Source organism: Halopelagius fulvigenes, from assembly GCF_055398025.1.
Window position 1 is genome coordinate 1 of the sequence record NZ_AP043847.1, and the last position, 56,203, is coordinate 56,203.

Annotated in this window: 57 protein-coding genes and 5 pseudogenes (1 of these 62 cut by a window edge); 37 read left to right on the plus strand and 25 right to left on the minus strand. The window is 55.5% G+C overall.

The annotated features are described in order from the left end of the window. Positions 1–75: 75 nt before the first annotated feature. Positions 76–228 (minus strand): annotated as a pseudogene (locus ACZ522_RS19970) (type II toxin-antitoxin system RelE family toxin); the annotation flags it as partial. A 124-nt stretch (positions 229–352) separates the two neighbouring features. On the opposite strand from ACZ522_RS19970, the gene ACZ522_RS19975 reads away from it, so the two are divergent. The 3 genes from ACZ522_RS19975 (at position 353) to ACZ522_RS19985 (ending at position 2,901) form a co-directional block, all read left to right on the plus strand. Continuing rightward, positions 353–634: a hypothetical protein gene (locus ACZ522_RS19975; RefSeq protein ID WP_379692231.1), complete on the plus strand. Its 282-nt coding sequence runs from the start codon at positions 353–355 to the stop codon at positions 632–634. 442 nt (positions 635–1,076) lie between these two features. After that, positions 1,077–1,559, plus strand: a complete 483-nt coding sequence (locus ACZ522_RS19980) for a hypothetical protein (protein ID WP_379692233.1) — start codon at positions 1,077–1,079, stop codon at positions 1,557–1,559. 727 nt (positions 1,560–2,286) lie between these two features. Next, positions 2,287–2,901, plus strand: a complete 615-nt coding sequence (locus tag ACZ522_RS19985; protein WP_379692235.1) for a class I SAM-dependent methyltransferase — start codon at positions 2,287–2,289, stop codon at positions 2,899–2,901. Between the two features lie 147 nt (positions 2,902–3,048). Here the strand turns inward: ACZ522_RS19985 and ACZ522_RS19990 are convergent, their stop codons facing one another. Together ACZ522_RS19990 and ACZ522_RS19995 are read right to left on the minus strand one after the other, a co-directional pair. Next, positions 3,049–4,143: a tyrosine-type recombinase/integrase gene (locus tag ACZ522_RS19990; protein ID WP_464391836.1), complete on the minus strand. Its 1,095-nt coding sequence runs from the start codon at positions 4,141–4,143 to the stop codon at positions 3,049–3,051. Positions 4,144–5,474: 1,331 nt separating this feature from the next. Continuing rightward, entirely contained in the window at positions 5,475–6,140 is a 666-nt protein-coding gene (locus ACZ522_RS19995) for a hypothetical protein (protein WP_379692237.1), read from the minus strand. Positions 6,141–8,067: 1,927 nt separating this feature from the next. Here ACZ522_RS19995 and ACZ522_RS20000 point away from each other — a divergent pair. From ACZ522_RS20000 to ACZ522_RS20010, 3 genes and pseudogenes are all read left to right on the plus strand, one after another. Beyond that, positions 8,068–8,202: pseudogene (locus tag ACZ522_RS20000) on the plus strand (TRAM domain-containing protein); the annotation flags it as partial. A 201-nt stretch (positions 8,203–8,403) separates the two neighbouring features. Continuing rightward, positions 8,404–9,303 (plus strand): sugar phosphate isomerase/epimerase family protein, encoded by a 900-nt coding sequence (locus ACZ522_RS20005; RefSeq protein WP_379692324.1) that lies wholly within the window; start codon positions 8,404–8,406, stop codon positions 9,301–9,303. 206 nt (positions 9,304–9,509) lie between these two features. After that, positions 9,510–9,833, plus strand: a complete 324-nt coding sequence (locus tag ACZ522_RS20010) for a DUF6788 family protein (RefSeq protein WP_379692239.1) — start codon at positions 9,510–9,512, stop codon at positions 9,831–9,833. Between the two features lie 154 nt (positions 9,834–9,987). Here ACZ522_RS20010 and ACZ522_RS20015 read toward each other — a convergent pair. Both ACZ522_RS20015 and ACZ522_RS20020 read right to left on the minus strand, forming a co-directional pair. Continuing rightward, positions 9,988–10,733 (minus strand): annotated as a pseudogene (locus ACZ522_RS20015) (transposase); the annotation flags it as partial. A 91-nt stretch (positions 10,734–10,824) separates the two neighbouring features. After that, complete coding sequence (locus tag ACZ522_RS20020; RefSeq protein ID WP_379692241.1) at positions 10,825–11,007, minus strand: HVO_2922 family protein; 183 nt, start codon at positions 11,005–11,007, stop codon at positions 10,825–10,827. Positions 11,008–11,595: 588 nt separating this feature from the next. Here ACZ522_RS20020 and ACZ522_RS20025 point away from each other — a divergent pair. The 5 genes and pseudogenes from ACZ522_RS20025 to ACZ522_RS20045 form a co-directional block, all read left to right on the plus strand. Further along, positions 11,596–11,718, plus strand: a pseudogene (locus ACZ522_RS20025) (PepSY domain-containing protein); the annotation flags it as partial. Next, positions 11,692–12,000 carry a PepSY domain-containing protein gene (locus ACZ522_RS20030; protein ID WP_379692325.1) on the plus strand — a complete coding sequence of 103 codons (309 nt, stop codon included), beginning with the start codon at positions 11,692–11,694 and terminating at the stop codon, positions 11,998–12,000. The pseudogene ACZ522_RS20025 and the gene ACZ522_RS20030, both read left to right, overlap by 27 nt. A 124-nt stretch (positions 12,001–12,124) precedes the next feature. Beyond that, on the plus strand, positions 12,125–13,051 hold the full coding sequence (locus tag ACZ522_RS20035; RefSeq protein ID WP_379692243.1) for a phosphatase PAP2 family protein: 927 nt from the start codon (positions 12,125–12,127) through the stop codon (positions 13,049–13,051). A gap of 169 nt (positions 13,052–13,220) precedes the next feature. Beyond that, positions 13,221–13,523: a hypothetical protein gene (locus ACZ522_RS20040; protein ID WP_379692245.1), complete on the plus strand. Its 303-nt coding sequence runs from the start codon at positions 13,221–13,223 to the stop codon at positions 13,521–13,523. Further along, entirely contained in the window at positions 13,524–14,036 is a 513-nt protein-coding gene (locus ACZ522_RS20045; protein ID WP_379692247.1) for a PIN domain-containing protein, read from the plus strand. It abuts the gene before it with no gap. A gap of 377 nt (positions 14,037–14,413) precedes the next feature. Here the strand turns inward: ACZ522_RS20045 and ACZ522_RS20050 are convergent, their stop codons facing one another. Then, positions 14,414–15,211: a TrmB family transcriptional regulator gene (locus tag ACZ522_RS20050; protein WP_379692249.1), complete on the minus strand. Its 798-nt coding sequence runs from the start codon at positions 15,209–15,211 to the stop codon at positions 14,414–14,416. 365 nt (positions 15,212–15,576) lie between these two features. Between ACZ522_RS20050 and ACZ522_RS20055 the strand changes: the two genes are divergently transcribed. After that, complete coding sequence (locus ACZ522_RS20055; RefSeq protein WP_379692251.1) at positions 15,577–16,236, plus strand: helix-turn-helix domain-containing protein; 660 nt, start codon at positions 15,577–15,579, stop codon at positions 16,234–16,236. 665 nt (positions 16,237–16,901) lie between these two features. On the opposite strand, the gene ACZ522_RS20060 is transcribed toward ACZ522_RS20055, so the two are convergent. After that, positions 16,902–17,249, minus strand: a complete 348-nt coding sequence (locus tag ACZ522_RS20060) for a DUF7344 domain-containing protein (RefSeq protein WP_379692253.1) — start codon at positions 17,247–17,249, stop codon at positions 16,902–16,904. Positions 17,250–17,624: 375 nt separating this feature from the next. On the opposite strand from ACZ522_RS20060, the gene ACZ522_RS20065 reads away from it, so the two are divergent. The 4 genes and pseudogenes from ACZ522_RS20065 (at position 17,625) to ACZ522_RS20080 (ending at position 20,273) form a co-directional block, all read left to right on the plus strand. Then, positions 17,625–18,605 (plus strand): DUF7972 family membrane protein, encoded by a 981-nt coding sequence (locus ACZ522_RS20065; RefSeq protein WP_379692255.1) that lies wholly within the window; start codon positions 17,625–17,627, stop codon positions 18,603–18,605. 566 nt (positions 18,606–19,171) lie between these two features. Continuing rightward, on the plus strand, positions 19,172–19,489 hold the full coding sequence (locus ACZ522_RS20070; protein WP_379692257.1) for a hypothetical protein: 318 nt from the start codon (positions 19,172–19,174) through the stop codon (positions 19,487–19,489). After that, the gene (locus ACZ522_RS20075) at positions 19,486–19,887 is read left to right on the plus strand and encodes an HVO_A0114 family putative DNA-binding protein (RefSeq protein WP_379692259.1); all 402 of its coding nucleotides are present in this window, start codon (positions 19,486–19,488) and stop codon (positions 19,885–19,887) included. Before ACZ522_RS20070 ends, ACZ522_RS20075 begins: the two co-directional genes overlap by 4 nt. Then, a pseudogene (locus ACZ522_RS20080) lies at positions 19,884–20,273 on the plus strand (HVO_A0114 family putative DNA-binding protein). Before ACZ522_RS20075 ends, ACZ522_RS20080 begins: the two are co-directional and overlap by 4 nt. Before the next feature lie 1,256 nt (positions 20,274–21,529). Here ACZ522_RS20080 and ACZ522_RS20085 read toward each other — a convergent pair. After that, on the minus strand, positions 21,530–21,751 hold the full coding sequence (locus ACZ522_RS20085; protein ID WP_379692261.1) for a HalOD1 output domain-containing protein: 222 nt from the start codon (positions 21,749–21,751) through the stop codon (positions 21,530–21,532). Between the two features lie 780 nt (positions 21,752–22,531). Here ACZ522_RS20085 and ACZ522_RS20090 point away from each other — a divergent pair. The 3 genes from ACZ522_RS20090 to ACZ522_RS20100 all read left to right on the plus strand — a co-directional run bounded on the left by ACZ522_RS20090 (position 22,532) and on the right by ACZ522_RS20100 (position 26,386). Then, positions 22,532–23,443 (plus strand): DUF7972 family membrane protein, encoded by a 912-nt coding sequence (locus ACZ522_RS20090; protein ID WP_464391837.1) that lies wholly within the window; start codon positions 22,532–22,534, stop codon positions 23,441–23,443. Positions 23,444–23,705: 262 nt separating this feature from the next. After that, positions 23,706–24,146, plus strand: a complete 441-nt coding sequence (locus tag ACZ522_RS20095) for a universal stress protein (RefSeq protein ID WP_379692264.1) — start codon at positions 23,706–23,708, stop codon at positions 24,144–24,146. Beyond that, positions 24,143–26,386, plus strand: coding sequence for an amino acid permease (locus ACZ522_RS20100; protein ID WP_379692266.1), 2,244 nt, complete (start codon positions 24,143–24,145; stop codon positions 26,384–26,386). The genes ACZ522_RS20095 and ACZ522_RS20100 overlap by 4 nt, the downstream gene beginning before the upstream one ends. A 13-nt stretch (positions 26,387–26,399) precedes the next feature. On the opposite strand, the gene ACZ522_RS20105 is transcribed toward ACZ522_RS20100, so the two are convergent. After that, positions 26,400–27,068 carry a potassium channel family protein gene (locus ACZ522_RS20105; protein ID WP_379692268.1) on the minus strand — a complete coding sequence of 223 codons (669 nt, stop codon included), beginning with the start codon at positions 27,066–27,068 and terminating at the stop codon, positions 26,400–26,402. A gap of 161 nt (positions 27,069–27,229) precedes the next feature. Here ACZ522_RS20105 and ACZ522_RS20110 point away from each other — a divergent pair, with 161 nt between their 5' ends. From ACZ522_RS20110 to ACZ522_RS20130, 5 genes are all read left to right on the plus strand, one after another. Continuing rightward, positions 27,230–28,783 carry a TrkH family potassium uptake protein gene (locus tag ACZ522_RS20110; protein ID WP_379692269.1) on the plus strand — a complete coding sequence of 518 codons (1,554 nt, stop codon included), beginning with the start codon at positions 27,230–27,232 and terminating at the stop codon, positions 28,781–28,783. Positions 28,784–28,889: 106 nt separating this feature from the next. Next, positions 28,890–29,120 carry a hypothetical protein gene (locus tag ACZ522_RS20115; protein WP_379692271.1) on the plus strand — a complete coding sequence of 77 codons (231 nt, stop codon included), beginning with the start codon at positions 28,890–28,892 and terminating at the stop codon, positions 29,118–29,120. Between the two features lie 403 nt (positions 29,121–29,523). Beyond that, a complete protein-coding gene (locus ACZ522_RS20120) occupies positions 29,524–29,925 on the plus strand; it encodes a hypothetical protein (protein ID WP_379692272.1) in 402 nt (133 codons plus the stop codon). Between the two features lie 106 nt (positions 29,926–30,031). Then, a complete protein-coding gene (gene trkA, locus ACZ522_RS20125; RefSeq protein ID WP_379692274.1) occupies positions 30,032–31,369 on the plus strand; it encodes a Trk system potassium transporter TrkA in 1,338 nt (445 codons plus the stop codon). Next, on the plus strand, positions 31,366–32,862 hold the full coding sequence (locus tag ACZ522_RS20130) for a TrkH family potassium uptake protein (protein WP_379692276.1): 1,497 nt from the start codon (positions 31,366–31,368) through the stop codon (positions 32,860–32,862). Before trkA ends, ACZ522_RS20130 begins: the two co-directional genes overlap by 4 nt. Before the next feature lie 1,035 nt (positions 32,863–33,897). On the opposite strand, the gene ACZ522_RS20135 is transcribed toward ACZ522_RS20130, so the two are convergent. The 4 genes from ACZ522_RS20135 to ACZ522_RS20150 all read right to left on the minus strand — a co-directional run bounded on the left by ACZ522_RS20135 (position 33,898) and on the right by ACZ522_RS20150 (position 37,711). After that, positions 33,898–34,617 carry a DUF2270 domain-containing protein gene (locus ACZ522_RS20135; protein WP_379692278.1) on the minus strand — a complete coding sequence of 240 codons (720 nt, stop codon included), beginning with the start codon at positions 34,615–34,617 and terminating at the stop codon, positions 33,898–33,900. Positions 34,618–35,228: 611 nt separating this feature from the next. Then, positions 35,229–36,434, minus strand: a complete 1,206-nt coding sequence (locus ACZ522_RS20140; RefSeq protein ID WP_379692279.1) for a cation:proton antiporter — start codon at positions 36,432–36,434, stop codon at positions 35,229–35,231. A gap of 2 nt (positions 36,435–36,436) precedes the next feature. Then, complete coding sequence (locus ACZ522_RS20145) at positions 36,437–36,940, minus strand: cation:proton antiporter regulatory subunit (protein ID WP_379692281.1); 504 nt, start codon at positions 36,938–36,940, stop codon at positions 36,437–36,439. A gap of 420 nt (positions 36,941–37,360) precedes the next feature. Continuing rightward, positions 37,361–37,711, minus strand: coding sequence for a transcriptional regulator (locus ACZ522_RS20150; RefSeq protein ID WP_379692283.1), 351 nt, complete (start codon positions 37,709–37,711; stop codon positions 37,361–37,363). 297 nt (positions 37,712–38,008) lie between these two features. Here ACZ522_RS20150 and ACZ522_RS20155 point away from each other — a divergent pair, with 297 nt between their 5' ends. Further along, complete coding sequence (locus ACZ522_RS20155) at positions 38,009–38,158, plus strand: hypothetical protein (RefSeq protein WP_379692285.1); 150 nt, start codon at positions 38,009–38,011, stop codon at positions 38,156–38,158. Positions 38,159–38,751: 593 nt separating this feature from the next. Here ACZ522_RS20155 and ACZ522_RS20160 read toward each other — a convergent pair. Both ACZ522_RS20160 and ACZ522_RS20165 read right to left on the minus strand, forming a co-directional pair. Next, on the minus strand, positions 38,752–38,973 hold the full coding sequence (locus ACZ522_RS20160) for a DUF2061 domain-containing protein (protein ID WP_379692287.1): 222 nt from the start codon (positions 38,971–38,973) through the stop codon (positions 38,752–38,754). A gap of 504 nt (positions 38,974–39,477) precedes the next feature. Continuing rightward, the gene (locus ACZ522_RS20165; protein ID WP_379692326.1) at positions 39,478–39,906 is read right to left on the minus strand and encodes an FxLYD domain-containing protein; all 429 of its coding nucleotides are present in this window, start codon (positions 39,904–39,906) and stop codon (positions 39,478–39,480) included. A 123-nt stretch (positions 39,907–40,029) separates the two neighbouring features. On the opposite strand from ACZ522_RS20165, the gene ACZ522_RS20170 reads away from it, so the two are divergent. Together ACZ522_RS20170 and ACZ522_RS20175 are read left to right on the plus strand one after the other, a co-directional pair. After that, positions 40,030–40,482: a pyridoxamine 5'-phosphate oxidase family protein gene (locus ACZ522_RS20170; protein ID WP_379692289.1), complete on the plus strand. Its 453-nt coding sequence runs from the start codon at positions 40,030–40,032 to the stop codon at positions 40,480–40,482. A gap of 186 nt (positions 40,483–40,668) precedes the next feature. Then, a complete protein-coding gene (locus ACZ522_RS20175; RefSeq protein WP_379692290.1) occupies positions 40,669–41,052 on the plus strand; it encodes a PEP/pyruvate-binding domain-containing protein in 384 nt (127 codons plus the stop codon). Positions 41,053–41,264: 212 nt separating this feature from the next. Here the strand turns inward: ACZ522_RS20175 and ACZ522_RS20180 are convergent, their stop codons facing one another. The 3 genes from ACZ522_RS20180 to ACZ522_RS20190 all read right to left on the minus strand — a co-directional run bounded on the left by ACZ522_RS20180 (position 41,265) and on the right by ACZ522_RS20190 (position 42,956). Next, complete coding sequence (locus ACZ522_RS20180) at positions 41,265–41,561, minus strand: PadR family transcriptional regulator (protein ID WP_379692291.1); 297 nt, start codon at positions 41,559–41,561, stop codon at positions 41,265–41,267. A 64-nt stretch (positions 41,562–41,625) separates the two neighbouring features. Further along, positions 41,626–41,886 carry a hypothetical protein gene (locus ACZ522_RS20185; RefSeq protein WP_379692293.1) on the minus strand — a complete coding sequence of 87 codons (261 nt, stop codon included), beginning with the start codon at positions 41,884–41,886 and terminating at the stop codon, positions 41,626–41,628. Positions 41,887–42,338: 452 nt separating this feature from the next. Continuing rightward, complete coding sequence (locus ACZ522_RS20190; RefSeq protein ID WP_379692294.1) at positions 42,339–42,956, minus strand: helix-turn-helix domain-containing protein; 618 nt, start codon at positions 42,954–42,956, stop codon at positions 42,339–42,341. Between the two features lie 124 nt (positions 42,957–43,080). Between ACZ522_RS20190 and ACZ522_RS20195 the strand changes: the two genes are divergently transcribed. The 5 genes from ACZ522_RS20195 (at position 43,081) to ACZ522_RS20215 (ending at position 49,359) form a co-directional block, all read left to right on the plus strand. Beyond that, a complete protein-coding gene (locus tag ACZ522_RS20195; RefSeq protein ID WP_464391831.1) occupies positions 43,081–44,490 on the plus strand; it encodes a cytochrome P450 in 1,410 nt (469 codons plus the stop codon). A 551-nt stretch (positions 44,491–45,041) separates the two neighbouring features. Beyond that, the gene (locus ACZ522_RS20200) at positions 45,042–46,568 is read left to right on the plus strand and encodes a formate/nitrite transporter family protein (RefSeq protein ID WP_379692297.1); all 1,527 of its coding nucleotides are present in this window, start codon (positions 45,042–45,044) and stop codon (positions 46,566–46,568) included. 592 nt (positions 46,569–47,160) lie between these two features. Then, positions 47,161–47,838 (plus strand): helix-turn-helix domain-containing protein, encoded by a 678-nt coding sequence (locus ACZ522_RS20205; protein ID WP_379692299.1) that lies wholly within the window; start codon positions 47,161–47,163, stop codon positions 47,836–47,838. 249 nt (positions 47,839–48,087) lie between these two features. Beyond that, entirely contained in the window at positions 48,088–48,939 is an 852-nt protein-coding gene (locus tag ACZ522_RS20210; RefSeq protein WP_379692300.1) for an aldo/keto reductase, read from the plus strand. A gap of 102 nt (positions 48,940–49,041) precedes the next feature. Next, a complete protein-coding gene (locus ACZ522_RS20215; protein WP_379692302.1) occupies positions 49,042–49,359 on the plus strand; it encodes a cupin domain-containing protein in 318 nt (105 codons plus the stop codon). A gap of 27 nt (positions 49,360–49,386) precedes the next feature. Here the strand turns inward: ACZ522_RS20215 and ACZ522_RS20220 are convergent, their stop codons facing one another. Beyond that, positions 49,387–49,632 carry a ferredoxin gene (locus tag ACZ522_RS20220; protein WP_379692303.1) on the minus strand — a complete coding sequence of 82 codons (246 nt, stop codon included), beginning with the start codon at positions 49,630–49,632 and terminating at the stop codon, positions 49,387–49,389. Between the two features lie 234 nt (positions 49,633–49,866). Here ACZ522_RS20220 and ACZ522_RS20225 point away from each other — a divergent pair, with 234 nt between their 5' ends. The 5 genes from ACZ522_RS20225 (at position 49,867) to pip (ending at position 52,564) form a co-directional block, all read left to right on the plus strand. Further along, positions 49,867–50,208: a DUF8134 family protein gene (locus ACZ522_RS20225; protein WP_464391832.1), complete on the plus strand. Its 342-nt coding sequence runs from the start codon at positions 49,867–49,869 to the stop codon at positions 50,206–50,208. 25 nt (positions 50,209–50,233) lie between these two features. After that, positions 50,234–50,533 carry a hypothetical protein gene (locus ACZ522_RS20230; protein WP_464391833.1) on the plus strand — a complete coding sequence of 100 codons (300 nt, stop codon included), beginning with the start codon at positions 50,234–50,236 and terminating at the stop codon, positions 50,531–50,533. Beyond that, entirely contained in the window at positions 50,526–50,675 is a 150-nt protein-coding gene (locus tag ACZ522_RS20235; protein WP_379692308.1) for a hypothetical protein, read from the plus strand. The genes ACZ522_RS20230 and ACZ522_RS20235 overlap by 8 nt, the downstream gene beginning before the upstream one ends. Positions 50,676–50,704: 29 nt before the next feature. Further along, positions 50,705–51,316 carry a zinc ribbon domain-containing protein gene (locus ACZ522_RS20240; protein WP_379692309.1) on the plus strand — a complete coding sequence of 204 codons (612 nt, stop codon included), beginning with the start codon at positions 50,705–50,707 and terminating at the stop codon, positions 51,314–51,316. Positions 51,317–51,610: 294 nt separating this feature from the next. After that, positions 51,611–52,564 carry a prolyl aminopeptidase gene (gene pip, locus ACZ522_RS20245; protein WP_379692311.1) on the plus strand — a complete coding sequence of 318 codons (954 nt, stop codon included), beginning with the start codon at positions 51,611–51,613 and terminating at the stop codon, positions 52,562–52,564. 549 nt (positions 52,565–53,113) lie between these two features. Here pip and ACZ522_RS20250 read toward each other — a convergent pair. The 6 genes in view from ACZ522_RS20250 to ACZ522_RS20275 are tightly spaced (each overlapping or abutting the next) and all read right to left on the minus strand, a layout consistent with a single transcriptional unit that may run on beyond the window. After that, positions 53,114–54,844 (minus strand): hypothetical protein, encoded by a 1,731-nt coding sequence (locus tag ACZ522_RS20250; RefSeq protein ID WP_379692312.1) that lies wholly within the window; start codon positions 54,842–54,844, stop codon positions 53,114–53,116. Continuing rightward, the gene (locus ACZ522_RS20255) at positions 54,831–55,238 is read right to left on the minus strand and encodes a hypothetical protein (RefSeq protein ID WP_379692313.1); all 408 of its coding nucleotides are present in this window, start codon (positions 55,236–55,238) and stop codon (positions 54,831–54,833) included. The genes ACZ522_RS20250 and ACZ522_RS20255 overlap by 14 nt, the downstream gene beginning before the upstream one ends. After that, positions 55,235–55,429, minus strand: coding sequence for a hypothetical protein (locus tag ACZ522_RS20260; RefSeq protein WP_379692315.1), 195 nt, complete (start codon positions 55,427–55,429; stop codon positions 55,235–55,237). The genes ACZ522_RS20255 and ACZ522_RS20260 overlap by 4 nt, the downstream gene beginning before the upstream one ends. Next, the gene (locus ACZ522_RS20265; RefSeq protein ID WP_379692317.1) at positions 55,426–55,668 is read right to left on the minus strand and encodes a hypothetical protein; all 243 of its coding nucleotides are present in this window, start codon (positions 55,666–55,668) and stop codon (positions 55,426–55,428) included. Before ACZ522_RS20265 ends, ACZ522_RS20260 begins: the two co-directional genes overlap by 4 nt. Next, positions 55,665–55,877 (minus strand): hypothetical protein, encoded by a 213-nt coding sequence (locus ACZ522_RS20270; RefSeq protein ID WP_379692318.1) that lies wholly within the window; start codon positions 55,875–55,877, stop codon positions 55,665–55,667. The genes ACZ522_RS20265 and ACZ522_RS20270 overlap by 4 nt, the downstream gene beginning before the upstream one ends. Next, a protein-coding gene (locus ACZ522_RS20275; protein ID WP_379692319.1) for a hypothetical protein crosses the window boundary here: on the minus strand, positions 55,874–56,203 show its 3' portion. 90 nt of this gene lie beyond the right edge of the window; 330 of the gene's 420 nt are visible here — the last part of the coding sequence; its start codon lies off the right edge, out of view; the stop codon is at positions 55,874–55,876. Before ACZ522_RS20275 ends, ACZ522_RS20270 begins: the two co-directional genes overlap by 4 nt.

Genomic DNA, 56,203 nt, shown 5'->3' on the forward strand with positions numbered 1-56,203 from the left:
CGGGTATATCGGAGCTCCACTTTGGCTTAATAAATGTCAAGTGGTAACATGGAGTCGAATGGATATTCGTGACTTTCAGGAATTCGTATTATCCTGTTCATCTCGCCACGAACCCCAGACCTCACGGTACTTCCCAAGTTCTCGACACTCGTTCTTTCGTTCGAAGGCGTCGATGGCGTAGAGAACTTCATTGTCCTTGTCCCGGTCGAGTAGAACGCAGAAGTCACCGGCGTGGAATTATACCAAACGGCGTCGTAGCAACGGGTGTAGAAGGCTGGTCCCTTGGGCGTCGAAAGTCGCCCCGGCGTGGTCCTGACGCCGGGACTGGCCTTCTCAAAAGGACTAGAAGACTATGCCAAAATACGACACGACCGCTGAAAGGTGCATCGCTATCACCACCTCGCCCGAACCGCGCGACGAGCGAGCGGTGAAGGAGTATCTTACTCTCCTGCCAACGGTCCCGGTGTTCGAGGACGACCCCGACACGTTTCTCTGCGTCAGTCAGTCAGGAAGCCAGTACCACGTCCCCCTCGCGCCCGGCCAACGACCGCCGGAGTGCGACTGCTCGCCGCGGGCGACGACTGACGCTTGGCGCCCGCTGAACCGCCCCGAACCCTCGGGATCGCGGCGGTAAAACCACCTGCCTGCGACCCAATTCACTTTGTAAACTATGACTCACGATACCGAAAGAGACGACTCCGTACTGTAGACCTTGGCAGTTTGGGTTTCTACTAACTGATCATCTGCTAACATATTAAGACGAGATTGTTCACAGACGCTGACTGCACTCTCTCATCAACTCAGAACTGAGAGGAGCGAGTCGGAATGTAGATTCAGAGGAGTTCGCTCGTTTCGTCCAGGAAGTGGTTCTACCGTTTTCCTCTCCCGTCGAAACGTAATCTCACCATCCTCAATTTTTTCGCACCGCAGAAGTGCACTCGTCATTAACCCGAGTGAGTTATCGACCCTAGTAGTGCTTCGACGTAAATTACCAGAATAGGGAAAAAGTGGTTTTTTCTTGTTGAACTAGAGATGAGTCTACATTTATTGGAGGTGCTCCGTTATTGTCAACTAGTATGGGTGACTGGTTCTTTGTTTCGTGGGAACAGATTAATATTGCCAGTTGGCTCCTCCTCACTATCGGTGGTGTATCATGGAGGGTTGTCGATTGGGACTTCACACGTTCGTTCCTACGATCGTTTTTCTACGGAGATGCCTATGAAGGGCTGAACAGTATCGACCGCGGTGGAGGAATAGACAGAGACGATGGCTCAGAATTTACTGATACAATGGATATTCTCGAAGAATATGGTTACTTAGATGATATTAGTAAAGATCGCCAAGCGATTGTTCGTGCACGTCGAAGCCATAATGAGATCCTGCTCTTCTCCGAGGACGAAGAGTATGAAGTGATCAACCGACTTGATCGGTTACGACCGCAAGTATTGACGGAGATGGAAGGGAAAGTTGACCACATCTTGAGGATCATCAAGCACATTAGCACTGGTGCATTCTTCTTGGGTCTTGTTCTACAGGGTCTGTACTTGTTTCGACCGTAAGGACGTTTTGACATCGCTCGACCGGCCACCGACTCTTCCCCATCGAATCAGCGTACTCACGTACAGATACCCTGAAACGACGGCGAAGTACAGTCCAGGGCCGATGATTTGCGGTTCGTCCCATTGGTCGAACGTCTGGCTGATATCCTCCACGCAGAATTGCACGATGTCGATCAGCCTTCGTACGCGGTCGTGAGTGAGGTACTCGATGTCCAACGGATCTGACCTGGCCATACATATGTACCCTTGCGGACGCGCATAAAGTCCGGATTTCACGTTCGCTCTTCTCTACTACCGAGGAGTCACCGGTGCGGCGAACGTGGGAAGCGCCAGGAACAATGGTTCCGGTGCCTGAACCCCGACTGTCGCGTCGGGAGCATTGATGCCGACCGGTCGGCCGCTATTCCAATCGCCTCTCGCGGCGAGGAATGCGCCCCATGACGGAGATGAGTTACGAACGGTGTAACAACCCGGTTCGACGCGACGCGCGACAGTGCGGCGGGCAGGAACGACACTACCTGGTGTCCGGCGTGCGGGGAGAAATACGGTGTTCAGGTTCTGTTGAAACACTCATTTGGTGATAGTTTGACGAGAGTGTGCTGAATACAGGGCGCGAGTCGGTCACCTACTCGGCACTCACAGTAATGGAATCAAATCGCTCAGTACAGAGCTCGCATTGAACACCTCCATAAAAAATTGAAGTACTATACGACAGTATCTCATCGGAATGGTCGATAAGGACGTTGTTCGACGCAGTTACGATGACTTAGATGAGACGTATGCCGCAGAACGGTCTGAAGGTGGTCACGGGATAGAGATACTTGACCAGTTTCTCAGACGGCTTCCGAAGTCTGCGCGTGTTCTCGATGCTGGTTGCGGACAGGGGGCACCAGTCCTCCGCCGGTTGAGTGCATCGACGACCGCAACCGGGATGGATTTTTCTCGTACACAACTGGAGTTGGCCACGGAAAACGCTCCTCGTGCGTCGCTCATACAGGGCGATATGGTAAATCTTCCCGTCCGTGACAGCCTGTTTGATGCAATCACTGCATACCACTCGTTGATTCACATTCCACTGGAAGAACATCAAGCGGTTATCGACGAGTTCGCGCGCGTCTTGCGTCCCGACGGGCGGTTGCTCCTCTCCGAAGGCCCCGATGAATGGAGTGGGTCGAATCCGAATTGGCTCGGGAGCGGTACCGAGATGCAGTGGCATATCGCCGGAGCAGAAGCCACACGAGAGCACCTACGCAACGCTGGTTTCACTATCGCAGATGAGTGGGGAACCGCCGACACGTTAACCGAAGATGGCGGGCGTTGGGTGTTCTTCTCGACTCGATAAATAGGCACGCGCTATCTAGCGGTTGGTTCAGCGTTGGTGAGGCGAAATAAACGAAGCCATGGTGAGAGATGCACTCTCTGTATCGCGCACACTACTACTGTCAGCCGTTGAGGGTTTCACCAGAACCACCCATAGCCTCTTCCGGGATTACTCATCAAGCAGCTCGCTCGCCGCGTCCCCCCGCTCAGAAGCGTCGATATGTGAGTACGCCTGTTTCGTGACCGAGAGGCTACTGTGCCGTAGGATGTCTGATGCGAGTCCCCGGTCCTTCCGGAACAGCGTGTCACCGAGTCCGCGACGAGCACCGTGTAGCTTCGGTGCCTCGCCGTCTACCTCAACACCGGCGTTCTCGGCGATTCGCGCCAGTACCTTCCGGGCACCGTGGGTCGTAATCGCCGGTGGCACAATCTCGTACTCCTGAAGGACCGCATCCACGTCAGCATCCGCGAGCAACTCCTCAACATCCTCCCGAGCTTCTCGGACAACGGCATACTTCGAGGGCGCGTGAGCGGTCGGGAACACCGGCCACTCGTCGGTCGGCGGGTCCTGTACCTGGTACCACCGTTCGATAGCGTCACGAGCTTGCTCTAGCACCGAGACGTCCTCCCACGACTGCGATTTCCCCCAGACTCGGAACGTCCACGACTCGCGGTCTACACGACTCCACGTTAGTCCCTGTCGACCCTCGCGGTCGTCACCGCTTACTTGGAAGACCTCTGCACCTCTGACGCCCGTGTACGCGAGCACGTGGACGAACGCCCGCTCTTGGACCGCTTGCGTCGCGTCGAGGCCGTCTTCCTTGATGGCCTCGCACGCTCGCTCGTTCGTGTACTCGACCAGCTGACGGCGGACGTCCGGGGTCCAGAACTGCTGAGTGCGGTCTTGGTCGTCGCGAGGTAGGGGCTCGCGGGCGCGGTCCGTCGTTGCCGGGTTCCGCGAGAGAACGCCGTCGCGGACGCAGAATCCAAGGAACCCAGAGATGACGTTGTAGTACATCTGCGCCGTCGAGGCCGCGATGCCGTCAGCTTCGACGCGTTGGTTCAGTCGGTCGGCGTACCGTCGGATGATCTGTCCGCCGTCGCGTTCGAGGTCCTCGAAAGAGTTGAGGTCGCGGCGCCGCAGCCACGTCTCGAACTGTCCAAGTACAGTCTCGGCGGTGTCGCGGTATTGTTTGGAGTCACCGCTGGAGCGGAGGTAGCGGCCGACAGTCTCGGTGAACTCGGTCGTATCGTCGACGCTCACCGTCGGCCTCCTGTGTCAAGATGGGCATTTCGGGAGTTGTAACCCTGGGATTTCGTGGATGGCATCGGTTCCGATGAGGGTACTGCGTCGACCCCCTTGAATCTACTTACGTGTATGCGCCTACACGAAAGTGACCCCGGAAATTCATATTCACCCTCTATAGCCTCTCTTCTCCACTGTATCGAGACTTCAGGGTATTACATCTCAGTAATGAATCATATGTCGCTATACATAAAACGTCCGGTTGGAAGTTGAGACTACACCTCGTATTGAGAACCTCTAATGCGTGGTACCGGACAAAATGTGGAAGATGAACCGCCACTCTGAGCGGCGAATTACTCTAACCTTTAACTGGTCGCGCTACACAGGGTAGGAGGACTATTAGTCATCGCCGGGCAAACGTTAAAACGAGACGGCAGCCTATCTTATTACTGTCTGCTCCTTTAACTGCGTGAGGGCACATTTGTCGTCACCACGGGTAACCAACCACACTCGTCAGTTTACTCCACTTGGACAAGCAGATCAACTGCCTCACCATCGAATAGAGCAGTCGCACAAACGCAAAATAGAAGAATCACAGCACGAAATTCTTCAATATTGTTAACCGCCCGATCTGTTTTATTCCGTCGTGCGTCTTCCATCTTGAGCGGGGTGATATAGAACCGAACATGTCATCAACCGCTATCGGATCTTCTGAGGCTACACTTCGAGTTCTTATAGGAACTCGTGACGAACTCGACGAGAACGCAAATTAGACAGGTATTTTATATCACTACCCGAGAATTGCTACTGCCCTGCTCTACAGTTATCACTGGTCCGAGAGCAGCCATGCCGTCGAACGCTTCGTTCTCGCCACCACGGGTGGGAATCGGTTACCAAGAGTCCTGCCCGAGGTGGTCGTTCAGCGTCGGTCGCTAACGTGTAATATTGGCGTGGATGACCATCGTTGAGGGCGGCCCAAGAGTGTCTGGTAGTCAGAGATCAAAATAGAAACCATACCGTTCGTCCCCACCTATAAGAAACATTTTACTTCACTCTGGCAAACGAATAGTTTGGGTACAAATTAATATAAATAAAAATACCAAAAGATAGGATAACTATTCCGGAGGTGATTATCACGTATGATTGCGTCTTAGTTTGTGATCTCTGGAACCCATAATATATTACAAATGCTCCGAGAAGTGGAGATAGCAAAGGAAAGAGGGCAGAGACTATGAAGCTAGAGAGTACTACAAATGTAGTGTAAAATAGATTACTATGTTTGAGGTATGATAGTCTCTTTAGATCCATAAATATGGCTATGCACTCTCGAAATATAAGGTTTTCTCAGACTAGTCGAAGTTGGAGTTCGCAGTGTCAGTACCGTCCGCTTGTCCTCTGATCTCAATCATTGGTTCATCAGAAGCTACACAACCTATTTGGAATGGGCAAAATTTGAATCGTCCTTGTTTATTCGCTATGAAGTATGTATTACGATTATCTACATTACCACTTGCACCCTCATAACTCCAGTAGGGACTGTTGGTCTGGCCTATGGGCGTCGAACTAATGTTCCTGACTTTTGACCCATTATAGTCCCAGATACATCGATGGGCAAATCGCCAAAGATTCTTCCCAGCTGCATCTCTCGTAGTAACCTCATAAACCGCTTTCTGGGTTCTGTAGCCTATTGAACTGATACTGACGACTGGCTCAGATTGGATTAATTTAACCTCAACGTCATGCGGTTGTAGTCCCTCAATTACAGCTTGCTGTTGTTCTTTATTAAGCTCATTCTCGAAGATCGAACGTTGTTCGTCAACTGAGAAGTCCGAAAGTTGAGTGAGGAAATTTATAACTTCTGATTCATTGTTTGGATTGAAATCAGTGTTAATGGTTTCATCCGATTTCTTCTTATTGGAGGATGCAGCAGCGGAAGTCCCAATGAACGTTGAACCAATTGCTGTAGCGCCAGTAAGTTTGAGTACCGATCTACGGGATTTCTTTTTGTTATCCATAGCTTGCACGCCTTGAAGGGCAATTAGAGTGACATGTGAAGATGTATTAAATATTCCTAAAAAGGAAATACCTTCCTCTACTACTATTATATACTAATGAAATACTGGGTCATCGAGGACCTTCGAGAATATACATATAGGGCTTCGTTCATAGAATTGTGATATTTTAAACTTCTAGACCACCTATTAGACAAAGATAACAATATTTATTCATTGCTTGGCAGATCTTGATACATGATGGTGCGTCCTAGCAATAACTTGTTTTTCACTACGGACCGAATACAACCAGCTGCTATAATCAACTGTTGCCCGTCTTCTGCCGGACCATTACATCAATAGTCTTGTAACACAAGAATTCTCTCAGGATGTAACTGTATTCCATCTATACTGGAATTGGGGAAAAATCGAAATTCAACTAAGTATACGTGAATAAGAATTCATTTTGGGTGTAGTGAGTGATTAAAGATTTGTCATCGCCCTAGAGCACTAGTAACTGGAAATACTCGCACGAATCAGGCGTCCACCTCTGTAACTGTTATCTATGTATCGTTTGTCTCCGGCTCCCTCCCTCATTCTGTTACATACAAACAATTGTCTATTGATTAGTACCGTTTGAATAGGGTCGTCCTAGCGCCTATCGTATACCTCCTGTCAGCTCTCGCTGGATATCCAATCCTCTCTCAACTCGGAGCGAATAATGAATGGGCACCCAATGTTCTCGTCCATATCGTAAGACGTTCGTGAATGGGAGGTTATTTTTCGAACGGATTGAGTCCCACTACTTTGCGTTCTCTGCCAGATCCGTCTGGGGATTGAACATTCTGCACATTAATCCAAGTACTTCTGTAGCCAGTGATGTGCAATTAATTCATTCCCCTAACTTGCTATATCTCGTATTATTTGAATATGGACCAAAACAAATGACTTTTTTCACCGTCATCACTGTACGCTAACTATGTCAATTCTCAAAATTAAAGATTATTCGAAATAATGTGCAAGAGGTTTTCTTGCTCAGATGTTCGGTCTGTATACTCTACTTTGTACGATCGTTGGTGGTGAACGAAATTCTATGAAAAATGCCCGGTAAAATGCTCCTATCTGCTCCATGGGTTCTTCCTTCTTCCACGATCTCCTTTGAGTTGCGAGCTGACTGAGTCCAGTTGAAGCTTTCAATAGGACCGGAATTAGGCGAGTAGAATCTAAATTGGATATTATTATTTGCACATCACTCATGGAGCACGCCGGTTTATCGACCTTCTCATCGATTCCATCGAAGATATCTCCACAAAGGATCTACTCCGCTATTGACCAAGTGAAGGATGCAAGGTTCAGCGCGGTACCAATATCGGCTCTGGAGCAGTTCTGCAGAAGTCCAGTTTAGTATCTCTGAGTTGTGATTCAAGAATTCCACTCCGCAGCAGTAGTCAAGTTTAACGAGGAAGGTGCGGCTGCATGAACGGTCGCCGATGTCGACTGGTATCACATGTTCACTGATACGGATCTGCCTCAAAAGGAGTAGTAAATTTTCCCTCGTAGATCATTCGGCGTTTCCCGCCTGTCTGGTGTCTCAACAACTCTCCCAGCAAAGAGAGATCTCAGAGACTGCCGAACTTACTGTTCGTATCCACGTTGCTCCGTCATGAACCGCTATATTTTCGGTAGTGGAAGAATATCGAACGGTAATGCTAGAAATTCTGGATTCCTTGAAGCTGTTTTTCGAGACGTCGCTCCAGCAGTCTGATGACGGGTATACGATCAAATCCCTCAAGAGTCCATTGAGAATGGATCCTTAGATCCAGAACAGACATACCGCATTGCAGTTATCGAACAGGCAGCGACTGAACAACCTTCTGAACCACTAGAGATCTCCAAAGCGGAGCAGCCAACTAAAACTCGCTCCCAAGAGACAACGAGATACGAGCCGTAGATGGAACAGTATGCAGCGGCGTCCACTAAATCTCCCTCTCCAGTACCGCCAGTTGAGGAAGGTGAGACACGAACGGTAAGCATCGACTCTCTTGGTGAGGAGGGGGACGGTATCGCGAGGGTAGAGAACGGGTCTACTGTAACCGTCTTCTGTGGATTCAACAGAGCAGAAGAGTGCGTTTCGACCGCTCAGTGTCGTCGTCACCGTCGAAAACGAGCCCCGCGGCCGATCGCGGGGATCCGAACGGATGGCGGTCGCGGTGATAGGCACTATATACTAATGTGTATGTATTTCAAAATGAAGTGTGTAATGACATTACCGCGTACCGCCCTTCAGTTGTACACTGTTCGATCGCATCCCGATTCGCTTCCTGATCTCGTTCGTCGCGTCGCAGCGAGCGGATACGACGGCGTGGAGTTCGCCCATCGGTTTCAGCGGGAACCGCCTGAAGACATCGCCGCTGCACTCGACGAGACCAGGCTCGTACCGGTCGCGGTACACGCAGACCTCTCGACTATTGAAGACGCTCTCGCCGGTGAAGCCGACCTGTTGGAGCGTTGTGCGACCGTCGGCTGTGACCGACTCATCGTCGCCCATCCCGACTCGACACACTTTCACACCCGCGAGTCCGTTCGCGCGCTCGCAGACCGATTGAACGACGTGGCGACGGCTCTAGACGAACGGGGACTGGAACTTGGGGTACATAACGACCGGCGTTGGTTGTGTCCGTTGCTGCCGGGCGGCGTCGAGACACTCATCGACGTGACGCCGATACCGAACAGAGCGGCCGACTATATCCAGGAGGCGGGGCGGCGACTTTTAGCCCGAAACACGGGGCCCGTTCCTCGCAATACTCCGCTCTGGCATCTCATCCGGGGGACGGATCCCGATGCCATCTGGTTCGAGCTTGAGGTAGCCGAGCTTCACGCCGGCGGCGTTGCGCCGACCGAGGCGCTGTCGTTGCTCGACGGCCGAGTAGAGATGCTCCATCTCCGCGACGTGACTCCGGGGTCCGGACTCGACGACTATAAAAACGTACCACATGGTGACGGCGTCGTGGATATGAAACGTAGATTCGAGGCTGCGGGCGACGCCGACGTCAAATGGGTCGTTTACGAGAACGAACTGGACACGCCCCCCGAGGAGAAAATCGACGCCGGTAGACGATTCTTCGATCGGATGCTCGGAGAGCGGGCCGAAACGACCGAGCCGGTTCACCACACAGGAGCGCCTTAACCGTGACAGAGTATTTAAAGTCATAGTGACGTGGCCGAGGCGAATTGGCTTCTCAATTGGCTGCATCGATCGCAACCTACTTGCGTACCGCCAGGACGTCGCAGCTGAAGACATCGACGCTCGTGAGGGTGAATAGCCTGACACATATTTAACCAACAAAACTATGCTATTGGCATTCTTTGTTGGTTAATACGGGTCGAGTTACCATGTCATACGAACCACCGGCACCTCCACAGGAACTTCTCACAGACGTCGTCGACACACTCGACGATTACTCACCCAAACTCCTTCGAGACGTCGCCAGATACACCGAGGAACTCGCTGAACACCGTGAGCGAGAGGAACGGCTAGCGGATAACGAAGAGAACGAGGGGGTCAAGGAGCGACCAGAGAATCTTCCGGATGACGTTCCCTCGAAGGCGACGATTACGGTGAAGGAGATTAACGATAACCGCTATTACTACTGGCAGTGGCGAGATGGAGAAAAAATACATTCAAAATACAAAGGTCCAGTCGATTCGGAGAACTAATCCTCGTTTAGGTCGATCAGGCGAGGAGACGCCGGTAACTGCGCGTCCTGAAAGTCGTCAGTTCCACCAGACATTGAATGTCAGAATAGACCTGCTGCTCACCACCGAGCAAATGCCGAAACGATACGGCGATCTATCCTATCTCTATCTGCTTCTACAACAGCGTGAGGACGCTATTGACCGTTACCCCTGGGGATCGGTCGTATTCACCCGTCAACTCGACTTGCACGAGGAGATCAACCGCTCTCTAGATTGAGTACAACAGGTATGTAAACGCGAAATAGAAGAACGCAGTACGAGGTTCTTTGACGTCGTCGCGGCCATCGATCGCTTGATACTCTTGTAGCTGCTCTCGACCACTCAACGATGTCGATACTGTTCGATTGCCCCAGAGTGGCCGTTCGTCATGAACACGACGTACTGACCGTAATCAGTCCGCTGTGAGTTCTCCTTTCGGTCGTACTCCATCATCGTCGACAGCCACTCGTCTTCCCTAAATACAAACCAGGTCAATGACGTAGCGATCTTTCCGTGTTTCAGTACTTGCTTTGCTTGGGCTTTCTCGCTCGGGTACATTCGCTTCGGAACCATGTACACCAGCCTTCGATCATCTACGGCTTTTAGGACGTGCTGGCTGTCGAACTCGCGGTCCAGGAGAACGTTGTCGATACGAACAACCTTCTGTGCTGAATCCAGCAAGTCCTCAACCATTTCAGTCTAGGAGTCACCCCTGCGGACTGGGCCAAACGTCGAGTACTAACGGAACAGCGTTACTGCCAGCTAGACAATCGCCCACTAGTAAGCGTATTCGTTCGTTTTCTCCTTCGTTCGGATAATCTCGTCTTCGTGGCCTGTCCGATCGCCGGTGAACGGATCTGCTTCGGTTGTGTCGATAGCAATGAAAAGGTACACGATTATGGTACTGGCTGGTTCTCTGGAATATAGCATCTGAATGAGTTATCGTGACTTCATGTCAGAAATGCTTTTAATACTACTCGTCGACAAACTGGATGTCGGCGCCTCCAGCGTTCCGTTTCACACTATCGATACCACGTTCCACACCCTGTTTCGACTGATAGCCTTCGCCGCTGTCCGCGATGATCTTCCCATTCGGCGCGACGAGCCGCCACCGCCACTCTGCCGCTGAATCCTGGAATACTTCGAACGTCGCCATGCTTGACCAGTGGCCTATCTCCTACTTACATTCTCGTACTCATCGAACTACCATCCCATCGTCAATCCCCATTCAGTCGCGCATCATCGATGCAGCCGCAATTCTCAAGCTGAACGATCTTGACTAATCGTTAAGTAAAGAGGTTCTATTTAGCATGGGGTGAGGGCTTCCTAAATTGGTATATACAACTTAGGGAGTAGTGATGTTCAAGCCCTGGAAGGAGTGGGCGGAAGTGTACGTGCTGTATTTGGTCTTTCGGGGGAGGTAAACGCCTCTAGGTGAGCATGAACGTAGCTGAGAATGGCCATTCTCAGTAGCAGGCCGTGTTCTTTTCCATGGCAGAGCCCTTCCCCTAATAGGTCATCACGCCTGTTCTAAATAATGATTGATCAGCGACACGCCGTACTCGGTATTGGACTACTCGTGTTGGTCAGTGCTGGTGGGGCCTCCGTTGTCGGGGCAGCTCCCGCCGACGTCAACCAGTGGGACTGACCCTGGGAGGACGACGATGGTGACGAGTGGAGCGACGACGTCAATCTAAGTGTAGTATCGGTCAATAGTCCCGAAGCCTTCAACACCGCGGCCAACGAGACGAATGCCACGCCGGTCGGACTCGAACTTGACTCCGAGGACGGTACACTGGTCTACGATGTCCTGACGGTAGGTACGGACAACGTCACCACTGTGACGATCGACGCAACGAATGGGACGGTCTTGGAGACGAGCGTCGAAGACGATGAGGATGAATTCGAGGACCTGCGGGCGCTTAACCTGCGCGAGCTGCGGTCGGCTACCGATGCGGTCGCCATCGCGCAGAACGAAACTGCCGGCACCGTCACGGAGGTTGAGCTCAGGACCGACGAGGGGCTCCCCATCTATGAAGTTGAAGTCGTAGCCGATGATGGCACGGAGACCACTGTGTACGTCGCTGCGACCGAGGGACCGGTCCTCGGGATCCACACCGAGGGCAACGGGAACGAGTCGGACGGCTGAGAACGGCCAGAGCTCTTCCGTTCTTCCTCAGGTCTTACCAGGTACTGCCATGTTGAATCTACAGCAGTAGTTTACACGGCCATCTGACCGACCGATACAGGCCAGTGTCTTAACGGGATTGTAGTTGATATATTCCGGTGTGAATCTATTCGGAGGTGACCGCGGTATCGGGGTGGTCGAGGTGCTTCACGGCTGGGCATCAGAACCCGTTCTCGTAGTCTTCGCTCTCTTAACCCAGCTTGGCGATGTTTGGTTTCTCTTCCTGTTGGGTGGTCTTCTGTACGTCGCCGGCGATCAGTTCCCGCGGTGGGGGATCGATCGGCGGCGTGGCCTGTTCGTTCTTGGTCTCCTACTCACGTACGTGGCTCTTATTGGAGTGCTCAAGAATTTCTTCCTGCTCCCTCGGCCTCCCGGTGCGGGTGATCCACCAATCATAGTGTGGCTTCCAGCCGTCTTCCAGGGCGTGTTAGCTTCAATCGCAACTGGGTCGGGCCCCGGATTTCCGAGTGGCCACGCCTTCGGGAGTACTCTGGTATGGGGTGGGTTCGCACTCGTCGTCTTCGAAGACGAATTATCGCCGGGATGGCTCGGAGTCGCAGCTATCGTTGGTCTCGTCTCGCTCTCACGACTCATCTTGGGCGTCCACTACCTGGTTGATGTTGTGGTCGGAGTTGCTCTCGGAGTGATAGTACTGGGTGTGCTCTACGTGATCGCCGATCGAGGTACTGCCCCTGCTCGAGTGCTCCTTGTCGCGGTCGGCGCCGGCGCCCTAGGACTCATCCAGGGAGCCACCTTCGAGAGCGTGGCCGCACTCGGAAGTGGGGTTGGAGGGTGGCTCATCTGGCGTGGCATCGCCGATTCAACACCCGCTCAGCCGTCAAATCGCCGAGAGGCAGCTGCTGGATTCGTTGTATTCGGATTGGCAGGCGGCTTCTTCGCGCTGGTGTATGCTGTCGAACCACCACTACTGGCTACGTTTTTCGGCTCCGCGATCGCCGTCAGTGGGGCCGTTGTCGCCCCTCTGGCCGGTGAGAAACTCCTTGATTGGTAAGTGCGTGACTACGTGGCTGGGAGGTGGCCAGAGTAGTCGTATCCATGTTTGATTCGACGATCCGTTAGAGAGGATATCGAGGAGTCTAAAGCGACTCTATACAGGTTCAGTGAGGCTCACATCGTACACACGAAAACGGCTAAGTACGTTGGCTCACAATGTACACATAATGAGCACCGACAAAAAGCGCGTGCAGTTTCGAGCACCCAATCGGCTTATTGACCGGGCCGACGCACTCGCTACAGTGCTCGGGGAAGACCGAACAAACGTCCTCGTGACTGCGCTTCGAGAGTACCTCCAAGATGCCGCTCACGATGATGCACTCACTCAAGAGATCGCTGCTGCCTACTATGACGACGAAATCTCCTTCGAGCAGCTCAAAGCACTCGTCGGCGCTGAAGAGGCAGCGAACCTCCGGGTGTTGAAACAACAGTTGGATGAAGACTTTGTCGACGAAGTCGCCGAGCTATAGATGGCAGGGTTGGTCGCAGATACATCCGCACTCGTGAGTTTGGGTATCGTCTCGGACTTCGATCTTGATCCACTCTCGCTCTGTCTGGAGGGCTATGACGTGTTCGTTCCAGACGAGGTAATTGAGGAACTCCAAGAGATCGCCTCGTACGATGATCAGCATGGAGAAGCTGCAACTGCAGTCCTTGGTCGAACTGCCGAACTCACGGTCCAATCAGTCAATCTCGATGCCGAGTTCCCACTCGATGATGGTGAGAACGCAGCTGTCACCCTTGCAAACGAGATCGGCGCCACACTCTTTCTCTGTGATGAATTCAATCGTCTTGGGTTGATCCACGCCTCACTAGCCAATACACGACTTGTAACGACGCCGACACTCCTCTCAGTGTTTGTTCGAACAGGCCGATTGACGGTCGACGAGGCACGCATCCTCCTTGATGGGATCAGTACCGCTCGAAGCTGGGATGCGAACAGCTACGTCCAGCGAGCGCGCTCGTTGCTTGATAACTCCTGATCTATTCTCTTCTTCGAGCTAGGTACAGGTGATTCGATGAAGGCCCTCGGCCGCTCGGCATCCTGGAGTGGAAAAACAGATTGAGATAGCCCAGTTACAGATCGTTGGATGGCGATGTTAGCTCACTGTACAAATTCTTGAGTTAGATCAGATGTGGTCACATGCTGAACGGACCCAGACTGATTGCTGTTAACATCGATTCCATCAGTACAGAGAATGCCAGTGACATCAACCTCTCCTGCATGAGCATCTTGCAGGTATTGGGCATTCTCTCGGACAAACTTGAGATACTCAATCAGCTCTCGAAGCCCACTTGAGAACGTACATATCGCACTCACGTGCACGAAAACGGTCACTTAGTAGATTGTTCAGAGGATCTATTCATCAGGTTGGGAGGTGAGGGTTCTGAGTCGCCAAGTGAAGATGGCCCGCAGCACCACGACGAGGCTGTTGTACTCGCCCGTCCCCCAGATGCCCGTCTCGTGGATTCTGTCCGTCGCGTCCTGGCCGAGGAAGACACTCACGAGAGCGGTTCGCTTGTCGGTGATGAGCAGACTTCCGGCTCCCTCATCGGACCACGCCCACAGCGTCTCGAAGAGTTCAACCGCGGGAACCCGCTCTTGGATCTGGACCTGAACGGGCTCGGAAATCCCCGCGAGATAGATGTCGACGCCACGCTCTTCAGCCGCCTTCAGGTGGTCGAGGTGGTCGTCGGTGAGGAGTTCGTCGACGGTCATGTAGATGAGTTCATCTTCCGCGTCGTTGATGAATTCGAGGAGCCGAATGGTGACAGCTTCGTGACCGGTGACCGTCCACACCCCGAATTCCTCGGGCGGTCGAGTGGCGGGTTCGAGGTGTTCGAACAGTTCACTCAACTCCGTAATGGTGTTCTCGCGTTGGAGGTTGAGTTTGCGGAGGGCGCTCTCTCGTGACACCGGCGTGAATTTCTTGGGCGACGTGTGTTGTATATCGACCAGTCCAGCCTCGTGAAGGGCGTCAACCGCGTCGTAGACGCGGGTGCGGGGCACATCGCCGACCTCTGCGACGTCCTTTGCGGTGCCAACCCCGAGTCGAAGGAGATAGACGAACGTGTAGGCTTCGTACTCGGTGAAGCCGAACTCTTTGAGCAAACTGGCACACTCGTATTCGAGTTGTTCGGTCGTCTTTCCCGCCATATTGGCTCGTAGGAGGTAGCACCGGAAAAGGGGAGGGGGTAGTTTACCTCTGGTGGTTTCCGCTGCCGCGCTAGCCGGTTAGTGCGTCGTAGATTCTGCCTTCTCCGGCACCGTTTGAGTGATCGATAAGTGCAGGCTGTGAACTTATTGAAGGAGCAGCCTATGATTATGCGGGCGAATACCATCAGCCTCTGGGTAACTCGTCCTATGTTTAATTAGAGGAAGCAATATTACATAGTATGCTCTACCTCCGTTAGGTGGGCGATTTAGAGACGAGAGACTATCGTCTCTTCCAGCGATTCCCACGTGGTTCGCATACACAGTTCATGTGGGGTTTTTACAGCCACCGTGACATCGTTCGAGTAATGGCTACTGAGGCTACTTTTACCGTCCCATCCAATCAGTTCCCTCTCGGCACCGTGTTCGCACAACTACCGGACGTGACGGTTGAACTGGAGCGATTGATCCCGTCACAGGACGTAGTGATCCCCTATTTCTGGGTTCGAGGAACGGAAGCTGACGACATTGAGGGAGCGTTTGCCGACCATCCAGGCGTGAATCGAATCCAGCTCGTCGATTCCGTCGAGGACGAGTATCTACTGCGGGTCGAGTGGTCACTCGAATACGCTGACGTACTGAGCGTGCTGACCGAGATCGACATCCCGCTCATCAAAGCTGCCGGTACGAACCGGCAGTGGACGTTCGACATTCGTGGGGATACTCGAAGCGATATTGCGAGCTTTTACTCTCGCTGTCGAGAATTGGGCATCCCAGTCAAGCTGACGGAACTGCATGCACTGACGCCGCTCGAGACCGAAACCGAGGCAGAACTTACTGATACACAACAAGAAGCACTAGAGCTCGCTTACGAGCGTGGGTATTTCGAATCCCCGCGCGAGGTGACGATGGAAGAGATCGGTGACGAACTCGGTATTTCCCAGCAAGCTGTGGCGTCTCGCCTCCGGCGCGGGATCAATCACATCCTCGGAAATACGCTCTCGGAGACGGAGCGTTCGCATCGATAGCAGGGGTAAAACGACGTTGTATAGCCAATAGCAATTCTGACATCGCTTCTCACGACTAGAAGACTCGAAAGAGAGTGGAATGAACTCCCGCTCGTCGCTTTGGAGGGCGTAAGCATGATCGAATGTCAAGAATGCGAAATCAATAGAACACGTGTTATACAAGTGATATACACGACTGGCTCGACAGAGACGCTCGAGTTGTGCGATCGCTGCGCGACCAAATTCGCGAACGGGGGTTTCGTTACGGAAGTCGTTCGAGTATAACTCGGTGAGTGATCATCACTACGTAAACGGATGGATCGACGAAAAACGGGTAGAATACTGGAAATTGTAGTACTAAACATACCCTCTCCATCTCAGAGAGTGCTCTTGGTAAGCTCGGGTAATTTGGCGGATTGATCGATATGTGGGTTCTCTGTTCTTAGCTCTGAGACGGTGTCGTAGAAGGCTGTCTTCTAGTACGTTAAACGAAGCCGTACTCGAAGGAGTTCCCAGACTCTCTCTGAAACCAAAATACCCGTGTAGTGACGTGCGATCCGAGTTGCGAGGTATTCGTATAAGTATGTATCCGCGTAATCCTGCACGGCGTTAACAGTCGATTTCAGATATATGAGTAACCGCACCAGCTGAGGGTATAGGTATACTCCCGTATCCACGTAAGTACCTCACTTCGGCGAAACCGTCTCTCGGAATCTCTCTACCGTTTTCAAGGCCTCAGTCGGAACCACGCGCTGGTCCTCAAAACAATACTCAAGAACGCCCGCATCGTCTAACATCGGCAGGGAGCTGTGGTGGAGTTTCACTTTCGTACGTTTGATCTCTTGCTCGGCTATCGTCTCTCGCTCGACGCTCTGTCTCTCTGCGGCGACCCACCGTGCAAGAGACGAGAGGGTAACTGAGCGGTCTCTTGCTGCGAGGACACTGACGACGGCCTGTCGGTGTTCGGTGCTCAAGACCGCGAAGTAGTCATTGAGTGACTGCCCAGACAGAGTACCGTTTTGTGTAACTGCCATGTTCTGATTTGGGAATCTCTTCCACTGTTAAGTATTTTGTTATCATAATTTTGTGGGCCAAGAATTGTTATCATCTCATCCAATTTACCCAACCAAACATAGTGCACTTGTCGGTGAGTGACCACTTGGCTGTCAAAAGTTGCGTGCTGAATACAGAGGGTGTGTTCATCACTGAGGCTCGTTTATCCGTCCCAGTAACACTGACCCTACCACTGAGTAGGAATATGAATGTAGCACTTGGTGTTCCGAGAATCACCTAAGAACCGAATGAGAAGTCCACGGTGTATACTCGTATATATGTATAATCAGTATTTAATACCAGCGCGACGCTTAACCCACTTCGAGAAGTAGCGTGAGTGTGATGGTGATCCAGGGATGAGTGGGTCGTGGGCCACCGACGTCAGCAATCCAATCACTCGCTGGCTCTTCCTCACGGGGAACCGCTTCGGGGTGGCTGTCACTCTCTCGCTTCTGTTCATCACATTGGAGGCGCTATTGATCGAGTTCGGCCTCGTCTACGTCGGCCCCGGGAGTAACCTTTCGACGGCACTATCGAGCGGTCTCTTGTCGGGGGTGCTGACGCTTCTCACGGTCGTCCTATCGATTAACCAGCTCATCCTCTCGCGGCTCTTCGGCTCGGCAGGGAGCCTCTCGGACATGCTCGAAGGAACCCTCGACTACCGGCGCACCGTCGAGGAGATCGCAGACGTGGACGTGAGTCCGAACGAACCCACCGCGTTCATCGGCCTCCTCGCCGATACCTTGGAACACCGCGTTGGGGACTTCCGGAAGGAAGTCGAGAGTGCAGCTGTTAGCCTCAATTCAGGGGATGACGTCAAGTCGTACGAGTCGGCAGTCACCGACTACGCCGATCACCTCAGGACGGCTGAGGACCTCAATGATGCGTCTAAGGTGTTGGTTGTCACGCTCGGAACAGACTACGCCGACCACCTCAACACGACGCGGGAATTCCGGAGCAAATACGGCGAGGGACTTTCCGACGAGGCCGACGAGGCTCTCGACGACGTTTTGGTGCTACTGAAGGCCGTCGCGACGATGCGGCAGTTCTTCAAGACACTCACCCTTCAGCAAGAACTCGCTATCCTCTCGCGGCGGTTAATATACACCGGCGTTCCGGCAGTGCTCGTGACGTACTTCCTCTCACACACCTACACTGCTGCCTCGGATGTGTCGACCGCGATCGACCCAGCGTACTTGCCAATCGTGGTGGCGGTCGCGACCGGGGTAATCCTCTTACCGCTCGCAGTGTTAGTCGCCTCCCTGCTGCGGGTAGCGACGGTGTCGCTGTACACGATATCAATCGGCACGTTCACTCCTCCCGAAAAGTCTATTTAAGAAGACTGATTGCCGCTCGAACGACCTGAATATCTTTGTGGGTCTGCTTCACTGAGTTCGGAATCTCACTAATGTGACGCGACACCGCCGAGTCAATAACAAGTGGATGCATTCATACGCGAATACTTGTGTAGTAGGTGTGTAGGGTGAACGGCGAAAATTCCCCTCAGGCGTGCATATGCACGCTCACTCCCCCGCTCGCACGATAGTTTGCCTACCCCCTGTACATCTCGCTTCTCTCACATTGGAAATGTCGCTATCGGCAGGAACACCGGCTCTCTATGGGGTAGTTCTGTGCACTCCTCACTCTGTACATATCGTTGAAATATAATATCACTCCATGTCTGAGTCCCCACCCTCAGCCTTTCACGCATGGGGATTGTTTTCGACGGCGGACCAAGCCGCCGCGCGTCAGTCTGACTCCCCTCTCCGCGTGCGTAGTGGCTACCGATGACTCCCTTGAAAAGCCGCTGTCGGACGATTCAGGTGGGTAGCCATCTCGTGGCACTACAGCGTTGGCCTTCTCACCAACAATGTATGATGGCATCCGTACCAACAGTTGAGAGATGGCACCCGAGGACGACGTCGAAGTTGCGTTCGAAGACCGCCGTAAAATAGACAGCAAGGTCGTCGCGATTCGCATCCTCTCGGTCCCCGAATCAGAGACGTACCCAGAAGGTGTAAAGTACGGGTTTCACTACGGAGAGAAGGGGGCGACGACCCTATCCTCCGATACGACAACCACCACGGTCCGCATGAGCGCCATGAGGGCGATAAGGTGGAATAAATTGACTTTCCCGGCGTGGAAGCGCTCCTCCGCCGCTTCGCCGACGAAATCGGTATCAACCTGTAACTACTCCGGTGCCATCATCCACTACCCATGACCAACACGACACTCACCATCCGCGTTGAATCAGACGAAGAGTTCTTCGACCGTGCGCTCAGCGGCGGCTGCGACGCTGACGCCGGCGAGATGGGCGAAGACCAGTACAGCGTCTCGCTCCCCAATGAGGCGGCACTGGCGCGTGTGTTAACCGAGAAGATCCTCGAACTCATCCGCACCATCGCTCGCGAAGAGCCGGGGAGTCAGCGTGAACTTGCCCGTCTCGTCGACCGAGACATCAAGAACATCTCGAACGCACTCACCGACCTCACAGAACTCGGGGTCATCAAGTTCAAGGATGACGGTCGCTCGAAACGCCTCACCGTGTGGTACGACGATCTCCACGTCGAGTACGACTTCCGCACATCGAATAACGAGGAGGTTCGAGGTGTGTCGTGACCGACAACACACTCAAAATCACGTTCAAGCAACGCGAGGCGCACTGCGCCGTCTGCGAGCGACTCCGCCGCGCAAGCCGGCGAGAGCGGCGCGGCGGTCGAACAGGATGCGCGATTCATCCTCAACTTCGAAAAGTTCGACGACGTCGACCGCCTCATGCGGACATCGAATCTCGAACTCATCGAAGCGATCGTTGCCGAACAGCCGAGAACATCCGGCAGGCGGCCGCCGCCGTCGACCGCGACTACCGCGATGTGCACCGGAATCTCCTGGAACTCGAAGCGCTGGGCGTCGTTGAGTTCGAGGAGAGCGGCCAAAGCAAGAAGCCCATCCTACGGCGCGGGGCCGACAACATCGACTTCTCATTTCAGTTCCCCCGCCGATGACGGGAAACTCCCCGGCGCGTCGCTCTAAGCCAAAATGGAACATCTCGGCAGAGAATGTCGGACAACACCTCAACGCTGTCCGATGCTCCTGAAGAGGGAGGTTTGAAGGAGTCAGGTGGTTTCCATCCTCCCAACAAAACTTACTCATGCCACCCGGAAGAGACTATTTGGCGATGAGGACCACAGTCCACTATCAACGAGCGACCACCACTCTCGAATACACCCGGCCAGACCGGTCAGACGGCGCTCGTGAATCCACGGGCGGAAGGTCCCAGCCGTAGCCGTCGCCGACGGCGGGAGTGAACCCTCGGCGACCGTTGAGGTCGATGGAACGCTGGTGGAGATTCATATTCACATCCATAAACACGCCGAGTAGTTGTTCTCGACGCGAATTCTCTTTTCCAGTAGTTGGTGGTGCAGTTTCTTTCTTCAGAACCCATCCTGAACAACCGCTACAGACAGGGCACAGATTTAGCATCAGTTTCAAACGATGGCGAATGAACCGAGTTGGAGAGGACATGAGGGCATTCTTCAGATAGCGAGGTTGAACTCCTCGTTACCACAGTTGCATGAGCCGTTAGTCCCTATTGGACGATAATTCTCGTTTGTCATCTCTTGTGCCGGATAGACCGTCCCACATTCTGTGCATTTGGCAAATGCAGTCGGTTCTCCCCCGGTGTTTGGACTCTCCTCGGTCATTTTTTCTTGCTCACGAGACATAGTACCACTTGGTGGTGAGAGCGGTTAACCAATCAACATATTCACACAAGCTGTTTACTGTGAGTAACTGGGTGACAGAATTCCAACGTCAGTATGCACGCGCTACTTAGCATATCGAGTGATTCGGTTTCCAGCTTAACCCTGGATAAGCACGAGTGGCTTCAGAAACAAAATCGCGCGACTGGGGAGAGGTCGTCGAGTCGCCCACAGTCCAGCCGAGCAAAAACGGTAAGAAACACCGAAAATAATGTCAGCAAACTCCCAATACCCTCCGCCAGTTCGCGTGATTGATCGAGGACAACGACATTGGCGGCCTCTCCGACCGCGAGAAGGCCGTGTGCGTGTTAGGGGTGACACGCGTCGTCGAAGACGTACACGTCCGAGTCCGCCGCGACAACGGCGCGCTGTAGGCCTACGAGGGTGGCGTCTGGACGCCCGACGGTGAACGCGCCCTTCGACACGGCGCGCGGCAGGCACTCGGGCCGATGCACTGCGGCCAGCGAGAAGCCATAGGGACGACGAAACTAATTCTTCAGTTAAGGAGGAGTCCTCCGCGCAACCATGACCTCCCCATCCCCTCGGACAGTTACTTCGTGCCCGCAGTAGCAAAACATGATAGTAGTGGATTCATCCTCCACCGAGTTAACGAACTCCGCGAGTACTCCAGGGTCAATTGTTTCATAGAGAGGTGGAACGTCAGGCGAGGGTGTATTTATTTCTGAGACTATATTTTCGATAAGTTCAGTAGACGAGGCCATACAGGATTTAGACGGCTTTATTGCAAAAGGATAGTGGCTGATTATGTGAGGAAGAGGGTTACACCTCGACAGAAAGGGTTCTACCGCCGCGGCCCAGTTTCGCGTTTAGTTAGTCGGTCGTCTCGGCGTTTACGTCGGCGGGGAGACGCTCACCAGGCGCGAAGGGTTCGCGGGGTTCGACGCGCCCACCGTCGGCGACGAGACGGCGTGGTGTCCGACGCGGTGAGGGTGGCGAGGGTGAGGCCGCCGGAGACGTGCCGAGGGCATCGTCCACGTCGGCGACGGGGACCGCGGGGAAGGGACGCTTTCGAAGCGCGCACAAGACGAAGCGTGAGGAGGGCCGGCGCCAAGTGCATCCCTGCCGACCTCGACCGCCTCGCGCACCGCGCCGGCTGTTCGGCGCAGAACTAACCGCCCGCCAGCGGGGGTTCTCCCCACCTACCCCGAAATAGGAGCGTGCCACGGGCGGTTGTTTGACGACGCCGTCGAGCACCACCTATGGCCGTCCTCACGGAGGTAGCACGTCTGCCAGACCCCCCGAAGCAACGAACAGAGAACTCCGCGCTCTCGTCGAAGAGCACCGTGACGACGCCGTCAGGGAACTCGCCAGCAGTATCCTCGCGTCTTGGTCACCGCCTCGGCATTTAGTGTGACAGAACCAATCGCTCAGAACAGGGAAGACAAAGATCGTTCGTAATTCGAGAATCAAATCCTAATTCAGAGAGAAGGTGGGAGAAGCACCCTACTTTTCCTGCTAACCGACGAAGAACCAATCAACGAATGGACAACCGATTCAGCCGATGGCTGCTCCTCTCCGGACATCGATTTAGCGTCGCCACTGGCGTACTCTTCGCCATGACTCTGGTGGTGCTTATCCCTCTCTTCTCACGGTTCGCCATCCGCAGTTTCACGCCGCTGTTGTATATCGCGAGCGCATTGGTCGGAGGGAATATCACGCTCATCACCCTTGTGGTCGCGCTCAGTCAAGTGATCCTCTCCCAAGAACTAGAGTCTCCGGGGTCGCTCCGAGACGAGGTTGGCCGAACAGCCGACTACCGGCAGGCAGCCCTCACCCAGCCGGCACCCCCGACCGATCCAGGCGACTTCCTGCAACAACTCCTTCAGCAGACCCAAGAGCGCGCCGGTTCGCTCACAGAACTCCTCTCTGATTCCACCACCGAACCTAGTACCCACCTTATCGACGAACTACCAGAGGAATGTGCCAAAGTGAGCGAGCGACTCGACACAACATCGGAGAAGCTCTCTTCGGTGATCGTTCCCCTCTTCGGCATTAAATACGCGACCTACATTCATGAGTGTCATCAGCTCGAGTCGGCTTACGAAGGAGGTGATTATGAACAGCTGCTCTCCACACTTGATGCGTTGAGCGCCGATTTGAAGAATCTCGACATTGCTCGACAGTACTTTACAACGATATTCATGAAGGAAGAACTCGCGAAGCTCTCTCGATCCCTCTTGTATGTCGGTATACTGGCTGTTCCTCTCCCGGTCGCGTTACTCATTCAGATTGCTTCCTATCCCACGGCGGCTGCCCCTATGCCGGTGATATTCGGCTTCACTCTTCTGACGGTTGTGGTTGGCCTCACCCCTCTTGCGCTCTTGATAGCGTTTATCCTCCGGGTAGCTAGGGTGACCCAGCATATCGCGTCAATCGCTCCATTCATGACATAGCGCCAACCACGACTAGGGATTGGTTTCGTTGACGTCCGAGAGGACGAATTAGTTGTATCACTCCTAGAAAGACAGCAGTCACCAGTCAGTTGATAGCACGGATTTCGAGCAGTAAGCACGCGCTACTTAGCATATCGAGTGGACGGTTCTTGATTAACCTCGGATAAGCCAAAATGGCCAGAAATGCTATTGGCTCTATGAGGATTTACCTTTTCTATCCATTCTACAAGGGTATAACTAACCAGGATCGAATTTATCCGATATGGATTCTACTGACAAGGAGAATCACCATAACCTCCTCGCACACGTTCTTCTTCCGGTCGCAAACGAGGAGGACGCTCGCGACACCGCTCGTGTACTGGCACCGTACGACCCCGAGCGTGTGACGGCATTACACGTAGTAGAAAAGGGTGGAGGAGTCCCCGATAAGACGCCGGTCGAACAGTCCGAAGAAGTAGCGGAGGAAGCCTTCGCGGCGGTCCGCGAAGTGTTTCCTGACGCTGCGGACCAAACGGCCTATTCGAGGGATATCGTTGAGGCGATCTTTGATGCCGCCGACGAAGTCGGAGCGAGCGCCATCGCATATCGGTCTCGCGGTGGTGGCCGTCTCATGCAGTTCCTCTCGGGTGACCTCTCACTCCAACTCGTAACGCAAGCGGAGTACCCCGTCATTGCACTCCCCCGGAGGGACGCCGAAACATGAGCGCAGGCGACGAGGAACTAGCGAAAGACCTCGGGCCGCTCGCGGCCCTGACCATCGGCGTCGGCACGATGATCGGGGCGGGAATCTTCGTCCTTCCGGGAACGGCCATTGAGAGCGCCGGCTGGCACGCCGTCCTCTCGTTCGTCTTAGGCGGCGCGATCGCATTACTGACTGCCTTCTCCGCGAGCGAACTCGGAACGGCGATGCCGAAGTCCGGCGGTGCGTACTACTACGTGAATCAGGCTCTCGGACCGCTGTTCGGCTCAATAACGGGGTGGGCGAACTGGCTCGGACTGGCCTTCGCGAGTTCCTTCTACATGGTCGGATTCGGGCAATACGTCCAAGCTATCGTCGGCATCTCCGGATCGCTATCGCTGGGGTTCGTCACGGTCTCTCCGGTGAAGATGATCGCGCTTCTCGGCGCGGCGTTCTTCGTCTTCGTCAACTACGTCGGCGCGAAGGAGACGGGCCGACTCCAGAACGTCATCGTCGGTATACTCGTAATCATTCTCGCGGTGTTCACGGTCGTGGGGGCGCTCAGGGCCGACTTGAGCAACCTCCCTGCGGGGAAGGGGTTCACTCCCTTGGTCACGACGACGGGAGTTATCTTCGTTTCTTACCTCGGGTTCGTCCAGATTACGAGCGTCGCAGAGGAGATCCAAGATCCCGACAGGAGCCTTCCGCGGGCGATTATTGGGAGCGTTGTCCTCGTGACGAGTATCTACGCGCTCGTACTGCTTACGATGACGGCCGCGGTCGAACAAGGATTCATCGCCGAACAACAACTCGCCGGAAACATCGCAGTGGTCGAAGTCGGTCGGCTCCTACTCGGTCCCGTCGGTGCGGTGGCGCTTCTCCTAGGCGGCCTCCTCGCAACAGCCTCCAGCGCCAACGCGTCGATCCTCGCATCGTCTCGAATCAACTTCGCGATGGGTCGCGACCGCATCGTCACTCCCGAGATCAACGCAATACACAACCGCTTCGGCACTCCCTACCGCGCCATCGCGATCACCGGCGGACTCATCCTCTTGTTCATCGCCGCCGGTAGCGTCGAGTTGCTCGCGACCCTGGGGAGCGTCCTCCACCTGATCATCTACGGACTGCTCAACATCGCCCTGATAGTGATGCGAGAGGCCAACGTCGTAGATTACGAGCCATCGTACCGCGTCCCGCTCTACCCCGCAATCCCGATTCTCGGGGTCGTTCTCTCGTTCGCGCTCATCGCGTTCATCTCGCCGACCGTGATCCTACTCAGCGCGTTGTTGGTCGGCGGTGCCATCCTCTGGTACCTCGCGTACGCGAAGTCGCGCACGACCGTCCAAGGGGTCCTCCCCGAGTTCATCCTTGAACGGAGCGAGACGATGCCCGACGCAGTCGTCTCGGCCGCAACGAGCGTGAAACCCGATGGCGGCGAGTATCGAGTGATGGTTCCGCTGGCGAATCCAGAACACGAGTCCGACCTCATCACCCTCGCAAGCGCAATCGCCAAACAGCGAGGCGGAATCGTTGAAGCACTACATATTGTCACCGTTCCAGATCAGACCACACTTGAGTTCGCGGCAGAGCAGTTCGACGAGGAGAAAAAAGAGTCCCAAGCACTCCTCGATGCCGCGGAACGTGACACCGAGTCGTTCGGAACCCCAATCGAGAAGTCGACCATCTTCTCACATCGATCGTTCGAGGAGATTTTCGACGCGGCGCGTTCACACGACGCCGACCTGGTCGTCATGGGTTGGGGGCCGGAGTCTCACGGTTCACCAGGTCGAATCGAGAGCGCCATGGACGACCTCGGAACGAGTCTCCCCTGCGACGTCGTCGCTCTCAGGAACCGTGGCTTCGATCCGGATCACCTCCTCGTTCCCACCGCGGGCGGTCCCTCTTCAGATCTCTCCGCGGAGATTGCCACGCTGCTCCAAAGCGAGTACGGCTCTCGGATCACCCTACTCAACGTCGACGACGACCGAGAAGCGGGTCAGGAGTTCCTCGAGAATTGGGCCTCCGAACGTAACCTCGGCGAGGCGAACCTCCGCGTCGAAGGTGGTGACGTGAGTACAGCGATCGCGGACGCCGCGAAGGACTGTACTATGGTGATTATCGGAGCGACCGGTCGTGGACTCCTCTCGCGGTTACTGCAGGGGTCCGAAGTAGTCGAGGCCGCCGAAGGCGTCGACCGTACAGTGCTCTTGGCCGAACGGCCGACCGACCGATCGCTCCGCGAGCGGTTGTTCGGACGGCGGTGAGGTGAACTCGGTCTCACTCGAACGCTTCCGCCACTCGGCTCCACGTCCCGGACGGAGTAATGAGGGTGACGTGGTCTCCGGCCTTGATTCGTGTATCACCGTTCGGGACGGTCGAACGAGACTCAAGACGCTCTTGATGAACGGAGATAACTGTCACGTCGTCACCTAAGATTCGAGACGATACAGCTTCCGAAATAGTCCGATTCGCAATTGAAGAATTCTCGCTGACTCGGATCTCGAGAATCTCCGTGTTTCCTCGGAAGATCCGCCGATCGACGATAGAGGGATGCACGACGGACGAATAGAACTGCTCCGCGACCAGCCGATAGGGGTTTCCGACCGTCTCTATCCCGAACTGCTCGAAGAGGCGGCCGTGTTCGGCGTTGTTTATGATGGAAGCGGTCGTATCGATGCCGAGTTGCTGTCCGAACAAACAGGTCGTGATGTTGACCGCGTCGTTACTCGTACTCGCAACGAGGGCGTCCGCTCCTTCTCCTCCGGCCTCCTCGAGAGTCTGTAACGACGCCGGGTCGTCGTTGATGACGGTACAGTCGTACTCTGCACGGACGGTCTCGGCTCGTTCGGGGTCTTCTTCGATGACGACGAGGTCGATACCGTCTTCGACTGCAAGTTCGACGAGGCGTCGTCCGACATCGTCGGCCCCAACGATGATTACGGTCATAATGTTAGGTATTCGTACACGATGGTAGTGGCTCGGGAATCTTGGACCTTCGGCTACGTGACGGCCGAGCGGCCGTTACGGTTCTCTAACCAAATCAGTCTGGAGTACGGTGCAGGATCTCTCTGTGGTGACTGCCACAATCTCGCGAGATGGGGGGTCAAATGAGCGCGTCGACGTTCGACTTGGACATCTACGTAGATTGGCGCTCCAGTTTCAGTTTCCTCGGAACGATCCTGAAGGTGTTAGCTCTCGGGCCCCTATTCCCGGCTCTCGTCGCTCTCTATTATGGAGAGGATCTCCTCCCGTTTCTGGTGGCTGCGGCCGCGATGGCCGTCACTGGTGTGGGGCTCGAACGGCTTCGTACTGACCGTGACCTTGGAAACCGTGAAGCGCTTCTCATGGTGAGCGTGACGTGGTTAGTGGTCCCCCTCTTCGGGACGATACCCTATCTCGTCGCGGGGCAGGGAACCGTCGCACACCCGGTAAATGCCCTGTTTGAGAGTATGAGCGGGTTCACGACCACAGGTGCGACCGTCCTCGGAGAGATATCCGTCGAACAGCACTCCCGTTCGATCATGATGTGGCGACAGCTCACCCAGTGGATCGGCGGGATGGGTATCCTCGTGCTCATGGTGGCGATTCTCTCCGAACTGTCCGTCGGCGGAGCGCAGATCATCAGCGAGGAGGCACCGGGATTTTCGCTCGAGAAGCTGACACCGCGTATTCAAGAGACCGCCCGTACCCTCTGGAAGATCTATCTCGGGTTTACCATCGCAGCGGCACTCGTCTACTACGGCCTCCACCTCGCCGGCCTCGCTCCAAATATGGACCTCTACAACGCCATCGCGCATGCCTTGACGACCTTACCGACCGGTGGCTTCTCACCCAAAGCTCGGAGCGTGGAAGCCTTCACACCGATTGTTCAGTGGGCCGTGATGCCGTTCATGATCGTCGCGGGGACCAACTTTGCGTTGTTCTGGTACGTTCTCCAGGGTGAGCCGAAGCGACTCACGGATAATCCGGAGTTCCGATCGTATCTCCTCGCCATCGGGGTCGTCGGACTGCTCATCTCGGTCCTCCTCGGTAGTGGAGTCGGACTGGCAACCGTTCCGTCGAATATCGGCCCCCTCGTCGGAGACGTCGAGAACTCCCTGCGTCAAGGGCTCTTTCAGACCATCGCCATCGTCACGACTACCGGGTACGCCAGTATGGACTTCAACACGTGGTCACAGCCGACGCAGCTCGTCCTCCTGTTCGCCATGTTCCTCGGTGGGTCCGCGGGGTCGGCCGCCGGGTCGATAAAGATCGTCCGCTGGTACATCGTCTACCGCGCGATGGGTCGGCAACTGTTCACGACCGTCCACCCAACCGCGGTTCGCCCCCTCCGAATGTCTGACAGCGTGATAGACGAGGAGACGGTCAGGGACATATTCATCTTCGTCCTCCTCTTCGTCTCGCTCTTCGTATTCTCGACGATAGTGATCTACCTGGACGCGGTCCGAACCGGCCTCGGAATCTCCGCGCTGGAAGCGATGAGCGTCGCGATAGCGACGTTGGGGAATATCGGTCCGGGGTTCGGTATCGTCGGACCGATGAACAGTTTCCTCCCCTTCTCTAACCTCGCTAAACTCTACATGGTGTTCCTGATGTGGATCGGTCGGCTCGAGATAATATCCGTCCTCGTCGTCTTCACCCCGGCCTACTGGCGACGGTAACTTCCATCTCGGATTTAACAACAGAATGAAATCGATAGTAGATGACTCAGTAGAGTTACGTCCCTACTGACGCTGATCTTTAACTCGTCGCCGACTATTTTCGAACATGGAGGACTCGCTAACAGAGATTACGAACTGCTCGGTATTCTCCTATTCTAACGAGGTCCTGGTTGAGGTTCACGGATACACAGAAGATGGAGAGTTTACCGCTATCACCTACCAATTCAGTCCGACAGAAACTGATGAGATGCAACTCCAACCACGAGGCCAAATCGACAGCGCCCACGAAGACGAGATTCAGAACATCTTGGCTGAGAAGGGCTATACAGTCGTATGAGATACAAAGAGATACTCCTGACCATCGATAAAGGGGAGGAGCGGAAGCGTATCACTAAGCGGGTGTCGGGTATTCGAACGAAAACGACTGGTAAGAGAATCGAGTATCGGACGAATACCGGGTATCTGCTTGCTGTTCTCACGGATACACAACTTCCGTCTGGCGAGACCGGATCCAAACTTCGCTATCGGGTGACTCTCATTGGTCCCTCACACGCCCATGCTCGTGCCCAAGCGCACCGAATCCGACAGGCTGTTGCAGACTTCAAAGCTAACTGAGCATCCTCCGTGTATCGCCTGTTTCAGGCGACGTTATGGACATAATCCATACTACTAACAGTATTCGGCAGAGATGGACAACTAGATCGGTCGGAACAGCCACGTTGAACGTCGACTTTCCAATAATGGAACCTCCTCGGTCGAAAACGGCTAAGATAGCAACTGTACTCCAGAGGTGTCTCGAAGTCTCTACTCGCGTTGGACTACGTAGCCTCCTCGTCGTTAGCGGGTGGTTCGCTATCTACGCCGTCGTCGGTTTTCTTGGATCGACCGTCGGATGGATCGATCCGTCGTATCCGTTATTCTCGCTGGAGCGAGACCCCTTCTTCGTCATCGGAATTACCCTGGTCGCCCTCAGCACTGGCGTGGTTACTTCTTCGCTCCTTTTACATCACTTCCTCGTCGGCTTCGAAGACGACGAGTCACAGTTCTCCGTACTCTTGGGGTTTGTCAGCCTCGGCTTTAGCGCTGCAGTACTCCGAGTCACCCTCCCCATCGCAGTCGAGATTCTTCTCCGCGTTTTCTGAGGTACCTTTAATTCCGAAGCCATATTACGCCACTCTGAACGGCGCGAACGGATTTTAGTAGGCTTCGCTCGTAGTCGCACCTAATGAACACGTTGGGGGCGAACCGATGCGAGTGATCGTCGTCGGTGCCGGGGAAGTCGGGTCGAACATCGCCGCAAGTCTCACAGATAGCCACGAAGTCGTCGTCATCGATGTCGACTCCGAGAAAGTAGACGACCTCACGTACTCTCTCGACATCCTCGCGGTTCACGGAAACGGTGCCTCGCTCTCGACGTTACAGGAGGCTGGAATCGACCGTACGGATATGCTCATCGCCAGTACAGACGACGACGAGACGAACCTCGTCACCTGTTCGACGGCGAAGACAGTAAGCGACGCCTTCACCATCGCCCGGGTCAGAAACGCGAATTTCCTCGAGACGTGGAATCAGTCAGAGGGGGCGTTCGGCGTCGACTTCATGGTCTCGACGAATCTTCTGACTGCGGAGGATATCGCTCGGGTTATCGGTCTTCCAGCGGCGGTCAACGTCGATCCCTTCGCCGGCGGACTCGTGCAGATGGCAGAGTTCGAAATCGCAGCGGAGAGCGATATTGTAGGACAGACCGTCGAAGAGACGGATAAATTTGAGGAGCTAACTTTCGCCGCATTAGTCCGAAACGGAGAGGTGATATTCCCCCGCGGGCAGACGGTCATCGAAGCGGACAACAGAGTAATCGTCATCGGCCGACCGGAGAGCGTTCAGGCGTTCTCGAGGAGCGTTGCACCGGCTAAAGCTCGTGAGGAGGTACGGGATATCGTCATCATCGGCGGTAGCGACATCGGTTATCACACCGCCAAACTGCTCGAACAACGAGGATTTAGTCCGAGACTCATCGAACAGGACCCTGAACGCGCTCGCGAACTAGCCGAAGAGCTCCCGGATACGGTCGTAATGCAGAACGACGCGACGGACGCTGACTTCCTGATCGGAGAACACATCGACCAAGCGGACGCCGTCGTCGCCGCGACGGATAGCGACGAGAAAAATCTCCTCATTTCGTTACTCGCAAAGAACGTCGGTGCCCGACGGACCGTGGCAGTCGTCGAAATTGGCGAGTACTCCGGCCTGTTCGAGACCGTCGGAGTAGACGTCGCTATCAATCCGAGAGAGGCGACTGCGGAGGAGATTGTCCGCTTCACGCAGGAGGGACAGATCGAAAATCTCTCGCTCATCGAAGGACGGCAGGCGGAAGTTCTTGAGTTCGAGGTCAACGAGGAGAGCATCCTCGCAGGTCGGTCGATCAGGGAGAGCATCACCGAGTTACCCGCGGAAGTCGTGATCGGCGCGATAACCCGCGAACGTGACTTCGTCGTCCCCCGCGGCGACACCGTCATCGAACCTGGCGATCACGTCGTCCTCTTCGTCGCTACGGACGTACTCTCCGACGTTATGGCCGTTATATGAGGCTCCGCGTCGATTGGCGGGTGAGTCTCCGGCTGATCGGAACCATTCTCAAGTGGTTGTGGATACCGATGCTCCTTCCGCTCGCAATCGCGCTCTACGACGGGACGGCGACGGTGCCGTTTCTCGTACCGATGATCGGGACGGCGGTCGTCGGACTGGGACTCGAACAGTTGACGGAGGAAAGCGACCTGCAGGCCCGAGAGGCGTTCCTGATGGTCTCGCTCACGTGGCTGAGTATCGCCCTCGTCGGCGCAGTACCGTTCGTCTTGGCCGGAGAGGGTGTCCTCGCCCGTCCCATCAACGCACTCTTCGAGAGCATGAGCGGTATCACGACGACGGGTGCGACCATCATCGTAAACTTCGAACTGCACTCGCGGGCGATTCACATGTGGCGGTCGGTCATCCAATGGCTCGGCGGACTCGGGATTCTCGTGCTCGCGACGGCCGTCCTCTCGCAACTCTCCGTGGGTGGGGCGCAGCTCATGGAGACCGAAACCCAGACGCGAGACGTCAACAAGCTCACTCCTCGAATCTCGGAGACCGCCGCCCTCCTGTGGAAGATATACATCGGACTGACCGCGCTCCAAGTAGCTGTCCTCTACGGCTTACACCTCATCGGTCTCGCACCCGAGATGACGCTATACGACGCCGTGGCTCACGCCTTCACAACCGTTTCGACGAGCGGTTTCTCGCCGCGTCCTGCAAGCGTCGCCGCTTTCTCGCCCGCCGTGCAGTGGGCGATTATCCCCTTTATGGCGACCGGCGCGACGAGCTTCATCCTACTCTACTTTGCCCTCCAGGGAAACTTCGACAGGCTCCGTGACAGCGAGGAATTCCGCTTCTACGTCGGCATCCTCGGGTTATTCACCGTCGGCATTGCGAGCGTGTTACTCGTCGATTCGGCCCCGTACGATAGCCTCGAAGCCGTCGTCCGCCACTCGCTGTTTCAGGTCGTCTCCATCGTCACGACCACCGGCTACGCGAGTACCGACTTCAACTTCTGGTCGTCGGGGGCCAAGCACCTGCTCTTCGTCTGTATGTTTATCGGCGGTATGGCCGGGAGTACGACGTGTTCTATCAAGACGCTGCGCTGGTTGGTCGTGTTGAAGGCGTTCCGCCGCGACCTGTTCGTCGCCACCACCCCGAGCGCAATTCGGCCGGTTCGCCTGAGCGGAACCGTCGTTGACGAGGAGACGGTTCGAGACATCTACGCGTATACACTCGTAAGTCTCGTGTTCTTCATGCTCGCGACCATCTTCATCGTCGTAGACGCTTCACGGATCGAACGGACCGTCTCCGAGTTCGAGGCGATGAGTGCGGCGGCGGCCACTTTCTTCAACGTCGGCCCCGCGTTCGGGATCGCGGGACCCCTCGAAAGTTACGAACCGTTCCCTCGGACGACGAAGCTCCTCATGATATTCCTCATGTGGATCGGTCGAATCGAGATAATCCCCGTCTTGGTGCTGTTGACGCCGTCGTACTGGCGGTCGTAGGCATTCTTTAGTGGCACCTCAGAATAGCGGATGCGGTTTAGACGGCTCTATCGAAACCCTCGATTGGCGATCGCTTGGGTAGCCTGTACTGAATAGAGCGGTCACGTCAGTCACAAAATTTCCCTTACTCTATCGCTGCGTACAGCGTTCTAAGGTAAAGAAAAAGTGTCAAAAATTTCACACTGAGATAGTTCTTCGCGAGAGAAACGAACATCTCCAAATATCTCTAAAATTCATCAATGTCTTGTCCTATATGTCAATGGATCCGGTGAATTCTGTAGACGTCCGTTATCCCAAATTTCTACAGTCATCGGATCCACTCTTGACGCTGGAAATGTGCATACAGTAGTGTCGGCAAGCCGTGTGGTAAATAGGGTTGGTTAATATTCTGAATAGCATACTGAACTAGCAATGGCTGAGAAGCACGAATCAGGAGGTGAACCATCTACATTCGCGAAATGCATAGAATGTGGGAACATATATCCTGTACAAGAAGCAGATGGCGGGGGGTTTCGACCGGTGGGAACAGACGGGGAATGTGTCTGTGGGAACGACGAATTCGAGCCTACTCCCTGAGCACCCTCCGACTGCATCCATGCTATCCTGATGTAAGAGGATGACACTGTAAGAACCGACTATACGTATATAGGAACTCAAGAACACCTCTAGACGGATATCTGGGTACTCAGATGTCAGTCTACACGCTAAGCTAAGCGCACCAAACTGCATTGGCTACGGCACTAAATCCACTACACTCGAAGAATCCGATGATGTATGCCCTGTCTTGCATCAACTGTAATTTTGGCAAAATGGTGAATTCATCAAATGAGGCAATAGAGATTGCACAGGACCATCGAGAGAAACACGGTAAACGCCATTTCGTTGAGTTCAGAAAAGTATCCGAGATGGACTGCTGACATTTCATCTCCACTGACCCGTCTACGCGGATTACGGATATCCGAATACCATCACCCCCTCTATCCATATTCCGGGCTAGAGACCAATTAGTAGGCTTACTGGATACAGAGAACGGATTTATCGGTCTGTCTCTTTCCAGTCGTCTGGGTCCCCTTCACGGAATTCACCCTTGGCATGGCGCTCGCGGGGCCAGAAGGTGACGCCCAGCAGTGCGATATAGAACACACCCACAACGGTAACTACAGCAATCCCGGGGATACGAGCGATTCCAGCGGTTGTCAGCCAGTCTTGGCGCGGTGCAAACGCTGTAATCCTGAAGACCCACGCGACCAATAGGACACTGAGCAGAGCAAGGTACACACGCCGGAGCCGGTTTGCGAGTGCTTCAAATAACGAGACTTTCAGCGTCGGCCTGCGATAGTCCCTGCTCAGTTCCGCTCGCCAGTCGCGACGTTCAGTGCCTTGAGACGGGTCGAGGGCGTTTGCGAACAGGTTCTCTTGGATGACTCGAGCACGAGAGCGAAAGACGTCGTAGTCCCGGTACCGTCGTGCTTCGATGCCTAGAAAGATGGTGACGACAACGATCCCGATCAGCAAGATATAGTGTGGGTTATCGGTACTCGAAAACGCCCACGTCAAGATTGCTGCCATCAGCGTTACCGCCCATGTCGTCGTTTGGTCGAGACGCTGCCGCCACGTCCCCACTCGGTCTATCTCTCCGCGATAGGCGTGGGCCATCACCGAACCGAGTCCCGTACTATCGTCGACCATTTCGCGACCGATCTCCCGTTGGTCTGGTGCTGTTGGGTCGAATTCGTCGCTACCCGAATCGGTCATAGAAGAGAGACATCTTCTCGTTCCATAAGCAGTTATGGTGACAGTGTGAAATTATTATCATGCACTCGAGACCATCGAATAATATGCACACCCTACTTCGAAGTTAGCTTAGTGCTGATGTGACGGAATAAACGAACCCTCTCGTGAATGAGACGCCCTGTAGTCTGTAGAGTTAACGAAAAGTAGATACTATTCGAGTCGTGTTCCGCACGTCGGACAGAGGCGAACGGACGAAAAAACGGGGTGACTCAGTTTAATCCGGAACTCGGACCCGCAGTTCGAGCACTCGTAGGCCGGAGGCTCTCGGACCCAGACTACCCCGCCGGAGTTCGGCTTTTTCTTCCGAACGTCGCCGCTCCCAGCGAGTTTGTTCAGCACCGACCGGACGAGACGCCTCGGTGCGCCGAGACGTCGCGATAACTCGCCCGTCGTGTACGGTTCAAGTAGGTCCATCTCCTCGTAAACGTCCTCGCGTGACGGGCCTTCTTCGTCGGACGGATTGGCGGGTGAATCGGGATTAGTCATGTGGTACCGGTGAGACAGTAATGTTCGAAGGTGGGTACGGAGTATTCGAAGGATAGGGCGGTGATTATCTTCAATGTGTTCGGCGGTCAGTCAGACGGTACCTCTCGCGTATTAGTCGGGAGACTCTGCATGATGGTGTCCGAGTTCTGAATAAGAACGGTTCCGAGAATGCTCATCAGCAGAACGTACCCGACTGTGAACGCAGGAATCACCGATCCAAGTGCTCCGGTTCCGACGCTCGCCGCGAGGGTGGCGATGACGAGCGAGAACTCACCGCGCGGAACCATTCCGAACCCGACGCGGATCGATCGCCTCCGGTCCAACTGGTAGACGCGCCCTGAGAGGGTACCACTCACCAACTTCCCGACGGTGGTTACGACGATTGCGGCGACGAGTAGCCACGCGACGCCAGTCAACAGCGTGATGTCCGTCGTCAGACCGATGGAGAAGAAGAAGACGGCGGCGAAGAAGTCTCGAATCGGTGCGACGATGTGTTCGATGCGTTCGGTGTGATCGGTGCTGCTGAACGCAGTCCCGACGAAGAATGCGGCGACCGCTTCACTGAGTCCCGTCGCGAGCGCAACTCCCGCGATGAGCGTCGTAATCGCGAGAACACGGAGCATGAATAACTCGTCCGATTCGGCGTCAAACGCCCGTTCGACGTACTCCGAACCATACCACGCCACCAGCGTGAGCACCCCGAGGAACGCGAATGCGGTACCGACCGCCATCGCGGCGTCGAGTGGTGTCCCCTCACCCAACGCAACCGCTGACAGGAGCGCCAAATAGATCGCGATCAGGATGTCCTCGAATACGAGCGTCCCCAGTATTGGACTGCTCTCGGGGTTCATCACCCAGCCGTTGTCGATGATGGACTTCGTGATGACGGCGCTCGAGGAAATGTAGACGATTCCTGCGATGAAGAGCGTCTCTAATAGCGAGTAGCCGAACAGGACGCCTAATCCGGCACCGAGTCCGAAGTTGACGACGAAGTCTATCCCGCCGACTTTGGCGATGCGCGTCCGGTCGTTCAACAGCTGTGAGATGCTAAACTCGAGACCCAAGAAGAACAGCAAGAACACGATACCGAGTTCGGCGACGACGTCGATGAACTCGCCCTCCTCGACGAGTGTAAGAGATATTCCGGCGATAGAGGACGGTTCGTTCGGACCGATGAGGATACCGACGACGATGTACGCGGGGATGACCGAGAGACCGACTCGGTTCGCCAGCGTGCCCGCCAGAGCGATACCAGTCAATGCGATCCCGATTTCGACGAGCAGCTCCGCCATTCTTAGGCCTGAGAAGAGCCGCTTGCGTCCGAGTTAATCAGGTCAGAGAAGACTCGCTGCTCTTCTCGCGTACCGATCGCGACGAGAATATCGTCGCCCTCGATAGTCGTGTCTGGTGCCGGATTCGCTATCGTCTCTTCACCTCGCTGAATCGCGATGATTGATACACCCGCTTGTTCGCGGATGTTCGCTTCTCGCAGGGACTGCCCGACCAACTGCGACGACGGGTCGACGTCGACCCATTCGATAATCGCCTCGCCCAGCGGTACTTGCACCTCGTCCATCTCCACTGGCTGAAAGTACGCACCTTCGAGAATCGAGCCCAGCTGCCTCGCTTGCTTCCCAGTGAAGCTGAGCAACTTTTCGCTGTCCGCGTTCTTGCTCGGCCGGTGGTAGATCTCCCGCTTTCCGTCGTGGTGGATAAGCACGCTCACTCGTTCGTCTTTATCGAGTTCGAGTTCGAACTTGTGACCGACTCCCGGCACTTCGGCCTCGTAAATCGTCATACTGGCTTAAGTAGGGCAGAGTATGTTAAACGTCGTGCGTTCGGATAACTCCTCTACGCCGTTCGAGAGCCATGGAGCCTCAGTTTAGAGAGCGTTGTTTCCGTCTCGGAGTCAGTTTACGAACTGGGCCAATGATGTCTGTCCTTCAATACCGGTGAGAAGACACTGCATCACGGATTTTACGTGCCTTCTGGCGTGCAAACGCAGCCGTCGGCGAGAGTATTGTAGTGCGGTATTCTAACTGTGTGCCCGCGTCACCGTTCGGGAGAGTTGTTTCTTTGAGGACAGCAAGACGGTACCCGCTTTGACTTCGGTATTCGATGCGTCCTTTTTCTGTCCGAGCAGAAAGCCCACTCACTCGATCACTAATGAGCTTCCGTGCCTCCTCCATCTCTAAATCGAGGAGAATGGAGTGATAGGTCATTTGCGGACATTCTCTCCGTCGGAGGTGTCCTCCGAAGTCTCTGTCCCATTGCGCTCGCCATCCGGCGGGGTATCAGTAGATGCGTCGGCCGAGGCCCTGGCGTCAAGGGTGTCTACCGGAAGAGGAACCCACCAGACGACCGAGCGCCCCCCGACCTTTTTGCTCGCCACGTCGCCGCTCTCGTTAAGTTCGTGGAGTCTGTTAAGCGCCGTCCGCCGCGTGCAGGGCAGTTCTTCGGCCACTTCGTTGGACGTAAGCGGTTCGGCGCGATCCTCGCGGGCGTCGAACACGTCGAGTACATCCTCGGGAGTGACGCGCGGCTTGCGCCCTCCGGCAGAGTTAGTCATACTCGCCACGTCAAGCGTTGGTAAGTTAGTCATTTTTCCTATGTGGGAGATAACCCATGGAAATGAACCAGTAGATGCATACGAAATAGGTGTGTGGTTATTTCTTACGTAGGAAATAACGTAGAAAGACGGTCCTCTCAGGAGCGTTGAATCGCCCCGGGCGTAGTCCAGGTGCCGGGACCGGCCTTCTCAAAATAGATTCTGAAAGGCCAGTCAACGATAGACCCGCTAAACCGAGAAAGCATTGCTCTCAATCCTAACCCCGACGTACGCGACGTTCAGGCGGTGACCGAGTACATGACGGTCCTTTCAAACGGTCCCAACGTCGAGGACGCCGATGATCTGTACTGCATCGCCTCGCAGTCCGGGTCCTCGTACACCGTGGACGCCCGCACCGGCACGCGCGACTGCCCCGATGCGACGCACAACCTCGGCGAAACTGTATAAGCACACCCGGCGCGTCGCTATCATCCGCCGCGAGCGCGTGGCCTGCTATTCTCATCGCCGACGTAGACGAGCAACTCGGGATTCACGTCCCTGGCAGCCTCACACTCGCTGACGTGACCGTACCCGACATCCCCGCGGGCGTCTCGTCGCCGACGGCGGCCGCGTCGAACGACGGTCGTCCCTCATACTTGGTGAGCGCCCCCGGAATGCGACTGTTCGCCCTGGGCGAGGGACCTTTCATGCTGGCCCTGTTACGAGGTGGGTTTCGCTTGCCGAACCTGGACGCCACTGCCGAGATGACCGAGTAACCTAACGAAAACCTCTCCGAGGTCGGACGGAGAAAACCACTCTTCCGCATCCTGTACTTGTCGGTGACTGACTGCTCAGTAGAGGTGAACCAGGTAGCAAAGAGGCGATTGATTTCACTGATGGTTGTCAAAAGTCGCGTGCTAAACAGGGAGATTGTCTTCAGCGAATTTCGGTCGTACCAGTAGGTACAGTAGCAACCTTCACCTACATAGATTCTTCTATCGAATAGACAAAGTTAGCGAGTGCTGAGGCCCCTTTCTGTCCATTAGTTAGCGGCCGTAATCTCAGCTGCTCATGTTCCAGGTGATGTGGTCCCAAATCCGTTCGTAAACGAGGTACAGGGCCGTTTTTGCGATCGTCATGGCGACCCCAATGTTGAGAGCCGTCATCGGATCCCCCAATACGTACCAGACGAGGCCCACAGTGAGAGCGAGCGTGAACACGCGATATAACACCGTTTTGACTAGCAGTCGACTCCATCCTTGATGTGGTCTCTTACAAATCACAACTCCTCTTCAATTATTGGAAAAATAAACGTATCTATAAGTTACAGAAACTTAGAGAGTTAGCCTGAATCTGACGACTCAGGACGTGGGTCAGGTGTTCTGCCAGGGTTGACTCTTCTCACAGCTGTACAAATAAAGGGCTGAGTCGACGAGAACGCCGTCTCCTCGAACAACCTCGAACTGGCGCGCTAGGAGGTCAAGAGTGGAAGATGGCGATGAGCAGCACTTCTGTACAGAGGGGATGCTGACGTTGCCCAAGTTGACTTGTGGTTACTCCCATACACAAGACAGCGCTTATCGTCTGGGTTCACGAGGGTGGCATCTGGTGATGTACGTCGTACCGAAGGGAACCTCCCAGGGGTGTCACCAATATGGGGAGCGCGGCGAATGCAAGAAACAGATCTTCCAGTGTACGAACTCAGAGTACTGGGTCGAGACCACCGACGCCGCCTAGTCGGCCGCCATCACCATTGTAGGAGAGAGCAGGACGACTAATCCCGTCGCTCAGGTACTCAGCACGATTTCCTGCTTTGTGATTTCGGGTTCGTGCCGCCGCAACAGCGTGTTTTCGAACTCCCACGTCTCCCCAGCCGGGAGGCCGGTGAGGTTCGTGTACGACGTCCCGATGAGGACGTCGCCGGCGTAGAGTTTCGAGATGCTTTCGAGATACCGGAGTTCGCTGTCGGTGCCGTTCTTCGCGACGCCCGTCGAGATTACCTCATCCGTATCGCCACCAGAGAGGCTACTCTCCTCGACGGTGACGCCGTCGGGAACACTCGGGGCGTCCTGTGAGAACTCAGCCTCGATCTTGACGGAATCGGCATTTCCAGCGTCGTTCCCCAGCAGTGGGACGAACGCGCGCCACGTCTCGCCCGCGTCGACCGTCTGGCAGTACTCCGTGCTCGTGTTAGATGCGAGGTTGAGTCCGAGCAGATCGCTCCTCTCGAATCGGTTTCATGAGAGCAGATACCTGGATGACTGTGCAAATAGCGGACCCCGAATGGTGGGCATGGGCGTTATCACCCTGGCCGGTGAACTCACAGATGGTGAAGAAAGATGGCACCTGAGAAATTCGCGGAGATTGAAGGCATCGAAATGGACCGTGAGGATGTCGACACGTTCCTTCGTGAGCAGGGAGTGGGCGTCCTTTCGCTTACTGACGGCCAGGAAGCCTACGGCGTACCGGTCTCGTTCGGCTACGATGGGGAGGACAGTCTGTACTTCGTATTCCTACGTATCGGCGAGCAGAGTAAGAAGGAGCAGTTCGCCGAGCAGACCGGGCGCGCGAGTCTCACTGTCTACGATGTGACCTCTAAGCACGTCTGGACAAGCGTCATCGCGGCAGGGTCGATTCGTCAGATCCCCGATGAGGACTGGGACGAACTTGAAGACGCTATCGAAGATAACGCATGGTATCCGAGCCTCTTCTCGGAAGCCATACCGATGCAGGATATCGTCGGCTGGGAACTCCAAATCGATGAGCTCACTGGCCAGCAGAGTGAAGGATAGGTGCGTAGAACGACAGTAACAAGACTGTCGAATGCACGAATCATCCAGCGCTTGAGGACCCCTAATTCAAACAGTTACTTGAGATTGATGTCGAGACGACAGATGACGTGTTTGACGCCCTTACTCACGAATATCGTCGCGTCACGCTTACGCTCCTGGCTGGCAGCCAAACAACCCTATCACTGAATGAACTGGCGCGAGAGACACACCGCGAAGAACGGGATTCCGCACGAGGACGTCGCGCTCTCGGTCGTCGTCCAACGGATGGTCATCCCGGAGGTCTCCGGCACCATGTTCACCGCCGACCCGACGAACGGCAATCGTCGTATCACCGCAATCAAGGCCGGACTCGGCCTCAGGGAGGCGTTCATCTCGGGTGGGGCCGCCGCCGGCTCGGTTCGGGTCGACGCACGAACCGGTGAGACCCTCGACTACGAGACGGGCGTCCAGCGAACTGTGGTTCGCCCGCGTCCAGAGGGCGGTATCGAGACGGTCGACTTTTCGGCCGACGAGCGTTCGGTTCGCGCTCTCTCGGACAAACAGGTCCCACGGTTGTTGAGAAAGGGTTGATTAAGAAGGAGAGAGAAACCGCTGGACGGGCCTCTACACGCCGACTCAACGAGGTCGCCGTGAAATTAGTGCTCAATAGGAGTGGGAAGTGCGATACATCAGTGCGTTAAAGAATCTCTGAGGCGTGCTGTCTTGGTATTACCAGGACACCATAGTGTGCTGTGCCGACAGTTTAACAGATATCTAAATCTGCAGAGCCGCTACTTACATAACTAGTTGGATTCTAGCTCGGGGACGAGGGAATTCTCCCACTGGCGCCGGTTCGCGAGGACTTGCTGACCTTGTTCAGAAATCTCATAGTAATTTGTCCGCCGATCAATGTCTCCTTTCTCTACGTAGCCCTCTTCGACGACTGCATCGAGGTTTGGGTACAGTCGACCGTGGTTGATATCGTCGAACTGCTTTTGCAGTTCCTCTTTCACATCTTGGCCCGATGGAGTCTCAAGGCCGGCAATAACTGTAAGGAGGTCACGCTGGAATCCTGTGAGATCGAATACTTGACTTGGCATACAGGTAAGTTGGTGGAGATCCCCAAAAATCATATGCCCAATATTCCGTGATCTCTCACCTGTTTCATCCGGTCTCTCCAGCCTTGCTCCATACAGAACGCAAACCGGTCGTAAGGTTCGACCAGACCGAGAGTACCATCGACAACACGTGTGTGAGTTCTTTGGCAGCGCGGATTACAGCGACCCACCGGTCATCTGATGGTGTTTCCAGTTCGATCTGGTCGCTTTCGGCACGTGCACTCGTCTCTTCGGCCCATTCGGAGGTATTGATATCGAGCCACCGTACCGTGAACGACCCGGACGTGTCGGCCGCATCGAACGGCATGCAACTACCAGACAGGAAGTCACGATGTACTCTCCAACGTCCCTGTTAGCGGCACAGTACGCTTCATCGTCCTCTCGTGCGAATTCAGCAAGGTGTTCCGTATCTCTGTCCCGAAGGAGGCTATTAGACGAGGTAGCTACAACCAGACCGGTTTCGTCGATTAGCATTCGTGCAGACTCGAGTTGTCGTTGGACTACTTCTTGGAGTCCGAGTCCCCCATCTGCTGTCGCTCTGGTGGAATCTGGCGGTGGCACAGCCGCCAAATATATTCCGCCAGAAGCGCGCAATCGCTTCTTCTGCCGTCCCTGCAGCCCACTCCTGATGATCCCCTTGCTTCTCTTCGAAGTAGCACCTGCGACTCACCGTGCGAGTAAACCCCATTTTTGGCGCATCCCCACCTAGGTCTGTCGAAAACTACGAGCGACGTCTGATACTTACTTCAGGGAACGTGATTAGTTGGACGAACCGATCAATCGAGACATGAGACGTGATTCGCCACGCCGCAACAGTTCTGAAGCGGTCGAGTTAGCCACCCCGAGTTCTGCCGCAACGGCCGACAGTGATGCCTGACGCGGCACTGAGTAGTATCCAATCTCGGTCGCAGTTTCCATGGCATCTAACTGGCGCTCTGTCAAGCAGCCTATCACTGTTCCTAACCGGCGGTCGTACGTACCAATCTCTCGAACGTCAACTTCGATGCCTGCCCGTCGCTCAAGTGCATCGACCAATTTCGACAACGCCTCATCTCTCCCTACGATAGTCACATCGAGCCAACCCTCAGCGCTGTACACAAGGGGAGGAACAACAACGAGGCTTAGCTCAGCGAATGCCTGAAAAAACGCTGTCTCAGACTCCGTATACTCCTGACAGACGTACGAATAAAAGCAATTTTCGTTGATAGGAGTGAGTTCGCACCACTGAATCGAATCTACGTCGTTGATGCGGCCGTGATAGGTGTCTATATCCCCGTTAATGTAGAAAAGAGCGAATTGTACGTCTTCTCGGGAGAGGTTCCACGCATACAGTTCTGCTCGGTTCATTGTGTCCGAGGTGATGAGGAAATCCTGCATTGGGTGTCGCATCCACGCTGGCTGGTTTAGTCTGACGTGTAGGTAACGCATCGTGAATCGTTACGATATCACGTTCTGAGTACTTAAACAGGCGAAATATATCGGGGAAATCTCTGTTCACTCAGTGGATCACTACCCTATTATGTCCAATCTAGGTCCGGAATCCAGTGACCCTTCCGAGGGTCGGTCAGCGAGAGTCGATGAAGACCTCCCCTCGAAGACACCTCCTGGTCCAGACGGCCTTCCGGTAGTTGGCAATGCCCGCTCGCTCATCCGGGACCCTCGGGAGTTCTATGATAAACTGAGCGAGTACGGTAGCGTTGTTGGCTATCGCCTCCCCTGGATGGAGTTCTGTACAGTCCTTCACCCAGAACTTATCGAACGCGTGCTGATGGTCGACTATGAGCGGTACGCCAAATGGGGCCTCGAAGATTTCGGGGGGGAGTTCGCCCCAGAGGGCCTCCTTTTGACTGATGGTGAGCAGTGGCGCCGCCAACGAACGACGATCCAGAACGCCTTCACAGTTGAGCGGATCCAGAGCTATGGTGACACGATGGCACAGGGTGCCACAGAGATGATTAACGGTTGGGACGACGGCGAGGAGATAGCTCTCAACCAAGCGTTCTCGAAGCTCACACTCGACGTGCTGACTCGATCATTGTTCGACCTACAGTTGAGTGAGGGGTCCGATATCGTGACCGAGTTTGCTGAGACGCTCAACGACCGAGGCAGTATCGACGGCATCTCGACTTTCCTGCCGATGTGGGTTCCAACGCCCAAGAACCGGAAGTACAAACGGGTTCTCTCAGAATTTCGATCCTTCGTCGACGGCCTTATCGACGAACGGCGCGGACGGGCAGATGAGTACGACGACCTGCTGTCGCTGTTGTTGGCTGCCGAGGATGACGATGGGAATACCATGTCCGAGACGGAAATCCGTGATCAGATGGTGACTTTTCTCTTCGCTGGCCACGAGACCACTTCGTTGGCGCTAACCTACACATTCCTCGAACTAGCAAAGGAACCGTCGGTTCGTGAACGCCTCGACACGGAGCACGATTCCGTCCTCGGTGGCGGAGCGCCCGGACTGGGGGACCTCAACAACCTTTCGTACACCGAGCAGGTGATTCAAGAGTCCCTTCGGTTGTACCCGCCAGCGTTCATCATGTTTCGAAAGGTCACCGAAGACACCGAACTCGGTGGATACCGGATTCCAAAAGGAACGAGGCTCACCCTCCCTCAGTTCTACATCCACACCGATGAGCGGTGGTACGACGCCCCTGAGAGGTTCGATCCCAGCCGCTGGACGGAAGAATTTGAGGATTCACTACCGGATTATGCATACTTCCCGTTCGGTGGGGGGCCACGCCATTGTATCGGAATGCGGTTCGCGATGCTGGAATTGAAAACGATTCTCCCGATTGTCGCTCAGTCGACCGAGTTTGAGCTCCTGTCCGACCCTGATCCTGAATTAGATATGGCGACGACGCTGCGGCCTGCCGAGGATATCCGAATGCGAGTGTCTAAACGATAAAGGATGGGCTACGTTCCTTTGCAGCGTCGGTGAGGAAGAATCAGCCGATCAGTACGACTGCGTAATTTGCGTAGAGACTCGTTCTAACAGTGGTTTAAGTGGAGAGGGAACGGGAACACGTAGCAAGATGGGGTTGTTCGACGACACCACGGGGACTTCTGGAAGGCGAATAGTCAAGTCCAGTTTTCGAGTCGAAAATGTTGGCTCACAACTCTTGAGCTAGCTACTGCAGACCAATCTCATTCCGGGTGCCTTCCTCTTGCTCATCTACTGCAGCGGAGACCCCAGAAGTAGAGTTAAGAGACTGCCGCTGACCACGTTCACGATAATTTTATCACGGGATTCGGAGCGGAGTGAACGGGACGCTGACCCTTTTCGTCAACGACGTTCGCCACGACCGACCGTGAGAAAGAGTTATCGTGTCACTTGGCGAAGGGTTGATTGAAACGCGAATCCGACCCAGAGGACGCATAACTGTGCAATAGGTGGCGAGTAGTCCAGTGATTCGGCGTCCCCGTCTCACGGGTTCTTGTACGCGGTGAGAAATTCACATGAGTCGAGCCGAAACACCGACATTGACACAGCCGATACGCGACCGCGACCACGTTCGTGGACCGGACGATGCCCCGGTAACGCTCGTTCAGTACAGCGACTTCGAGTGCCCCTACTGCGGTGATATTTATCCAATTGTCAGACGACTTCTAAATCGAGTGGGGACTCGTCTTCGACTTGTATTTCGACACTTCCCGCTGACACAACAACACCCCCACGCCCAGCAGGCGGCGGAAGCGGTCGAAGCCGCCAGCGTCCAGGGACGGTTTTGGGAGATGCACGACCGCCTCTACGAGAATCAAGACGCGCTCGGCCAAGACGACCTCGTTCGCTACGCCGAACAGCTCGATCTGGACGTCAACGCCTTCGTGGAAGAACTGACGGCCGGCGTGTATGAAGAACGCATTCATGAAGACTTCCTGAGTGGCGTCCGGAGTGGCGTCAACGGGACGCCAACCTTCTTCATCAACGGAACGCGGTACGACGGGCCGCTCGAGATCGATGCGCTGCTCGCCGAAATCGCCGACGTGGGTGGCTTCCTCGACCTCCAACAGTCCATCGAAGTCGAAGACCAGGCGTTTCGGGAAACGTTCGACCGGTCCCGTCGTGGTGCGCCTGCTTCCGGCGAAGCCGTTCGGGACCGGTTCTCCGTGGACGAAATCTACCAGCGCATCACGGCGACGGCGGACGAAGACATCGAACGCAGTACACGACTGCTTTTCTTCAGCGGGCTCGCCGCGGGGCTCAGCGTCGGTGCGGCGTTTCTCGCGCGAGCGGCGTTGACCACAGCGTATCCCCAGAATCCGATGGGGATTGGGAACGTGCTGTATCCGGTCGGGTTCATTATCATCGTCCTCGGAGGCTACCAACTATTTACGGAGAACACACTCACGCCGGTCACACTGGTGTTGACGCGGCTCGCAAGCCTCCCACAGCTTCTCCGGCTCTGGGCCATCGTGCTCGCTGCGAACGTCGCCGGTGCTGGGGTCATCGCGTTCCTCTTCGCCAACACCGCGGTGCTCGACCCAGCCATCGCCGAGACCGCTTCGGCAATTGGTGAACACGCGATGGACGTTTCGTGGTCGGCGCTATTCTACAAGGGCGCGTTCGCCGGCGGTCTTGTCGCAACGATGGTCTGGCTGGCACACGCGGCGCGGGACACCCTCTCGCGGTTCCTCATCGTCTACATCATTATGATACTGATTCCCGTCGCGGGCCTCTTTCACTGCATCGTTGGTGCGTGCGAGGTTCTCTACCTCGTATTCGAAGGGCGAGTGGCGTTCGTCGCGGCGTTCACCGACTTCTTTGTACCGGTCGTCCTCGGGAACACCCTCGGCGGTATCGTGTTCGTCGCGCTGGTAAACTACAGTATGACCGAAACCCGACGGTTTCCGGAGCACAGCCAGCGACGTCGTGAACTCACGTGGCCCGAGTGGATCTTCGGGATTCGTTGCTGGTCGTGGCTCCAGACGAAGATGGAAGAATCGCCGATAATCGGGGAGAAAAAGCGCCAATACGAGCGTTGAACCGTCACTGTACGGCGATTTGACGGTAACGTGTCAGTGAATTCGATTCGCGATGAGCGCGTCACAACAGCCCGAAACCTCCATTTTCGAATCGCCGACCCAATTATTGCCTCTCGTTCTGTGTGTTATTCACTCGTCCGGATACGTGTCGTCGGGTTTAGGAAACGCGTCGAGGTTCGTCGCCGTTTCGGAAATCATGCCGTTCAACTGGTCTCGTGTGTCGAAATACCAGTGCGGCGCGCCATTGAAGTTCCCGCTCTGTAGCACCCGACTCCCTCCTTCTCAGACCGTTCGGCTACGTCCTCGACGCTGTCAAGATGGGCGAACGTTTCTGGGTTAACTAAATCAGTACAAGCAAAGAGTGTTTGTTCGTTAAGATTGCACCCGTCGTTCTCTTCGTGATACCGCGGAGAAGATCGCAGTAGACGTGGAATCCCGACACCTTTCCGATTAAGACGAAGCAAGCGGCGAAGAGATCGGAAGAGTCGATTTTAAATTAGATGATCAGGGACACTAGAATATGATTGCATATAAGTCGGCACTGGCTGTACCGATCTAGAGGATTAAGTCTGAGTAGCGTCTCCTACATCCTATGACAGTTACTGCGGAACTCATCGTCAGTTCACCCTCGCTTCCGTTCGTTAGTTTCGCAGAATCGTTACCATCCAATCAACTCGAGTGTGAACACGGCCTGTGTCATGGAGGGGACTCTCGGGTGTTCGTCGTCCATCTCGACCCAGCTGATGGTGTTACCGAAGATAATCTCATTGCTCTCGATGAAGTAGTAGGGACAACCCCCCTTGGACGCGAGGGCGGCAGGGACGTCTATCAGCTCGACGTCAAACTGGAGGATATTGTTTCGGAGGCGTTCGTTCCCGGACGGTTCGCTAAGGCACAAATAGAACCGACGACTATCATTCCGGAGGGATGGTACGAAAAGAAGATTTTTCGGGATTATGAGTCGTTCAATAATATGCGGAATCATTGCGATGAGCATGGCATTCGGGTCGATCTTATCTCGATCACGCAGGATTCTCCGTCCCCAGATGAACACTCACAGTACGGGCTAACTGACCGGCAATACGAGGCACTGGCGCTCGCTATGTCTCGCGGGTACTACGATAATCCCCGACAGACCACGGCCAGCGACTTGGCTGAGGAGATGGGTATTTCTCAACCCTCCATGTCGAATCTTCTTCGCCGAGGGGAGCGCCGGTTACTCACGTCGACGATCGGGACACAGCCATCGCTGACTAACCCTTCGACGTGACAGTATCTTCCCGACCTACTGAATCCGAAACCTACTAGAATCAATGTCTATCTGACTATCACTGTTTCCCCGCAAGTATTGTCATATCGATATGTATTTCCGTACTTGAACCACTTCCTGAGTCTCTACTCAAATGGTGCTATCCGGTACGCTCTAGGGAGGGGTGTTCGGGCTAGGCGAAGGGACTTAAATGGGGTTTTAGAATAGCATCGAATCCAAATGGCGTGCGGTCTACATTCAAATGTAGAAATGGAAACCGTCAGGCTAAATAACGACGTGGAAATGCCGATCCTCGGATTCGGTACGTATCAGATCGATGATCTCGAAGTATGTGAACGAAGTGTCTCCGAAGCGCTCCGTACCGGGTATCGTCTCATCGATACTGCGGCCGGGTATGAGAACGAAGAGGCTGTCGGCAGAGCGATCGAGACGAGCGATGTGGCGAGAGAGGACGTGTTCGTCACCACGAAGCTCTGGATACAGGATGCTGGCTACGAAAGCACGAAGCGGGCGTTTGAACGGTCACTCGATCGACTGGGACTGGACTATCTGGATCTGTATCTGATCCATCAGCCCTTCGGTGATGTTCATGGATCATGGCAGGCAATGGAGGACCTTTACCACGAAGATAAGATTCGAGCTATCGGAGTTAGCAACTTCCACCCGGATCGCTTGATCGACCTGATCGTCCACAATGAGGTCGTCCCCGCAGTCAATCAGATCGAGACACACCCCTTCTACCAGCGGACAGAAGACACTGAGTTCCTGAGCAGCCATGAGATCCAGCACGAGTCCTGGGGGCCGTTCGCTGAAGGACGGAACAACCTCTTCGAGAACGACGTGCTGGCTTCGATCGGCGAGCAGTATAGCAAATCGACTGCACAGGTCGTTCTTCGATGGCTGATACAACGAGGAATTGTTGCAATCCCCAAGTCAGTCCATGAGGAGCGGATCATCGAGAACTTCGATATCTTCGATTTCGAACTGAGTAATGAAGATATGAACACGATCTCGGAGCTAAATGAGTCTGAATCGCTGTTCCCTGACCACCGGGACCCAGAATTCGTCAAACAACTGAGTGAAGTGGAGGCCGATACCTGAGCGCTCACGAGCGCCAACTCCCCTTCAGTTCCACCCAGTCCTCGGCCGCTTTCCGATCGGATCGACACTGATGCAGTGGCTGAATCGGATGCTGACAGTACAATGGTGACGATTGAATCGATAGATCAACTCGAAGGTGCACCGCACGCTAACATCTTTCCGACCGACGAACCGAAAACCGTACGACTGACCCTCTCCGAGGGAGAACAGGTTGAGCCACACAGTCATCCCGACCGGGAGATCATTCTCTATCTCATCTCGGGTGAACTTGAGTTACGCCTTGACGGGGAATCACACCGAATACAGGCGGGAGATATCGTTCACTTCGACGGGTCGCACGATATTTCGCCGTCCGCGAACGTGGATAGCGTCGCGCTATTCGTTCTCGCTCGCAAGAGAGAGCGACCGAACGCCGTTTGATAGCCGTCTCTCCGACGTGCTGTCACCTCACGGAACTATTTGTTCACCCTCATCGTCATAGATTGTAATCGCATCTACGGGACAGACTCGTGCGGCCATCTCTGCCTCGAACTCCTCGTCCTCGGGAATCTCTCGAGCGTACAAGTCTGAGCTAACCTCCTTGCTACCTACGAGTGACGCCTTTCCCGCATCGCGGTCTTCGACGAACTGTTCCCACTCGTGGACGCAGTTGAAGATCCCTGTACAGGTACTTCGATCGAATTCAACTTTCATTGGGGAGGCCTCATAGACATCAATAGACCGGTCTCTTCATTAGGTATTCTGCTCGGCATTTTTTGTAGAGTAGATCGTCTCAATATGATGATCAGATAAGTATTCATGACCGAGATTCATCGTCCTACGCAAGACAGTCGATAGCGGATGGTGTTTGCTCGGAATGGCTCCTGGAATAACGGTCAATGTTGCAACCGCCGATAGCGGCAGTAGTTCTCCCACTTAATTGAGTCTGTGACCACGTCTCTCCGCCTCGTCGATAGAGGTGCCTGGTTGAGCGTCAACGGAACGCGGAAACTCGGAGTCAGCAACCTATGGCGAGTGACCGAAACCGAGTTCTGCAGTTGCGACGTGACCGATTTCCTCGCAGAGGGATTCACCGAAATCGGCGTCGACGCCGCTTCTGTCCAAGCGCGGCTTTCCGGTCGATGCATTCAGTGCGGAACTGAGGGGACGACCGAGTGGATGACGCTCGGCCGTATCGTCGAGAGGGACGAGCGAGCGTTTCTTCCGGTCGATAACGATGCCGTCCAAGCCCTCTCACAGAGATCCTCGAACGACGAACCGGACGATTAACCGGGGTTCCTGCACTCCGGCCACTGTGACCGTCCACGACTCGCTCATCTCCGTGGCCGTTCAGAGATTTCCGAGAGCAGACGATAAGTCACCGATCAAATCAGCTGGGTCTTCGATTCCGATCGGCGCGCGAACTAAGGATTCAGAGATACCCGCCCGTTCGCGTTCGTCGGCGCTCAGATTACTCGCCGTCGTCGCGGACGGAACCGAACCGTGGGAATGCGGGCTGAATGAGCGTCTGACTCTCGGCACGCTCCAGGACGCTATCTCCTCGGACAGTTACGTGCTGGCACGCCGTGACGCCGTGGGTGGTGACGATGACTAACCCCACCGACGCCCTCGACGACGACACGCTGGCCGCTCTCGAAGCCGAGTTTGGCGACGTAGAGGCCGGAGTCGCGGCGTGCGTGCAGCTATGGTTCGGGCTAGAGAACCCCGAGGAAATGCTAGAGGCGATGACCGAATAAGTAGCGACCCCCGTCGAGAGGCCGCTGGCGTGGCCGTCACGCCGTCGCTTCCTGCGGCGCCCATCGGGGTTGACGTCGGGGAGAAAACGCTTATCGCGGCCACCACGCCCGACGCGGATCCCGCGGGGGCTTTCGTCGTTGAAGGCCATGACCCCCGGAAGGTGTTTGACTACCTCTCGACGGCGGTCAACACACTCCGGGCCGCGGGCTTCGAGACGACCGTCGGAGAAGCGCAACTCACGGCGGCGTTCTACTATCGACTCCGCGCGCAGGTCCTCGACGCGGCCGCACAGACTGTCGAGTGGGCGCGGACGCACCCGAACCCGGTCCTCGTCCTTGAGGACTTGTCATACTCCCCACGCCCGCTATGGGAGGTCCGTGCCTCGACGAATCACGTCGGGGAATGGCTCCTCCCCGACCTCCAGAACGCGCTCACTGTCTGCGCCAAAGAGGCCGGTATCCCGGTAAGGTACGTCGCCCCCGACGGCACCTCCCGGGAGTGCCACCGGTGCGGCGAACGTGGGAAGCGCAAAGAACAGCGGTTCCGGTGTACGAACCCCGAGTGTCACGTCGGCAGCGTTGACGCCGACCGGTCGGCGGCTATCACAATCGCCTCACGCGGCGAGGAGCGCGTGCCATGACCGAACTAAGTCGCGAACGGTGTAACACCCGGTTCGACGTGGCGTGCGACAGTGCGATCGGCGGGAGCGACACCACCCAGCGTGCGGGGAGAAACACGACGTTCCGGTTCTGTTGAAACCCTCAATCGGTGATAGTTTGACGAGGGTGTGCTGAATACAGAGCGCGTATCGGTCACTGGGTCGACACTCGATACGAGCCTCTCAAGTCGGTAAGTACAGAGCGTGTATTTATCGGCGAGTCACGGCGCTTTGTCGGAACAACTTTGTTCGCTTGTCGCCCGCTCTACTTGCGCGATGACCGATTTGTACCCCCAAACTGACCCCTACGAGACTGGGATGCTTGATGTCGGAGAAGGGAACCTCATCTACTGGGAAGCCTGTGGCACCCCGGATGGAAAGCCTGCCCTCGTCGTCCACGGTGGGCCGGGGTTTGGGTTCACACCCGAACACCGCCAGTACTTCGACCCCGAGCGATACCAAGTCATTCTGTTCGACCAGCGCGGCTGTGGCCGAAGCAAGCCTCCCGCCAGCGACCCCGAGACGGATATGCGACAAAATACCACTGACCACCTTCTCGCCGATATGGAACAGCTTCGTGAACATCTCGGAATTGATCGCTGGTTGCTGTTCGGCGGCTCGTGGGGAGCCACGTTGAGTCTGGCCTACGCAGAGGGGCACCCACAGCGGGTTTCTGAAATCGTCCTTTCGGGGGTCACGACCACTCGACCGACTGAAATCGAGTGGCTCTATCATGGATTGGCGCGATTCTTCCCAGAGGCTTGGGAACGGTTCCGTGAAGGTGTAGACGCCGAAGACAACGAACTCATCGCCACATACGCTCGACGAATGGCGGACCCGGACCCCGAGGTTCGGAGGCGAACAGCGGATGCGTGGTGCGCGTGGGAGGATACGGTCATCTCCGAGGAACTCGATGGAACAGCGGACGTCTTCGGTGGACTGCCGAGAGACAAGAAACACTCGTTCGTCCGCATCGCCGCACACTACTTCGCTCACAGGGCGTGGTTGGATGACGGGGTGCTGTTGCAGAACGCTGACCGATTAGCTGGCATTCCCGGCGTGTTGATTCACGGCCGTTTCGATTTGGCCGCACCACTTGGTACGGCGTGGGAGTTGAATCGCCAGTGGTCCGATTCGGAGTTAACCGTGGTTGAGGATTCGGGACATACCGGTAGCGACACCATGACCAAACTGAAGCGTGACGCTCTCGACTCATTCGCAGGGAAGTAGTCCCTGTCGGTAGACGATGAACTGGTGGGCCTCACAGCGATACACTTGCAAACTCACTTAGCGGTTAGTTCAGTACCAAAGAAACGAAATAAACGAGGCCTCCGTGAGAGATACACCCTCTCTATTCTGCACGATATTCCTGTCATCATCAGATGGTTTCAACAGAGCTGACGTTCCCATTACCGACGGCAGGAGTGGTCCCAATCAGCCCTCGGCAACCGTTGAGGCGGACGGAACGGCGGTAGAAATACACATCCACAGTCACAAACACGCCGAGTAGTCCGCTCACCCCGGCCGCACACCGTTTCCGTCGTAACCGCGGGCGTATCTATACCTATACCCCTAAAAAGGTGCTTTGAGTGTCGGTCTCTAGGGATAGTATGTCCGCCACCGGTTCATTTCGGACTGTTCTTGAAGAACACGGCGTCCCCCTACAGCGCGTCAAGGTCGAAGAGTTTCCTGCGGTCATGAGAGGAGAGAGAGGAGGAACGCGGTGGCCGGACGTCCGGTCGGGAGAGTGTCGCTAGTAAGAGAGACAGCGCGGGAGCGTTAGATCGAGACGGCTGATTTGTAAATTTCCCGCGTGCTCCCCTGATGGATAGCACGCCGGCCACCATTGTCGATAATCTCGACCCCTTGACCGTGGATAGTCCCCGCTAACTCGGTATCCCTCATGTTGCCGACGCCCTTCTCTGCGCCCGGGTCCACTCCGTTTGCGGAGGTCATCGAACACCCCGAGACAGCCGTGAATTTGGTCCCTGGGCCGCCAGAGAGGGGGTGTGACCCCGACCGAGCGACAACACTCCCCCCGGCGATACCGATGTTCGCCATATCGGTCACGTTGATAGCCGTCCCGACGTTCCCCTCGCCGATGACACTCCCTTTGACCTTTATTACCCCCTTCTTCGTCCCGAGACAGATGCCCGAGGTACCGTACGTCCCTTTCTGGTAGACGGTGGAGTCCATGAGCGTCACGAACCCGTTCAGTTGCACGCTGGCGTTGAATTGAATTCCATTCACGAGACTGTCGCCCTTCCCATAAGCCGCCCAATTGAGGCCGTTCTCCATGACGACTTGGGAGGGGTCGGCGGGGTTTCCGAGAAACTCCACGTCCGCAGTCGTCGTCGTCCCCGCCATAATCGGCGGCCGGTACGTGTTCAGCCCGTTATTGTAGACCGCCGGCAGCGCCCTGTTCGCGTTCGGCACCGTGTAGAGGTCAATCGTGACGGGGGCAGAGTAGAAGTGCGGGAGTGACTCAACCACGCCTTGGAGGGTCATGGGATCGGCTTGCGTCCCCGCACCGTCCGCCGTCCCGTTCGGCGAACAGTAGATGGTGCGGGCCTCACCGTCCCACATCAGGGGTCGGGTCACCGCGGCGTTCGGCACGTCCTCGGTGATGAACGTGACCGGTGTCTCACTCTCAAATCCTGCATCCGTGAGCACGCGCTGGCCCGCGTCGTAGAGTCGTTTTGCACGGATAACGCCCGTCTCGTGGACCGCGTCCGGGGGGTTGTTCTCCGTGTTATACACGACGGTGCCGAGTACGTCCGACGCAGTGAGTTCCATTTGGAAGTCGTACGACCCGAATTTCGCCCCGTTCCGGGTCTCAAGCCTCGCGTCACAGTACGAGGGGGCCTTCATGTAGAGGTAGAAGTGGTTATTCGCGTCCTTGGTCACGACGGCGTGGACTCGCTGTTGCCCCTCGCCGAACGCTCTCCATCGGGGGTCTGTCGTGTCGGTTCTCTCGACAGATGCCGATAAGATGAACTCCCTCGTTTTGAGCGAGTTGTTCGGGGTAGCAGTAGTGACGTGCGCCCAAATCTTCCCATCTTGGAAGTTCCCGTCTTCGGTTATTTTACATATCTTAAACCATTCCTCCGTTCCGTTGCTTTCGATATGGAACGTCCGCGTATTGTACGCGAAGTCCTGACGGTGCAGGCCGTCTACGGTATCAGCGTCCCCGTCGAACGACACCGTGAGCGCATCGTTCGCATCGTCGTGCATGACGGTTATCTGGTTTCCGCCAGAGAGTGCGGCAGCAAGCGCGTCGCGGGCCTGTTCGTCGGTGTAGGACCCACCGCTGCCACTCCCGAGGGGACCGACCCACGTTCCGTCATGCACGTAGAGGCCGGACGTATCCCCGTCGGCCCCCGTAATGTAGACGAGACTCCCATCATTGGCAGGCGCGTTCGTGAGGAGGTCGTATTTTGGGGCGCGGAGTTCCACCGCGCTAATCAGTTCTTCAACGTCGACTGTGTCGAGGTGTTTATTCGGTGGCATAGAATGTAGAGAGATCCGTCACGGCGTCAGACACCGCGGTCGTCGTCCTGGTCGTTCCGAAGCTTCTCCGCGAAGGCGTCGGGGGGTCTCGCATCAAGAGCTCGAGGACCACCTCAGTCACCTCTTCGGGCATATAACTGAGCGAAAACGCCTCTGCCGGGGAGACGTGCGCGAGGGAGGGGAACTGGTCGGTGATAGTGTCGTGGATTTCCCGTATCTCTGGTGTCCACTCCTGAACCAGGTCGAAGAACTCCGCCGGCCGGCGTCGGTCCCCTCTTCGTCGAGGGCGCGAACCCACCGATAAATGTCTCGTCCCCCCGAGTTTGTCGGGGGTGTCGGCTTCGAGGTCCTCGACGGCCTTCTCAAGCGATCGGCGTGAGCGTCGTCGGGTCATGTCTCGTCCACCTCGTCCTCAGCGTCTTCAGTGTCCTCCCCGTCCTCAGCGTCCTCAGCACGCTCTGCCTGTTCCTCCGCGTAGACGTTCTGGATAGCCTTCACGAGTGAGACGTTCTCCTCGTCCGCCCCTACTTCGTCCCCAAGGTCTGCTATTTCGTTTTCAAGCGACCGACGCAAGCGCCGGGTCACAGCTCACCCTCCAGGCGATCGTTCGGCAGGTCGAAGGTGTCACGTTCCGACGACTGGGTACCGTCGGGGTACTGTGTCACCCGTAGTTCGCTCACCTGGCCGACACACTCACCGTCAGCGTCAACCTGGACGCTCCGAATCGTTATCTCTCGAGGCGCGCCCGTGTCGTCGGTAGCGTCGTCGGGTTCTAAGGCGGCAAGCCGCCGTTCAATCTCTTGGCGGGTCCGGCGGCGGGTCATTCGCCACCCCCCTCGGTTACCGGCGTCAGGCCGTATGTGCCCGTCAGCCACTCACCGACACCGTCCAGGGCGTCCTTCGCTGGGTCGAAAGCGGCGTCGAGGGCGTCCTTTTCGGCTTTCGAGAGTGCGGGCGTCGCAACGACGTCGCCGCCGTCTGCCGTCTCCTCAAGGGCGTCAATTCGTCGTTCTAAGCTTCGTTTGGTAGTCATCGGTATTTGGCCCGGTTCTGTTTCTCAGAAATGTTCTCTATGCGCTCTTCGAGTTCTCGGAGGTCCTCGCGCTCCGTCAGCCACTCTTCCCGATTGCGAACAACCCGGGCGGCGGCGGCATATTCTTCCTGTTCGAGAAGGCCCTCCAGGCACCGGTCGAAGACACATTTCGCCGTCAGAGCACGTCGCCGGCCGAGGTTGTCCTCGACGTAGTCAGCCAAGGCGTCCATGTCGTTATTGATATTTTGGCGACTGGTACCGAACTCCCGGCCCAATTCGGCCTGATTTAACGCCGCGGGGTGGCCAGCCTCTTTGATGCGCCGGAG

What these genes read in the sequence shown, in the direction of transcription:
- ACZ522_RS19975 (WP_379692231.1), top strand. Translation starts at nt 353, where the DNA reads ATGCCAAAATACGACACGACCGCTGAAAGGTGCATCGCTATCACCACC.
- ACZ522_RS19980 (WP_379692233.1), top strand. Translation starts at nt 1,077, where the DNA reads ATGGGTGACTGGTTCTTTGTTTCGTGGGAACAGATTAATATTGCCAGT.
- ACZ522_RS19985 (WP_379692235.1), top strand. Translation starts at nt 2,287, where the DNA reads ATGGTCGATAAGGACGTTGTTCGACGCAGTTACGATGACTTAGATGAG.
- ACZ522_RS19995 (WP_379692237.1), bottom strand. Translation starts at nt 6,140, where the DNA reads ATGGATAACAAAAAGAAATCCCGTAGATCGGTACTCAAACTTACTGGC.
- ACZ522_RS20010 (WP_379692239.1), top strand. Translation starts at nt 9,510, where the DNA reads ATGTCATACGAACCACCGGCACCTCCACAGGAACTTCTCACAGACGTC.
- ACZ522_RS20020 (WP_379692241.1), bottom strand. Translation starts at nt 11,007, where the DNA reads ATGGCGACGTTCGAAGTATTCCAGGATTCAGCGGCAGAGTGGCGGTGG.
- ACZ522_RS20040 (WP_379692245.1), top strand. Translation starts at nt 13,221, where the DNA reads ATGAGCACCGACAAAAAGCGCGTGCAGTTTCGAGCACCCAATCGGCTT.
- ACZ522_RS20045 (WP_379692247.1), top strand. Translation starts at nt 13,524, where the DNA reads ATGGCAGGGTTGGTCGCAGATACATCCGCACTCGTGAGTTTGGGTATC.
- ACZ522_RS20050 (WP_379692249.1), bottom strand. Translation starts at nt 15,211, where the DNA reads ATGGCGGGAAAGACGACCGAACAACTCGAATACGAGTGTGCCAGTTTG.
- ACZ522_RS20055 (WP_379692251.1), top strand. Translation starts at nt 15,577, where the DNA reads ATGGCTACTGAGGCTACTTTTACCGTCCCATCCAATCAGTTCCCTCTC.
- ACZ522_RS20060 (WP_379692253.1), bottom strand. Translation starts at nt 17,249, where the DNA reads ATGGCAGTTACACAAAACGGTACTCTGTCTGGGCAGTCACTCAATGAC.
- ACZ522_RS20065 (WP_379692255.1), top strand. Translation starts at nt 17,625, where the DNA reads ATGAGTGGGTCGTGGGCCACCGACGTCAGCAATCCAATCACTCGCTGG.
- ACZ522_RS20070 (WP_379692257.1), top strand. Translation starts at nt 19,172, where the DNA reads ATGGCACCCGAGGACGACGTCGAAGTTGCGTTCGAAGACCGCCGTAAA.
- ACZ522_RS20075 (WP_379692259.1), top strand. Translation starts at nt 19,486, where the DNA reads ATGACCAACACGACACTCACCATCCGCGTTGAATCAGACGAAGAGTTC.
- ACZ522_RS20085 (WP_379692261.1), bottom strand. Translation starts at nt 21,751, where the DNA reads ATGGCCTCGTCTACTGAACTTATCGAAAATATAGTCTCAGAAATAAAT.
- ACZ522_RS20090 (WP_464391837.1), top strand. Translation starts at nt 22,532, where the DNA reads ATGGACAACCGATTCAGCCGATGGCTGCTCCTCTCCGGACATCGATTT.
- ACZ522_RS20095 (WP_379692264.1), top strand. Translation starts at nt 23,706, where the DNA reads ATGGATTCTACTGACAAGGAGAATCACCATAACCTCCTCGCACACGTT.
- ACZ522_RS20100 (WP_379692266.1), top strand. Translation starts at nt 24,143, where the DNA reads ATGAGCGCAGGCGACGAGGAACTAGCGAAAGACCTCGGGCCGCTCGCG.
- ACZ522_RS20105 (WP_379692268.1), bottom strand. Translation starts at nt 27,068, where the DNA reads ATGACCGTAATCATCGTTGGGGCCGACGATGTCGGACGACGCCTCGTC.
- ACZ522_RS20110 (WP_379692269.1), top strand. Translation starts at nt 27,230, where the DNA reads ATGAGCGCGTCGACGTTCGACTTGGACATCTACGTAGATTGGCGCTCC.
- ACZ522_RS20115 (WP_379692271.1), top strand. Translation starts at nt 28,890, where the DNA reads ATGGAGGACTCGCTAACAGAGATTACGAACTGCTCGGTATTCTCCTAT.
- ACZ522_RS20120 (WP_379692272.1), top strand. Translation starts at nt 29,524, where the DNA reads ATGGAACCTCCTCGGTCGAAAACGGCTAAGATAGCAACTGTACTCCAG.
- trkA (WP_379692274.1), top strand. Translation starts at nt 30,032, where the DNA reads ATGCGAGTGATCGTCGTCGGTGCCGGGGAAGTCGGGTCGAACATCGCC.
- ACZ522_RS20130 (WP_379692276.1), top strand. Translation starts at nt 31,366, where the DNA reads ATGAGGCTCCGCGTCGATTGGCGGGTGAGTCTCCGGCTGATCGGAACC.
- ACZ522_RS20135 (WP_379692278.1), bottom strand. Translation starts at nt 34,617, where the DNA reads ATGACCGATTCGGGTAGCGACGAATTCGACCCAACAGCACCAGACCAA.
- ACZ522_RS20140 (WP_379692279.1), bottom strand. Translation starts at nt 36,434, where the DNA reads ATGGCGGAGCTGCTCGTCGAAATCGGGATCGCATTGACTGGTATCGCT.
- ACZ522_RS20145 (WP_379692281.1), bottom strand. Translation starts at nt 36,940, where the DNA reads ATGACGATTTACGAGGCCGAAGTGCCGGGAGTCGGTCACAAGTTCGAA.
- ACZ522_RS20150 (WP_379692283.1), bottom strand. Translation starts at nt 37,711, where the DNA reads ATGACTAACTCTGCCGGAGGGCGCAAGCCGCGCGTCACTCCCGAGGAT.
- ACZ522_RS20155 (WP_379692285.1), top strand. Translation starts at nt 38,009, where the DNA reads ATGACGGTCCTTTCAAACGGTCCCAACGTCGAGGACGCCGATGATCTG.
- ACZ522_RS20170 (WP_379692289.1), top strand. Translation starts at nt 40,030, where the DNA reads ATGGCACCTGAGAAATTCGCGGAGATTGAAGGCATCGAAATGGACCGT.
- ACZ522_RS20175 (WP_379692290.1), top strand. Translation starts at nt 40,669, where the DNA reads ATGAACTGGCGCGAGAGACACACCGCGAAGAACGGGATTCCGCACGAG.
- ACZ522_RS20180 (WP_379692291.1), bottom strand. Translation starts at nt 41,561, where the DNA reads ATGCCAAGTCAAGTATTCGATCTCACAGGATTCCAGCGTGACCTCCTT.
- ACZ522_RS20185 (WP_379692293.1), bottom strand. Translation starts at nt 41,886, where the DNA reads ATGCCGTTCGATGCGGCCGACACGTCCGGGTCGTTCACGGTACGGTGG.
- ACZ522_RS20190 (WP_379692294.1), bottom strand. Translation starts at nt 42,956, where the DNA reads ATGCAGGATTTCCTCATCACCTCGGACACAATGAACCGAGCAGAACTG.
- ACZ522_RS20200 (WP_379692297.1), top strand. Translation starts at nt 45,042, where the DNA reads ATGAGTCGAGCCGAAACACCGACATTGACACAGCCGATACGCGACCGC.
- ACZ522_RS20205 (WP_379692299.1), top strand. Translation starts at nt 47,161, where the DNA reads ATGACAGTTACTGCGGAACTCATCGTCAGTTCACCCTCGCTTCCGTTC.
- ACZ522_RS20210 (WP_379692300.1), top strand. Translation starts at nt 48,088, where the DNA reads ATGGAAACCGTCAGGCTAAATAACGACGTGGAAATGCCGATCCTCGGA.
- ACZ522_RS20215 (WP_379692302.1), top strand. Translation starts at nt 49,042, where the DNA reads ATGGTGACGATTGAATCGATAGATCAACTCGAAGGTGCACCGCACGCT.
- ACZ522_RS20220 (WP_379692303.1), bottom strand. Translation starts at nt 49,632, where the DNA reads ATGAAAGTTGAATTCGATCGAAGTACCTGTACAGGGATCTTCAACTGC.
- ACZ522_RS20235 (WP_379692308.1), top strand. Translation starts at nt 50,526, where the DNA reads ATGACTAACCCCACCGACGCCCTCGACGACGACACGCTGGCCGCTCTC.
- pip (WP_379692311.1), top strand. Translation starts at nt 51,611, where the DNA reads ATGACCGATTTGTACCCCCAAACTGACCCCTACGAGACTGGGATGCTT.
- ACZ522_RS20250 (WP_379692312.1), bottom strand. Translation starts at nt 54,844, where the DNA reads ATGCCACCGAATAAACACCTCGACACAGTCGACGTTGAAGAACTGATT.
- ACZ522_RS20255 (WP_379692313.1), bottom strand. Translation starts at nt 55,238, where the DNA reads ATGACCCGACGACGCTCACGCCGATCGCTTGAGAAGGCCGTCGAGGAC.
- ACZ522_RS20265 (WP_379692317.1), bottom strand. Translation starts at nt 55,668, where the DNA reads ATGACCCGCCGCCGGACCCGCCAAGAGATTGAACGGCGGCTTGCCGCC.
- ACZ522_RS20270 (WP_379692318.1), bottom strand. Translation starts at nt 55,877, where the DNA reads ATGACTACCAAACGAAGCTTAGAACGACGAATTGACGCCCTTGAGGAG.